This is a genomic window from Dankookia rubra (assembly GCF_004355005.1).
GTDB lineage: Bacteria > Pseudomonadota > Alphaproteobacteria > Acetobacterales > Acetobacteraceae > Paracraurococcus > Paracraurococcus ruber_A.
Genome location: NZ_SMSJ01000032.1, coordinates 1 through 55870 on the forward strand (window position 1 = coordinate 1; position 55870 = coordinate 55870).

Here is a 55870-nt window from a genome sequence, read left to right on the forward strand (position 1 = left end):
GCCGGGGACCTCTTTGCCGGGCATATCTGGATTGCGATGACCTCCATCATCGCACGCCGGCTCGTCGCTCAAACCCAGGTGCAGTAAGGAGTTTAATCGCGTACAGCTTCTTAGCGACACAGCGGCAGATCTACGCCGGCAACTGACACCGCGGGAGGCGACATGGCAGCAGTCTCCGAAGACAGTCAGGCGGCCGGTCTGCACGACGGAGGCCCCCTTCCCCGCGCTGCTCCGGAAGCGGTGGGCATGTCATCCGAACGCCTTGCCCGCATCATTCCCATGTTGCGTGCCGAAACTCAAGCGAGGCGACTGCCAGGGGCCGTCCTTGCCGTCGCACGGCGCGGGCATCTCGTGTTTTACGAAGCCATCGGCTACCTCGATGCCGACCAAAGCACCCCAATGCCGCTGGACGCGATCTTCGCGATTGCCTCGATGACCAAACCCATTGTGGGTGCCGCCGCACTGATGCTGCTGGAGGAAGGCCGGCTCGGGCTCGCCGATCCGGTGGAGCGCTACCTGCCGCAACTGGGAGCCAGACGGGTTGCGGTGCTGAACGAGCCAGTTCTGTCCGGGTGCGGCCCGGTAGAGACTGTTGTGGCGGAGCGCTCGATCACGATCGAAGACTTGATGCGCCACACGTCCGGCCTCACATACGGCGGAAGGGGCACGACAGCGGTGCACCGGCTCTACCCCGCCTCGTCGGACGCCGCAGGAGCTAGCCTTACCGCTGCAGAGTTCCTCGATCGCCTGGCGGCCGCTCCGCTGCTGTTCCAGCCCGGGACAGTCTGGGACTACGGCCTGTCTATTGATGTGCTCGGATTGGTGGTTGAGGCCATCGCGGGCCAGGGGCTCGGCGGCTTCTTGGAGCAGCGACTGTTCCGTTCGCTTGGCATGACCGACACCGGCTTCCAGGTGCCGCTTGGCAAACTAGGGCGCCTCGCCCGTCCGCTGGCGCGCGACCCCGACACCGGCGCGACGCAGACGGTACCGGACCGCGGCAAGGCGCTGCGCTTCGAATGCGACGGCGCGGGCCTTGCCTCTACTGCTGCCGATTACCTCCGCTTTGTCCAAATGCTGCTCGATGGAGGATCGCTTGGTGGAACCCGTGTGCTCGGTCGCAAGACCGTCGAGATGATGCGGATGAATCGCCTGGCATCCGGGATCGAGAACTGCATCTCCGCTGTCGACCCACTCTCAGATGGCTACGGCTTCGGGTTGACGGTTGCCGTGCGTGAGCGGGCAGGCAGCCTCATGGGCAGCCCCGGGGATTTCTTCGGGAACGGCGCATATGGAACGCACTGGTGGGCCGACCCGCAGGAGCAGCTGGCTGTGGTGTTCATGGCGCAGACGCCGGGCCTGCAGCGGCGGCACTACAGGCAGATCGTGAACGCCCTCGTTTACCAAGCGATCACCGACTAGCGGGACGGCAGGCATGCGGACCTCCTGGCACCGTGTTGTGCCTTTCGCCATCCTGGTCGTGGCGACCTTTGCCGCGGTTGCTGCGGAAGCGCAGCAGCGGCCGCCCTTTCCGCCTACCCGAGACGTGGCCGTCACTTACCGGGTGGAAAACGGCAACCAGCCTACCAGCGCACGCTTGGCGTGGTCCGTTGAGCTGCGTGCGCTGCGGGCCGACTTGCCCGCTGGTACGCCTGCCTCTCTGAGTGGAGTTCCCTTGCCGCCTGGTGCGTGGGTAGTGGTGAATCTGCGTGCCGCTCGCGCTTTTGCCGCGGATGATGGCACCGGCCTCGTGCTCGACCTGCCTCAACTCGCTGCCCGGGCTCAGGCGGGCGAGCGCGCGCTGGCCGGCGCTCGCGCAGTCCGTGAAGGGGTGGACCGTGTCGTGGGTCTGCCATGCACTGTTTGGCGTCTGGAGACAGCGACGAAGCCGCCGAAGGGCCGTCCGATACGTATCTGTCTAACGGCTGATGGCGTGCCGCTGCGCGCCGAGGAGGAGGGCCGCAGGGCCCGTGCCGAGGCAACTGCTATCGCGTACGGGCCGCAGGACGCGATCCGCTTCCAGCCGCCCCGGGGAGGCTTGGCCGGCGATGCCGGTGGCGCCCTGGGTAGGGCGCTCGGTGGTATGCTGCGCGGTAGTCAGGGTGGCGCGCAGGACATACTGCGGGGGCTGCTTGGCCCTCGACCTTGATCAGAGGCTGCTCGAAGCCAGACAAGAAGATGCCGGACAGGCCCACCGTCGCCCGGGCGGGGCAACAAGCCGGTCGCTGTGCCCGTCGCGCGCTCGGCGTTCCTTGTCAGTTGGCCGAGAAGGTTGAGTGTGCCTAGTGATCCGGCTGAGTCTCGAACGCTTCCACACCCGCCGGGATGACGACCCAGGGCTGCGCATTGCGCGTGAAGAAGTGGTGAGTAGGCCGCACCCAGGAGGTGTCATCAAGCGTCCCAGCACGGACCGCCCTCGTCAACCCCGCCCGAATTCCGCGCGGCCTCGGATCGCCGAAAATCCATGTGCCGCAGTCCGGGCAAACGCGCCGCTGCTTGACCCGGCCGCTCAGGGTAACGCCACCGAATACCGACCGCGCCTCACCGCCGGTCGATCGAAACGCCTGGTCGGGAACCAGTACAGCAACGGAAAACGCGCTTCCCGTTCCATGCTGGCAATCCGCGCAATGGCAGACGTAAGCGGCGACCGGGGGCTTCAATATCTCGTAACTGATGCTGCCACACAGGCACCTGCCGGTCAGCGGCAACTTCACGGCAAGCGGCCTCCCTGGTGCAGAGGTTCATGGCGAACCTCGTCAGTGTAGCAGAAGGCAAGCGGGAATGTCTGCCACGGGCGTCAGCCTTCCCTTTGCAATCCGAGCCATCACGGGACAAGCAGGCCTGACCTCCTGGCTCGCCTTTCCATGCCCGACAGCTGTGCCGCGAAGGAGACCGTATCGTCGGCAGGAGCATGACGCGGCACTCGCCGTAGCCACGACCGATGCACGGCGCGGTTCGTGCCCGCACGTGAACCAGCCTACGCCGGCATGAGGAGAGATCATTTACCGAATGCGTCCGGCGCGGCTCCGGCGCATCGCCGTCGCGGTATGCTCACCCCGTCCGACCATAACTTGCTTCGGCCAGGAGAATGTCCATGAGCGATGCCGCGCGAATGCCGCCACCCGCCGCCATCGTCGCGATCGAGGCACCCACGCGCGCGAAGGCGAGCAATTACCCGCAGCCCTTTGCGGCCCTCGTAGCCGGTCGCGTGAAGCGACCGTTGGGAGACATCTTCGGCCTGCGGAATTTTGGAGTCAACCTGATCTTGCTTCGGCCCGGCGCCGCTTCTGCCCTTCACCACGTTCACAGCCGCCAAGACGAGTTCATCTATGTCGTCGAGGGCGAACCGACGCTGTTCACCGATGCGGGGCCTCTGCGGCTGCGGCCCGGCATGGTGGCCGGCTTCCCGGCGAACGGCACCGCCCACCATCTGGAGAACCGGACGGAGCGTGACTGCACCATCCTCGAGATCGGTGACCGCACTGCCTTAGACGAGGGACGGTACCCCGACGACGATCTCGCGGCTGTCCTGGGCGCGGATGGCCGGTGGCGTTTCACCCGGAAGGATGGAACGCCCTACGAGGCGTGATCCTGCTGCACCCCCACGCGTGGATGACGGCCCTGCGCGCGTCGCGTCGTCCCGCCTCGGGTGGCATTCCAGACGTCAGTCCCACGGCCCACTTAGGATCCCCTGAACACTACAAGTAAGGCTGACGTCATGACGCAACATCCGATGACAACCCGGCGGCGGATGCCGAAGCACGCGCGGAGCTGACCCGAGCCGTGCAGCGGTACTTCGACCTCATGTACGATTGCAACACTTCCGCTTTCGCTGCGGTGTTCGCCCCGACCGTCCAGCTGCATGGACATCGCGACGGCTGCTTCGTCATGTGGCCGGCTTCGACGTACAAAGCCATCCTGCAGGAGAGGCAGTCGCCGAAATCGCTCGGCGCGGTGCGCGCCGACGAGATCCTTTTCATGGATCTCGTGTCCGACGCCATGGCGTTCGTGAAAGTGCGCGTGCAGATCGCCGCCAGGGAGTTCGTGGATTACCTGACCTGGCATCGCATCGAGTCCAGATGGCTGTTCACGTCCAAGGGTCCAAGGGCTTCCACCTCCGGTCCGGCCGCAGTTCGAAGCGGGCCTGACGGCGCGCACCCCGGCCTGTCCGCGTAGCGACGGCCCGCGGTGTGGTAGCGCCCCCGATCACAGGCCGGGGAAAGATTGGAGCCCATCGCCTGCGGGCGGCAGTGCACGTCCCCAAGCTCCGTCAGCCACGACGTCGGCGATGACCGCAGCCCCGGGGCATGTGGCGCTCGGTAGCCGAGCAGCGCCGGCAATGGCCGCCATCCGGCGACGGCTGGCGGGACCGGCCGCGTGGATCTCCTCATCGGCGCTGAACAACGCTCATGCGTCGAAGCCGGCTGCACCCGGAATCCCTCGCGCCTTGAATGACTTGAGCCGCCCCAGCGGCGCTCTCCACGTCGCGGGGCGGCCCGTGGCTCCGTATCCGACGCTTGGCTAGCGTCGTGCGGCGATGTTCGGAGCACGGATGCGATGATCCTGGTCGGTCAGTTTGACTCTCCCTTCGTGCGGCGCGTCGCCGTCGCGCTCAACATCCTGGGCCTGCCCTACAGGCACGACCCCTGGTCGGCCTTTGGCGACCCCCGCCGCCTGGCCACACTCAACCCGCTGGGGCGCGTGCCAGCCCTCGTGCTGGACGACTGCGACGTGCTGATCGAAAGCGCGGCGATCCTGGACCACCTGGACGAGATCGCCGGCGAGGCCCGCCTGATCGCGGCCCGCGGCCCGGAGCGCCGCACCATGCTGCGCATCTGCGCCATGGCTACGGGTGTATGCGACAAAATGGTCGGCCTTCTCTACGAGCGGCTCATGCACGACACGGTCTCTGAGGTCTGGGTGGGGCGCTGCTCCGCCCAGATCGAGGCTACGCTGTCCGCGCTCGAGGCAACGCGTGCCGGCTGCGGCACGCCATTCTGGTTCGGCACGACGCCCGGCCATGCCGACATCGCGGTCGCCTGCGCCCTCCGCTTCCTGGCCGAAGTGCATCCGCGGCTCGATGCGCCGGCTTGGCGGCCGCACCTGGCGGCCCACGCCGCCGCCTGCGAGGCGATGCCGGCCTTCGCCGCCGCCGTGCAGCCCTTCGCTGCGCCACGTGGGACATTGCAACGTTCGGTCGCGGCCGGCGCCGCAAAGGACTAGCGCGGCTTGTCGGCAAGGCCAGGCCTTGGCCGCCCGCTCGTCGCGCTCCTCGCGGCGGCCTGCGGCCTCTCCGTCGCCTGCATCACCTTCGCCGAGCCGCTGCTCGACGACATCGCCGACGAGTTCGGGATCAGCCACGCCGCCGTCGGGACCATCACTACGGTCACGCAGGCCGGCTACGGCTTGGGCTTGATCTTCTTGGTGCCGCTCGGCGACCTGGTGGACCGTAGGGGGCTCGTGGTGGTTCATACGCTCCTTGCCGCGGCGGCCCTTCTCGCTGTCGCGCAGGCATGGTCCGCCCCTGTCCTGTTCGCGGCCTTTACTGCGGTCGGGCTGCTGGCCGTCGTGACGCAGATCCTCGTCGCGCACGCGGCTCTCCTCGCGGGTCAGTCCGAGCGCGGCCGGGTCATCGGTCTCGTCACCAGTGGCGTCATCACGGGCATCCTTCTTGCACGGGTGGTTGCAGGGACGCTCGCGGATCTTCTGGGCTGGCGTGCGGTCTATCTCGTCGCAGCGGGCGCGATGTTTGTCGTTGCGATGCTGCTCCTCGCCCTCCTGCTACCTGGGCCGCGGCCCGCCGTGGTGTTGACCTACCCGCAACTCATCCGCTCGCTCGTATCGCTCTTCGTCGATGTGCCGGTTTTGCGTATCCGGGCCACGCTCGCCAGTCTCATCTTTGCCGCCACCGCGGTGCTCTGGACGCCTCTCGTCCTGCCGCTGACGAAGGGGCCCTTCTTACTGACGCGCATGCAGGTCGGCCTCTTCGGACTGGCCGGTGCCGCGGGCGCGATCGGCGCGGCGGTCGCCGGCAGGCTTGCCGACCGCGGCCACATCCAGCGGACCACCGGTGTTGGGCTCCTGCTGATGCTGGCGGCCTGGCTTCCGATCCTGCTGATGCATCGAACGCTTGCCTTCCTGGCATTCGGCGCGCTGCTGATCTCCTTCGGGCTGCAGGCCGTGCACGTGTCGAACCAGAGCCTGATCTACGCGACGCGCCCCGACGCCCGCAGCCGCCTCGTCGCGGGCTACATGGTCTTCTACTCCATCGGTAGCGCGCTCGGGGCGGTCGCCTCCACCCTTGTCTATGCGCGCGCGGGCTGGCCGGGTGTGTGCTGCGCCGGCGGCGCGCTCAGCGCGGTCGCAGCGGTCTTCTGGTGGCTGACGCGGCACGTGGCTCCCGGCGCAGTGCCGCCGCGGTCCGGCGACACTGCCCCATGATTGCTCACACCGCCGGCGTCACGCTGTCCAGTTGTTCGCGCAGCCATGCCGCGAACAGCCGTCCCTCGCGCTGGCGCAGCAGGCCCGGGCGGGTGACGAGCCAGTAGGCAGTGCTGCCCTCTACCGGCTCGTCGAGCGCGCGCACACGGCCCGCTGCAATGTCTTCGGCGCAGACCGGGAGCCGTGCCAGGGCGAGGCCGAGGCCTTGCGCGGCGGCGTTCAGCGCAAGTTGCACCGTGTCGAAGTGGAGCCCACGCGACGGATCGGGCGTCGGCAGGCTGCGCAGCGGCGCCCACGCCGCCCAGTCCTCACCAGCGGCCGTCACGTGAATGGCCGGCAGGCGCCGCAGGGCTTCGGGCAGCGACAGCCGGCAATCCGGCGCTGCGACCGGCACCAAGCCGACCGGTACCAGGCGGTGCCACTCCGCCGGTCCGACGGGCGCCGCAGCCATCCGGATGGCGAAGTCGAAGCGCCCGTCGCCCAGCTCCACATGCTCACGCTCCGTCGAGATCGCGAGATCGAGCGACGGATACTGCCGGCGCAGATCGACCAGACGTGGCAGCAGCCATCCCGTTGCGAAGGTTGGCGCGACGCTGCCGGTCAGCCGGCGCCGCGTCGTCGATCCCGTCAGGCTCTCCACGCAACGGGCCAGGCCTTCGAAGGCGCGACTTGCCTCGCGCAACAGCTTCTCTCCCGCGGGCGTGAGGCGCATGCCACGCTGGTCGCGGTGGAAGAGCGGCACGCCCAGCGCGTCCTCCAATGTGCGCACCCCATGGCTGACAGCGCTCGGCGTCACGCCCAGCTCGGCGGCAGCCGCCGTGAAGCCGCCACAGCGACCGGCCGCCTCGAAGACCCGCAATGCGGACAGGGGGGGCAGTTTGTACGTGATGGGCCAGTAACCTCCGCCACCATTCCATGGCAGAGACGGCCGGGTTTCCATAGACAGGTAAGCATGGCTGACATGTTCCGGCGCCGTGTCGCCTCAGCGTCCGATGAAATGGGGCGCCCGCTTCTCGACGAAGGCCGCGACCCCCTCGACGGCATCGCGCGTCGGCACGATCGCCGCGAAGGACGCCTCTTCGATTGCGAGGCCGCCGTCGATTGCCGCGTCCTGGCCGCGATGTATGGCCGACAGCGCCGCGGTAACCGTGAGGGGAGGCTTCGACGCGATCTCACGTGCGAGCCCGAACGCCGTCGGCATGAGCGCCTCGTCCGCCATCACACGGTTGACGAGGCCGAGCCGGCGCGCCTCCTCGGCGCCGAAGCGCCGGCCGGTCAGGATCAGCTCCGTCGCGGCCTTACGGCCGATGTTGCGCGGCAGGCGCTGCGTTCCGCCGAAGGTAGGGATGATGCCGATGTTGATCTCGGCCTTTGAGAACACGGCCGAGGCCGCGGCGACCGCAATATGCGTCGCCTCCACCAGCTCGCAGCCGCCGCCGAAGGCGAGGCCGTTGACGGCAGCGATGATAGGCTTCGGGTAGGCATCGACCCGCGCCGTCAGGCGCTGCCCCGGTCGTAGGAAATGCGCGACAGCCGCACGCGACCCCGTTCGCATGTGCGGCAGGAAGCCCTTGATGTCCGCCCCAGCGCTGAAGGCGCGGCCACTACCGGTGAGGATAATCGCGCGGACCTCCGCGTCCAGCTCCAAGGCGTCGAGGGCCACCATGAGACGGCCGATCAGCTCGCTGTTCAGGGCGTTGAGCGCTTCGGGGCGCGTCAGCGTCAGGACCGCGACGCTGCCGTTCACGGCGACGCGGAGAGGCTCAGGCCCGTGCGTCGGATCTTGTTGCACAATGTTCTCCTTGTGCCGATGATGTCGGCTGCCAGCGCGTCGCGTCGGCGGGCACAACATGCCGGATTGCCTTTGCCCCTGCGGGCATCATCAGCCTCGCTACTGCTCGCCGACCACCGACGGCAGCATCGCATGGCGGTCGCGGAGCGAGGCGGGAGGCGCAAACCTAGGCCCGCCAGACCGGCTTCCTCGCCGCGTGCCGAGCCTCGCTTCGGGAGATCCCGATGTCGCGGAGCTCGGTGTCCGGCATGCCCAGGAGCTCCCGGCGTTCCTCGGCGCGGAGCCGCCAGAGCCGGATCATGGCGAACAAGCGCCGTAGCAGGGTGGCCTGATGCTGCGCATCCCGTGCGGCGGGTGGCCCGCTTTCCCCGAACGCCAGGCAGTCGCACGCCGAGGGTGGCGCGCGGTCACAGTGGGCGGCACATGCCGCCTGCGTCTTGCTTCGGATCGGCGCTGCTGGAGCATGGGCCAAGGTCGTCATGCCGCCATCGTCGTCGTGCGTCGTCGTGGTGGCGAGCGAGAACTCCTCATGCCGGCTGAAGCCGCCTCAAGGCGCGCCTCGGTGGTCACCGCGGAGCCGCCGACCGGCCAGCCGCCTCTTGGGCCGCACCGAAGCGAGCTCCTTCCCCCAAATCCCTTCGATGAACGGTGCTCATAGCGCGCGCGCCGTTCTCACTCGCGGAGCCGGGCGGGCGCACGCAATCTGCCACCCCGCAGCCAACCCTGGAAAATCCGACCGATGAACGTAATGCTGGATCGTGCCGGGATGCTGCGGCACGCGACGGAGTGGATCGCGGCCTGGAACCGGCGCGACCTTAAGGTTGTGCTCGGCGCCTTCCACGAGGAGGCCTCATTCCGGAGCCCGCGCGCGGTTCCGATCACGGGCGTGCCACTCGTCCAGGGGAAGTCGGCGATGGAACGGTATTGGCGAGCGAGCCTGGCACGTCTCCGCGCGCTCGAGTTCTCGCTTCTCGGCGTCGTCTGCGACGTGGAGGCGCAGGCGATGCTCGTCCACTACCTCGCCCATCTCGACGGCACGACCTTCAGGGCCGGCGAGCTTTTCCGGTTCAAGGATGGGCGGAAGATCTACGCCGAGGCACTATACGGCGACGCCGACGCGCATTTTGCCGCGCCCGGGACGGCAGCTCCGGTTGCGGCTGCGCCGGCATGACTGCGCTGGCGCTCGCGAACAAAGGTCGCCGCCCAGAGGGGCACCGTCCTTCCGGAGCATCGCCGAAGCACCCTCCGCTGCAAGGCGCTATCGTCCTTGGCTCTGGCCGGCTGAATTCCCGGCCGTGATGGGCCTGCCGCAACCGGACGTCCTGTCGCTTGTCGCCTTCGCCGGCATTGCGACCGTAACGCCCGGCGGCGCGAACCTCCTCGCGGCCAGCTCGGGCGCACGCTTCGGCTTGATGCGGAGCCTGCCGCTGCTCCTGGGCTTCTCACTCGGCTTGGCGGCGCTGGTCGGTGCCGCGGGAATCGGTTTCGGAGCACTCCTCGAAGCGGCGCCCATCCTTCGGCTCGTGATGCGCAGCGCGGGATCTGCATACGTCCTCTGGCTCGCCTGGCGCATCGCCTCGGCAGGGCGACCGGAGCCGCCGGGTTGGGACGGCACCGCGCCGCCCGGCTTCCTGGCGGCGGTCGTCTTGCTGTGGCTGAACCCGAAGGCCTGGACGACGGCGGTGGCGGCTTCGGCCACGTATGCGGGCCTCGTGCCCGGATTGGTGCCGCTTGCCGGCCTGCTGGCCCTGGTGTTTGGCGTGGCGGCGGCGGTGTCCCTCCATCTCTGGTGCGCCTTCGGCATGCTGCTCGCCCGGACACTCCGGACCGAGGCGCAGTGGCGCGCCGCGAACATCCTGCTCGGGTCGGCGCTCGTAGCTTCGCTTGTCCCGATGTGGTCTTGAGGCGGACGGTGCGGCCGACGGCCTGGTTGGCAGCGCAAACCTAAGCCGTTACGTCGACGCCGCAATACATCAGGCGACCCGGATGCCGGACCGCATAACCGCCAACCTTCCCGCACGCAGCCTTGCGGACATCGCCCGCTTTTATGAGGCGCTCGGCTTTAGCGTGGAGTATGCGGGCCCCGAGTGGATGACGATGCGTCGGGGACCGCTGGAGCTCGAGTTCTTCCCTCATCCTGATCTTGACCCCGCATCGTCTTGGCACAGCGCCTGCGTTTGGGTCGCGGACGTCGAGGCGCTTTAACGGCTATGGGCGGCTACCGGCCTGCCTAACCAAGGCGTACCACGGATTGCGGAGCTGCATGATGGACCTTCCGGGCGCCGCTTGTTCGCGCTCGTGGATCCGAACGGAACTCTCCTGCGCTGCTTCGACGCCGCCCGGTGACCGCCGGGCGCTTGCTCACGCGGCACCACCCCGGCCAGCGGCTCCCCCACAGCCCTGCCTCCATAAGGTGCGCGAGACCCGCGAGCCCATCGCGCATCCGGGGCCAGGGTGCGCGAGGCTGTAGTAGCGTGCCTGTCCTGCTTCTCCATTGCTACCCGGCCCTCCTCCGAGAGGTGTCCGAGGTGGTCGCTCGCTGGCTGCAGGGTCACACCTGCGGTTGCGACCAGTTCGGCAGCCGTCATCGCGCGACCTGATATCAGCGCGGCCGGCACCGCGGCCCGACTGAGCTCGCCATCGAAGAAGGCGATCTCTGCAATGACGGCGGCGATGGCATGGGTGGTTGAGCTCCCTCCGGGATGTGCCTCCGCCACCGTAGCAGGCCATGCCCGCGACACTTCGACACTGGCCGCAGCATCGCAAGGAGCAGGTAAGGCAGGTTCGCGACTCCAACCGCAGGACCACTCATGACCGCCGCAGAGCTTCTTCCCGCCTCCACGCATGTGATGGCCGACCGGGTACGGCACGGGCACGACGCGGATGCCCAACTCACGGCCTCCCTCGCGTGAGCGCGGCGGACGGCAATCACGTACCGCGGTCTTTCCTCGGCTGGCGCGTGGCGTGGGCCGCATTCACCGTGGCCGTGTTCGGCTGGGGCGTGGGCTTCTACGGCCCGCCGGTCTTCCTCTTCGCCGTGCATGAGACGCGCGGCTGGTCTGTCACGCTCGTCTCGGCCGCGGTGACCTGCCACTTCCTGCTTGGCGCGCTCCTGGTGGCGAATCTGCCTGCACTGCACCGGCGCATCGGGGTCGCTGGCGCGACCCGCCTCGGCGGCGGCCTCTCGGCTCTCGGAGTCGCGGGGTGGGCGCTCGCCGCCGCGCCGTGGCAGCTCTTCCTGGCCACCGTTGCGAGTGGGGCCGGCTGGGCGATGACGGGCGCGGCGGCGATCAACGCGATGGTATCGCCCTGGTTCGTCCGTCGACGACCGGCTGCGCTAGCCATGGCCTACAACGGGGCAAGCGTTGGCGGCGTCTTGCTCTCGCCCCTCTGGGTGGCGCTGATCGGTGCCCTCGGCTTCCCCCTTGCCGCGGGGGCGGTCGGGGGCGTCATGGCCCTCGCGCTTTGGCTCCTGGCGGGCCGCTACTTCGCGCAGGGCCCTGCCGTCCTCGGGCAACAGCCCGACGGCGACGATGCGGGCGTGGTCGCCGCCCGGACGCCGTCGCCCTACGCGCCGCTCCCCGGCCGATCGCTCTGGCGCAATCGGCGCTTCGTCACTCTCGCCCTCGGCACCTCGATTGGCCTGTTCGCGCAGATCGGGCTCATCGCGCACCTGTTCTCCCTGCTCGTCGCACCCTTCGGCGCGCAGCCCGCGGGCTGCGCCGCGGGGCTCGCCACGGCCTGTGCGATCGTCGGGCGCACGGGCATGGGCTGGCTTATGCGGCCCGCGACCGACCGGCGGGTGGCCGCGGCGGGCAATTACGTCGTCCAGCTCACGGGCTCGCTCGCGCTTCTCGCGGCAGGCGGGAGCGACCCGGCACTGCTGCTGCTCGGGATTGCCCTCTTTGGCCTCGGGCTGGGCAATGCAACATCGCTGCCGCCAACGATCGCGCAGAGCGACTTCGTGCCCGCCGATACGGCGCGCGTGGTAGCGCTGGTCACCGCGTCGAGCCAGGCGGCCTACGCCTTCTCACCTGCAGCGTTCGGCGTGCTGCGCGAGGGCCTGGGGGCCGAGGCGCTGTTCCTCTCCGCGGCACTCCTGCAGGCCGCCGCGGCCTGCGCGGTCTTGCTCGGCCGGAGCGCGCAAGCCGCGGCGCGGAGAAGGGACGCAGGCGATGGGCAGCGCCCCATCGCCTAGAGCACGAGATCCCCGAAAATAGAGCAATATCTGGCCATACTGATTCAGTCAGACCGGATATTGCTTTAGGGACTGGTCATCCCGTCCGCGCCGTGCGGAGATGCCTGCGCCCTGCGATCAATTCAGCGCCTCACCTTCCGGCCCCGCCCGCACGAGCTGCGCGAGAACCGCCAGCCGATGGCGCAGCCGGTCCAGGCCGGGCGAGGACTTCACGCTGGCAGACATCGTGCTGGGGCTCTCCACGAATCGCTGGCTGCTGACGCCAATGGCCCGTCCGGCCTTTCGCTGCACGGGCTCCAACGGGATTTCGTGATCGCGGTGCCTGTAGGACCGGAGCGAACGGAGGGTCGTGGACCGTGAACGCATCTCGCGGCGGGTGAAGAGAACTCCGTTCCTCGTCGCGCAGGGACCGGCGAATGTAGCGCAGGAACGCACAGGGACCGGAAACCGATGACTGACGTGGAGGAAAGCCCTGGCCTTTGGCGGATCGTGCTGGTCGCCGCCGGTGTGATGGCCGTGTCCATGGGGCTGCGGCAGTGCTTCGGCCTGTTCCTTGCACCGAGCATCGCGGAGCTCGGTGCGTCCGCCGCAGCGTTCGGCTTCGCGGTAGCGCTGCATAACCTCGTCTGGGGACTGTCGCAGCCTTTCGTGGGAGCGCTCGGCGACCGGTTCGGGGCGTGCCCCGTGCTGATCGGCTGCGGGCTGCTCTACACCGCAGGGCTCCTGCTATTCGCGGTGTCGGGCACTGGGTTTGTCGCGCTCGACCTCGGAATTGGCTTGCTGACGGGGCTCGGCATCGCGGGCACGGGGTTCGGCGTGCTGCTCGGCGCCGTGTCGCGTGCCGCGCCGCCGGAACGGCGCGGGCTGCTGGTGGGGCTGGTGTCCGGCGCGGGCTCCGCCGGCGTCCTGGTCCTGGCGCCGCTCGGCGAGGGGCTGATCGCTCAGGCCGGCTGGCGCGACGCGGCGCTCGCCTTCGCGGGGATCTGCGGTGCGATGGTCGCGGTCTCCCTGCTGATCGGTGGCGCGCCGGCGCAGCATTCGGCGAAGCGGGCGGCATTGCCGGCGTCGGGCGCGTGGAGCGCAGCGAGGACGGCCATGGCCCATCCCGGTTTCGTCACGATGTCGGTCGCGTTCTTCGCCTGCGGCTTCCAGCTGATGTTCATTACCACCCACCTCCCGCGCTTCCTCGGGCTGTGCGGGCTCGCGCCCTCCGTGGGCGCCGCGGCGCTTGCCGTGACTGGCGTCTGCAACGCTATCGGCTCCTACGCCTTCGGGGTGCTGGGGCAGCGCTACAGCCCGAAGCGGCTGCTGGCCGGCATCTATGCGACGCGCACGACCGCGATCGTAGTCTATCTCGCCACGCCGATCTCGGCTACCAGCACACTGCTCTTCGCCGCGGTGATGGGCGCAACTTGGCTGGGCGTGGTGCCTCTGGTTTCCGCGCTCATCGGGCGGCTCTTCGGCCTCGCCAACTTCAGCCTGCTCTTCGGGCTGGCCTTCGTGTGCCACCAGATCGGCGGCTTCGCTGGGGCCTGGATGGGCGGCATCGTGCTCGACGCGACGGGCAGCTACGACGCCGCCTGGTGGGCGCTCGTCGGTATTGGCGCAGCCGCGGCCTTGCTGCAATGGCCGATGGACGACCGGCCGCGCATGGCAGATGGCCGGTCGCAGGAGGCGGAAGCATGAACGTTGCGGTGGCAGGCCGGGATCTCCGATTGTTCATAGAGCGGCTCGCCGCTTTCTCGGTCGGCGGGTCCGGCGGTAACCGCGCGGGAGTCGCGCTGCTCGACGCGCTGCCGCCAGCTGCCGAGATGCAAGCTGCGGCTGCGTGGATCGGCTATTCCGAGACCGCTTTCGCAGCCCCCGAGGAAGACAGCTGGCGCGTCCGCTACTTTGCACCGAAGGCCGAGGTGGATTTCTGCGGCCACGCCACCATAGCGCTGGGCGCGGCCCTGGCGATCCGCAATGGAGGCCGCGACTTCCGCCTCCGCCTCAACCACGCGGCTATCACGGTCGAGGGGTGGGAAGAAGCCGGTGCTATGGCGGCCGCCCTCGTGTCGCCGCCCGCCACGAGCCGCCCCGCCTCGCCGGCGCTGGTCGGGGACGCGCTGCGGCTGTTCGGGCTTACGGCCGCCGACCTCGATGCGCGGATTCCACCTGCCGTCACCCACGCCGGCGCCACCCACCTCGTCCTCGCGCTGCGGGACCGGGCAAGGCTGGCGGCCCTGGCCTACGACTTCGAGGCGGGCCACGCCCTGGCTCTGCGCGAGACGATCTGCACCTTCAACATCGTGCAGGCAGAGGGGAGCCGGCGCTTTCACGCCCGCAATCCCTTCCCGTTTGGCGGCGTGTATGAGGACGCGGCAACGGGGGCCGCCGCGGCGGCGCTGGGCGGCTATATCCGCGACCTCGGCTGGCTGCATGGCGGCGGCATCGAGGTGGTGCAGGGCGAGGACATGGGCCACCCTTCGCTGCTGCGCGTCGGCATCGGGCCGGACCCCGCGGAGGGGCTGCGCGTCTCCGGGCAGGTGCGGTGGCTTGCGGAGCCGGCAGTGCCGTGAGCGAGGCGTGCGCATCCGCAGGACCCCTGGCCGGCCGAATACGGCATCAAGCAGGGCCGTGTCCTGATCCCGCGCCGGCCTGCGGCGGGAGCGCCAGCGCGCACTCCGCCTCCGGTCGATACGGGACAGGAAAACGAGGGCAGCCCGCGTGCTCGCAGCGGCTGATCTTCAGCCCCAGCCGCACTGTGCCGGGCAGCATCACCAGATGACGGCGGTTCTCATATCGCAGCTGCATGTGCCCGCCGCACCCCGGATAATCCTGCCGCATTGGAAGCAAGACACGCTCCCGTTCCGGCCGCCGCCGTGCCGACACCCTGGCCATCTCGCGCCCCCAGGAACCACCGATGACAGCTCCCTCAACGCCCCACCGCAGCCAGCTTTGCCAGCCCAGTTTTTTCAGCAGCCGCAGTTCAAGCGCCTGCTTGGCCACGACCTCTTTCAGCGTGCGCGCTTCCTGGAACAGGGGCTTGACCTCATCGGTGGTCGCCGCGCGGGCCGTATCGCCCGTCAGGCGCCGCTTGCCGTTCGGCGCAGTGCGCTGAACCCAGGAACTCCTTCGACCAGGAGTAGTACAGGCTCTCGGCAATGCCTTCGCGGCGGCACAGGGCAGCGATGCCCGATCTCCACGCACGCAAGCCATTCGGTCCGCTCGTCGGCATCAAGTCGCCGGCTCCCCGAGCGAGAGCATCAGCCGGTTCGCCCAGTTAAAGAAGGACGCGGCGTGGATCAGGTCGCTGATCGCCAGGTCGTTCAGCCCCGCGGCGCGCAGGCGCGCGACATGCTCCGGACCGAAGCGCATCGGCGTCTCGGTCAGCGCGACGGCGGCGGCGACGATGGCGTTCCAGCGCTCGCCCAGTTCGGCGCCGGTGCCCTTGGCCAGCAGCCGGTCCACATCCTCCTGCCGCTTCGAATAGGTCGTGGCGAAGCGGGCATGCACCGAGGCGCAGTAGATGCAGCCGTTGAGGCGGGAGGCCGCGGCGGCGGCCAGCTCGCGTTCGGCGCGCGGCAGCCCGGCCTCGGTGTTGTAGAAGATGTCCTTGTCGGTGCGGGTGCGCGCCTCCAGCGCCGCCGGGTCGCGCACCAGCAGGCGGAAATAGCCGGACTTCACCCGCGCCGGATCCACCAGCGCCGCCACGTGCTCGGGCGTCAGCGCGGCTTCCGGCATCGGCTCCAGCCAGGGCAGCCAGTCCAGCTGCGCCCGGGTGAAGACGGCGGGAACGGTGTGGCCTTCCGGCCTGAGGATGGCATCGGTCATCACGCGGCCCCTTCGGCCAGAGTGTCCACCAGCACGCGCAGGCCGGCGACGACCCGGACCTGGTAGGCGAGAAAGGAGACGATCTGCGACAGGGTGACGATCCCCGTCGTGCTCCAGCCCGCCGCCAGCAGCGGCGCGAAGCGCTCCGGCGCCGCGTCGCGCGGATGGAAGACCAGGAAATGCGCATGCGGGAGCGCGGCGGCGAGCCGCGGGCCGAGCGCCTCGGCGACCGCCAGCGGCAACGCCGCTTCCGCGCCGGGCGCGTCCTCGGCGCTCAGCGGCCCGGCGGGGAAGCGGCCATAGGGACCGGTGCCGGCGGTCGCGGCGATCGCCTGCGCCACCGCCTCGGACAGTGCCGGCGACTGCGCCGCAAGCGCCGCCCGGTAGTGGTCGGCGGTCGGCGAGGCGCCGTGCAGGCCGGTGACATAGGCGCCGATGGCGAAGCGCTCGGCGAGGCTCAGCTCGCCCGGTACCGCGGGGGCGAAGAGCGCGCGGTAGCTCGCCTCCGACTGGTCGCGCGCCACGGCGCGGCGGGCGCGGATGGCATCCAGCGCCGAGCCGGGCGCGATGCCGACCAGGCTGTCGATCAGGTCCATGGGTCCTCCCTTCCCGTCAGGCGGCCGGCGCCAGCGCCTGGCGGCCCCAGCCCAGCGCCGGCGCCACCTGCTGCGCCACCAGCTCGATCGAGCGCAGCACATGCGGATGCGGCGGGTCCACCGAATGCACCTGCACTGCCAGCTCCGTCGCCCGCGCCAGCACGCGGTCGCCGGCGAGCGAGGCGGCGACATCCTCCGGCGTGCCGAGATGCGTGTCGGAGCGGCGGATCAGCTCCTCCACCGTCGGGTTAGCCCCGGCGCTGGCGCGGCCGAGCGAGACCAGCCGCTCATGAAAGCGCCGGAGGCCGAGGCCTGCGAAGCGCAGCGCTTCCGCCCGGTCGTCTGCGGCGAAGACGGAGCGGGAGGCGAGGATCCGCGGCGCGACGCCCGCCGGCAGCGCGGCGACGTAGGCGTCGATCATCGGGTCCTGGATGTCTGCCAGGGTCGCATCCGGCCTGTCGGCCGGGCGCGGCTGGGTGCGCGACAGCAGCAGTCCCGCACCGAGCTCGCCCGCCCGCTGCGCCCCGCTGACGGAGAAGGTGGCGTACCACAGCCGGCCGAGCAGCGAGGGATGCACGGGGTAGAGCTGGTCGCCGCTCGGCAGCGGCCGCCCGGCCAGCGCATCCAGCAGCACGGAGAGGTTGCGCTGGAAGGCCCCGCCGCGCTCGGCATCCGCCAGGCCGAAGGCGGCGAAGGCAGCCGGGTTGCCGCCGGAGCCGACGCCCAGTTCCAGCCGGCCGCCCGACATCAGGTCGAGCACCGCCGCATCCTCGGCGACGCGGATCGGCAACTCCATCGGCAGGGTGACGATGCCGGTGCCGAGGCGGATGCGCGTGGTCCGCGCCGCGACCTGCGCCAGGAAGACGAAGGGCGCGGGCAGCCCGCCCTCGTCGGCGTGGAAATGGTGCTGGGCGATCCAGGCGGAGTCGTAGCCCATCGCCTCGGCGTGCAGGATCTGCGCCAAGGCGAGGCAGTAGCGCTGGCCGGCATCGCCCTCGTCCAGCAGCCGGGTGAAGAAGCCGAGGCGCCGCGGCGCGGTGGTCATGGCACGGACTCCAGGATCTGGGGCGCCGTGCGCCCGGGAATGGCGTCGATCAGCTCGCGAGCATAGTCTGAGCGCGGGGCGTGGAACACCGGCTCGACCGGCCCCGCCTCCTCTACCCGCCCGGCCCGCATGACTGTGACCGTGTCGGCGATCTGCCGCACCACGGCGAGGTCGTGGCTGACGAAGAGGTAGCTGAGGCCGAGGCTCTGCTGCAGCTCCTCGAGCAGCGCCAGGATCTGCGCCTGCACGGTGACGTCGAGGGCGGAGACCGCCTCGTCCAGCACCAGCACGCGCGGCTGCAGGATCAGCGCGCGGGCAATCGCCACACGCTGGCGCTGCCCACCGGAGAGCGCCCGCGGCTGCCGCGCCAGCAGGTCGCGCGGCAGGCCGACGCGCTCGGCCATCGCCTCGACGCGGTGGCGCCGCTCGGCGGCGGGGACGGGCTCGAAATTCAGCAGCGGCTCCTCGACGCTCCGCGCCACGGTCTGTCGCGGATCGAGCGAGGCATAGGGGTTCTGGTAGACGAGCTGGACCTGCCGGCGGAACTGCCGCAGCGCCTCGCCGCGCAGCGCGGCGACATCGGTGCCGCAGACCGTGACCTCGCCGGCCGTCGGCCGCAGGAAGCCGGCGACGCAGCGCGCCGTGGTGGTTTTGCCGGAGCCGCTTTCGCCGACCAGCGCATGGGTGGTGCCCTGGCGCAGTTCGAAGCCCACGCCGTCCACCGCGCGGAAGGGCACGCCGTCTCGGCCGGGGAAGTCCTGCACCAGCCCATGCACCCGCACCGCGATATCCCCGCCCGCCGACGCCGGCCGATGCCGGTGGGTCGAGAGCGAGGGCGCGTCCCGCAGCAGCTGCCTTGCATAGGCGCTGCGCGGCGCCCCCAGCACCTGCCGCACCGGCCCGGCCTCCTGGATGCGGCCGTCGCGCAGCACGACGATCCGGTCGGCGCGATCGGCGGCGACGCCGAGGTCGTGCGTCACCAGCAGCACCGCCGTGCCGTCCTGCCGACGCAGCTCGTCCAGCAGGTCGAGGATGCGGCGCTGCACCGTGACGTCGAGCGCGCTGGTCGGCTCGTCCGCCACGATCAGCGCCGGCCGCAGGGCGACGGCGATGGCGATCAGCACGCGCTGGCGCATGCCCCCCGACAGCTCGTGCGGATACTGCGAGGCCCGCAGCGCCGCCGGCTCCAACCCGACGCGCTCCAGCAGCTCGATCACCCTGGCGCGGATCCTTCGCTCGTCACGCTCGCCATGGATGCGCAGCACCTCGGCGACCTGGGCGCCGACGGTGCGCACGGGGTTGAGTGAGGTGACGGGGTCCTGCGGGACGAGGCTCATCCGCGCGCCGCGCAGTGCCGCCAGCCGGCGTTCGGGCCAGCCGGCGATGTCGGTGCCGGCGAGGCGCACCGCGCCGCGTTCGATCCGCCCGTTGGGCGGCAGCAGGCCGAGCACCGCCATGGCGGTGGTGGTCTTGCCCGAGCCGCTCTCGCCGACCAGCGCCAGCACCTCGCCCGGCGCGATGCGGAAGGCGACGTCCTGCACCACGCGGCGGTCGTCGTAGCGGATGGCAAGGTCCTCGACCTCCAGCAGCGGCGCGGTCACGGGGACGGTCCGCCGATGCCGCGGCCGATGCGCTCGGCCGAGAGCACGACGAGGACGACGACGAGGCCGGGCGAGGCGGTCAGCCACCAGGCGCGGGCGAGGAAGTCGCGCCCCTCGGCAATCAGCAGGCCCCATTCCGGCGTCGGCGGCGGCGCGCCATAGCCGAGGAAGCCGAGGGTCGAGAGCGCCAGGATGGCCGAGCCGAATTGTAGCGCGGCCAGCGCCAGGACCGAGGTGAGCGAGTTCGGCAGCACGTGCCGCCACAGCACCGCGGCGAAGCGGCCGCCGGAGCCGAAGGCGGCCTCGACATAGTCGCTGGCGCGCACCCGCAGCACCTCGGCCCGCGATAACCGGGCGAATTGCGCGACGGCGACGATGCCGACCGCGACCGCCGCCTTGATCGAGCCGAATCCGAGCAGGATGATGATAGAGAGCGAGAGCAGCAGCGCCGGGATGGCCAGCAGCGTGTCCACCAGGCGCATGACCGCGGCATCCACCCAGCCGCCGCGGGCGCCGGCCAGCACGCCGAGCCCGGTGCCGAGCAGCAGCCCGACCGCGACGGCGACGAAGGCGCCGGCCAGGCTCTCCCGCGCCCCATAGACGACGCGGGCCAGCTGGTCGCGGCCGAGCCCGTCGGTGCCCAGCGGATGCGCCCAGCTCGGCGGCAGGAGCTGCGCGCCAGGGATGCCCTCCACGGGGCTGCGCGCGGTGAAGAGGCTTGGCGCGACCGCCCAGGCGAAGACCAGCGCCAGCACGGCGCAGGCGAGCCACAGCCCGGGCCGCAGCCGCGGCAGGCCGGCGCGCAGCGGCAGCGCCGCGCCGCTCATGCCGCCCGCCGGCCGCGGGCCAGCCGCGGGTCGAGCACGGGGTAGAGCAGGTCCACCGCCAGGTTGATCAGCACGAAGGCGGCGGCCGAGACCACGACGATCGCCTGCAGCACCGCGACATCCTGGTTCGCCACGGCCTGCTGCGTCAGGCCGCCCAGGCCGTTGAGGCCGAAGACCGCCTCCGTCACCACGGCGCCGCCCAGCAGCTCGCCGAACAGCACGCCGGCCATGGTGAGGGTCGGCAGCAGGGCGTTGCGCGCGACATGCCAGCGCAGCACCCAGGCGTGGGAGGCGCCCTTGGCCCGCGCCACGGCGACGAAGGGCTCGGCCAGCACGGCGTCGATGTTGCGGATCAGCACCTGCGCCAGCGGTGCGGAGATCGGCACGGCGATGGTGGCGACGGGCAGAGCCAGCTCCTCCCAGGGCTCGGGGCTGATGATGCTGATCCAGCCGAGCTGGAAGGAGAAGAGCTGGATCAGCATGATGCCCAGCCAGAAGACCGGGACGGCGACGAACAGGGAGGGTACGGACCGCACCAGGCCGCGCAGCCAAGACTGGCCGCCGAGCGTCGCCAGCCCGGCGAGCAGCAGCGCCAGCAGGCTGGCGGCGGCGAAGGCCAGCGCGGCGAGCAGCAGGGTTGCCGGCAGGTTCTCCGCCAGCAGTTGCGCGACGGGCACGCCGGCGCGGATGGACGTACCGAAATTGCCCGTCAGGAATCCGCCGGCCGTGTGCAGGTACTGCCGCCAGAGCGGCGCATCCGCGCCATAGGCGAGGCGGATCTCCGCCAGTTGGTCCGGCGTCAGGCCGAGCTCGAGGAACTTGATCAGCACCGCATCGCCCGGCAACGCCTGCAGCAGCAGGAAGGCGAGGGTAAAGGTCGCGGCCAGCACCAGCAGCGCCTGCCCCACCCGCTGTGCCAAATGGCGCGCCATCATCGCGCTGCGAGCCAGGCGCCGTAGAAGCTCGGCCGGCCCACCGCCTCGAAGGCCATGCCGCGCAGGCGGGTGGAGGCGGCGAAGACCTGCGGCTCCTCGAAGATTGGGATGGTGTAGGCCTGGTCGATGACGTAGCGCTGCACCTCCGCGACGAGGTCCAGGCGCTTCGGTCCGTCGGGCTCCGAGGCGATGCCGTCCAGCAGCGCGTTCAGCCGGGCGTCGCTGAAGCTCTGCACCTTGCTGGCGACGCCGCCGGCCTGCAGCAGCACGTTGCGGGTCAGCGGGTGGTACTGGCTGCGGATCACGTCCGGATCTGCGCGGCCGACCATGGCGGGTGCGACCGGCGTGCGCACGGGGTCGAGGCTGTCGAGGGTGCGGCTGCCGAGGTCGCCGGCCAGCACGTTCAGCCTGACACCCACCTTCGCCCATTGCTGCGCGACGAGCTGAAGCGTGTCCTTGTTGCGCGGCTGCGGCGGGCTTTCGTAGGCGGTGAGCACCAGTTGCCGATCGCCCTTCTGCCGCAGGCCCTGCGCATTCAGGGTCCAGCCCGCCTCCTCCAGCAGCTTCGCCGCCAGCGCGGGGTCGTAGGTCAGCTTCTCCGCCAGGTTGACATAGCCCTGCGCGGTGGAGGCGATGATGGAGCTCGCCTTTGGGTAGTTGGGCGAGAAGAGCGTGTCGACGATCTCCTGCGCATTGGTCGCGTGCAGCAGGGCGCGGCGCACCGCGAGCTCGGCGACCAGCGGGTTGTCGGGGCGGAAGACGACGCTGTTGTTCACCCCGCGGGTGGAAGGGGCGAAGAGCTGGAAGCCGCGGTCCTTCACCTGCTTTTCGTCATAGGCCTGAATCTGCCGAATGACATGCGCCTGTCCGGCCAGCAGTGCGCCGATCCGTACGCTGTCCTCGGCCGTGACGACGACGCGGATGCCGTCCAGCAGGGCGCGGCCCTGGTGCGGGTGGTTCCTAGGGCCCCAGGCATAGTCGGGGCGCGCCGCCAGGACCAGTTCCCGCCCGAGATTCTGCCGCTGCACCACGAAGGGGCCGGAGCCGATGATCTTTGTCGCATCGCCGAGCTGGTCGAAGGGCGTCGACAGGGTCTTGAGGGAGACAAGGCCGGAGCCGATAACCGCGGTGCCCTGCAGGAAGCCCGGCGCCGGGCGGCTGAAGGCGAAGCGGACCGTCAGCGGGTCGATCACCTCACTGTGCAGGTAGTTGCTGATGACCTCGGAGACGGGGTAGCGCAGCTCTTTATTGCCCAGGCCGAAACTGTCAAAATTGCGCGCCACCGCCTCGGCATCGACCTTCGAGCCGTCGGAGAAGGTGACGGCCGGCCGCAGCCTGAACACATAGTCCGTGCGGTCGGTGTTGACAGTCCAGCTCTCGGCGATCCAGGGCTCGATCTCGAGCGTCTGCGGGTTCTGCCAGGTCAGCTTGTCCGTCAGCTGGTTCAGCACGCCACCGTTGGGGTAGAAGCCGCCCGCCGGCGGGTAGAGCTGGGTATAGGTCTGCTGCTCCAGGTAGATCAGCGTTCCGCCGCGCACCGGCATGGCCGTGGGCTGCGCGTTGGCCTCGCGGGCAGCGAGCAGAGCGGGGGCAGCCAAGCTGGCGAGCAAGGCGTCACGACGGTTCAGGCTCATAGGCGGTCCTCTGGTTTCGCTAGCCATTTGCTTGGCGGGTCGTGCCGGCATTCGAGGCTGCGTCCCGCCGGCACCGCTGCTCTCCGGTCGGCAAACGCCCGCGCACGAGACGCGCAATCAAATTGATGCCGTGCCTGCGGCGCTCGCATCAGTTCGAGCACGGGCGTACTCTGACATTCTACGCCTTGTCCGGAGGAAAGGCAGCAGAACGGCTCGCCCTGGCAGATATTCCACACATTGAAAGTGGACGCAATACTTAAATACCTATATAAAATCGTATTATTCGTGGTCAGACGCCACCTTGCGCCGCGACCGACACAGTTTGGCCTCGCTGCATCCGAAGGTTTGCGCCGCCCACCATGGTTGCTTCGCGTCCAAAGGCAGCCGCGGTTGCCCGTGCGAAGTTTCGGCATCGCCTTGACCTCGAATGGCCGAGGCGCCCGGTCCTTTCCCGGCGGTCAGCGCGTCAGCACGACGTGGGTCGCCAGCTCCGTCGGGACCGTATCTGTCACCCGATAGCCGAGGCTTGGCAGGTCGATGCCGGCGAACAATGGCTCGCCCCGGCCCAGGACGACGGGCGACACCGCGAGGTGCATCTCGTCGATCGCGCCCGCGAGCAGATACTGGCGGACCGTCGACACGCCGCCGCCAACCTTGACGTCCAGGTCGCCCGCGGCGGCCTTAGCCCGGGCGAGCGCCGCCTCGATCCCCTCGGTGACGAAGTGGAAGGTCGTCCCGCCATCCATCACAATGGGCGCCCGGGCGTGGTGGGTGAGGATGAACGTCGGCGCGTGGTACGGGGGATTGTCGCCCCACCAGCCCTTCCAGTCGGGCCCACCCCAATCGTCGCCTGCCGGCCCGAACATGTTGCGGCCGAGGATGAAGGCGCCGAAGCCCTCCATCGAGGCTTGGGCGAAGCGATCGTCGGTCCCGCCGTCTTGCCCGATCATCGACCGGAAGGTCCGGGTAGGGAAGAACCACCTGTGCAGCTCCTGGCCCCCCTTGCCCATCGGATGCTCCAGGCCCTGGCCCAGGCCGGCCCCGAAGCCATCGATGGACACCGCGAAGCACCTCACACGCACCTTGCCCATGGCTATCAGACCTTTGCATTCAGGGTGACAACGAGGTCGTCCAGCTGCTCGAATTGCTCGCCCCACCCGCTGGTGCTTCCACAGGCTATGGCGTCGTCGAGCGCTTCTTCCGAAGGATAGCGCTCGTGCACGACGACCCCTGTCGCGCCATCCTTTTCCTCGAAGATCACCGTGGTGATGGCCCCACCTTCGCCGCCTTCGTCATTGGTCCAGACGAGGCGGGAGGGTGGCGTCACCTCGAGGTATCGACCGAAGAACGCCATGGGCTGCTGGGAGGAAGGATGGCCCATCAACAAACGGTACGTGCCACCGGTGCGAACTTCGGCCTCAAAGGAGATCAAGGAGACGCCGCACGATTTGGGCGCCCACCATCGCTGAAATAGCTCTGGCTTGGACCAGGCTTCGAACACGATGCGCGCCGGGCCATCGACGGCCCGCGCGACGACGAGCTCCCTTTCCGACGTCCGCTCCACCGTCGTGCGGGGCTTTCCGGCGGCGGGGTCACTCCGTCTGCCTGCGTCCATCGAGTATCTCCCTCTGCTTCGGTTCTTCGGCAATTTGGTCCAGCGCGTCGAAACGCGCGTCCCACAGCCAGCGGCGTTCCTCGATCCAGGCTTTCGGGAACCGGACAACGGACGCCGTCAGGAGAGCGCACGCAGGCCGGTGCGAAGGTGACCCGGGTCGGCCAGGAGGCGCTCCGCCTCGGCCTGCGTCCGCTCCCAGGCGGGCAGGGCGCACGCGAGGAGGGTGCGGCCGAGCTCGGTCAGCTCCAGGCGCCGGCTGCGGCGATCGGCGCCGTCGGGCGTAACGGCGAGGAGACCGCGGCGCTCCAGCGGCTTCAGGTTGGCGGTGAGAGTCGTGCGGTCCATGGCGAGCAACGACGCGACCTCGCCCATGGCCGGCGGCTCCGGACGGTTCAGTGCCATGAGCAGGGAGAACTGGCCGCTGGTCAGCCCGAGCGGGCGCAGCGCCGCGTCGTAGCGCCGCGCCAGGGCGCGGGCGGCGCGCTGGGCGTGCAAGCAGAGGCAGGCGTCGCGGACGCGGAGAGTGACCTCGAAGGGGAGGAGCGGCTTTGACACGGAGCATATATGTTGATATCAACTCTTCCGGTCAACCCCGAAGGGGATCGGGGGTGGCGAAAAGAGGGAAACGACATGACGGTGCAGCCCTACTTGTTCTTCGAGGGCCGCTGCGAGGAGGCGATCGAGTTCTACAAGGACGCGGTCGGCGCCGAGGTGCTGATGCTCTTGCGCTTCCGCGACTGCCCCCAGCCCGCACCGCCGGGCATGGCCGCCCCGGACCCGGAGGAGGTGATGCACGCGAGCCTGCGCATCGGCGGGACGGAGGTGCTGGCGTCCGACGGGCGGTGCAGCGGGACCGCGGCGTTCAGCGGCTTCGCGCTGTCACTGACCGTGCCGGACGAGGCGGTGGCCGAGGCCCGGTTCGCGGCGCTGCTCGAAGGTGGGCAGGTGGTGATGCCCCTGGCGAAGACCTTCTACTCGCCGCGCTTCGGGATGATCAGGGACCGGTTCGGCGTGCTGTGGATGGTCATCGTCCCAACCTGACCCCGGTCCTCGGGGCCGGAGCGGGATGCCCGGCTCGGCCGGCGCGGACGGGCGCCCCCGTAGAACAAGGCCAAGCGGCCACCGGAAAGTCGGCTTCGGAGCAAAAGGACGGGCCATTGCCGAAGAACACGATCTGCCTCTGGTACGACAAGGATGCCGAGACCGCCGCCCGCTTCTACGCCGGTGTCTTCCCCGACAGTGCGGTGGGCGCCGTGCTCCGGGCGCCGGGCGACTACCCGGCCGGCAAGGCGGGCGACGTGCTGACGGTCGAGTTCACCGTCGCGGGCATCCCGTGCCTCGGGTTGAACGGCGGGCCCGCGTTCCGGCACAGCGAAGCCTTCTCGTTCCAGATCGCAACCGCCGACCAAGCGGAGACCGACCGCTACTGGGACGCCATCGTCGGCAACGGCGGCCAGGAAGGCGCGTGCGGCTGGTGCAAGGACCGGTGGGGGATCTCCTGGCAGATCACGCCGCGCGCGCTGACCGAGGCACTGGCGGCCGGCGGCGCTGAGGCCAAGCGCGCGTTCGAAGCCATGATGACCATGAGGAAGATCGACGTCGCGGCGATCGAGGCGGCGCGCCGCGGCTGACGCGTCGTCGCCCCTTGCGGATCCAGCCACCTCCAAAGCCATACCCGGCGGAAGTGGGCGGTTAGCAGCTTTAGGGGCGTCGATAGCCAAGCGTCATGTGTGGACGGCCCCTTTGACGCAAGGGCGATTTGACGATTGGCGCCGCGGTCGGGTGCGGTCATGTGTCCGGCCTGTCTGCGCGGCACACGGCCGCTGGCCCTGATGCAATCCGCGACCTGGCTCCCAATCAGATTTGCGCGCTCTGAGGCGCGAAACGCTTGGCGGGTTCTGCCTGGTCCCGGCTTCGACCGGTTCGCCATCACGCCACCATCGCCCTCACGCACCCGCCGGTCGCGGCGACCTCCGGCGGGGAACTGTCGAAGCCTATGCGCCCGCGTGCTGCGGGAATCCCCGCTGCGGGCGGTAGCTCTCACCCCGCGCCAGCAGCGCCCAGACGATCCGTGCCGTCTTGTTGGCCTGCGCGACGGCCGCGACCATCGTCGGGCGGCGCTCGATGAGCTCCGCGAGCCAGCCCTCCCGTGCCTTGATGCGGGTATGGCGGATCACCGCGGTCGCCCCGAGCACCAGGAGGCGCCGCAGGTAGTGGTCACCGGCCTTGGAGATGCCGCCCTGTCGCGGCTTGCCGCCGGTGCTGTTCTGCTTCGGCACGAGCCCAATCCAGGCCGCGAAGTGCCGCGCCGAGGCGAAGTTCGACACGTCGCCCACCGTGGCGACGACCGCCGACGCGGTGATAGGCCCGATGCCTGGCACAGCCGCCAGGCGTCGGCTCGCCTCGTTCTCCTTGTGCCAGGCGACGATCGCCGCCTCGATCTCCTCAACCCGCTTGCCGAGCGCTTCCAGTTCCGCCGCCAGACCTCGCAGCGCCTGCCGTGCCAGCGGCGGCAACGTGGCCTCATCCTCCCCGAGCAGCACCGCCAGCAGCTCCGCGACGCGGCTGATCCCCTGCGGCGCCACGATGCCGAACTCGGCCAGGTGCCCGCGCAACGCGTTCACGAGCGCCGTGCGCTGGCGAACCAGCAGATCCCGCGTCCGGTGTAGCATCAGCACTGCCTGCTGGTCCGCCGTCTTCATCGGCACGAAGCGCATCGTCGGCCGGGTCACCGCCTCGCAGATCGCCTCGGCATCGGCCGCATCGGTCTTGCCGCGCTTGACGTACGGCTTCACGTAGGCCGCCGGGATCAGCCGCACCTCGTGGCCAAGCGCCCGGATCTCGCGCGCCCAATGATGCGCCGTGCCGCAGGCCTCGATGCCCACAAGGCACGGCCGCAGCGCACGGAAGAAATCCAGCACCTCGGCGCGCCCCAACCTGCGCCGCAGCACCGCGTGGCCAGTGGCGTCAACTCCGTGCGCCTGGAACACGCGCTTGGCGATGTCCAAACCAATCGTGGTAATCTCCATAGTGGACGGCTCCTCTGCTCGCAGACCTCAACAGCCGCGAGCCTGGCACTGCGATGCCGCTCGGGGGCCGTCCACCGCATCAGTTCCACTCCCGAAAACAGACGCAGGAGCGTTGCCTCCGAGCTCGGTTTCGAGCTGCTACTGGGTATCTACCCCACTGGCTCGTCTGGCTTACTTGGCCAGACTGCTTCCTCCGGGGGGCGGCTCGTCACCCACGGACACCATTCGTCGGAGCGGCGCTGGAAGCCCGCTTGCATCCTGGGGCGCGACACCGCAGGCGGTCGGGCATCCCGAACGCTGAAGGCGCTCAGCTGGCCTCTTTGAGCGAGGATCCTGCCAAACGAAAGGAAAGGACAGTGCCCGGCCCATCCGCCTCGGCCAACCGGCCGCGATACAGCGCAGCCACGAGATCGGACTGCGCCACCATGCCGGCCAACCGGCGTTCCTGATCGATGACCGGAAGCTGGTGCAGTCCGGCGGCCATGAGGGGCACCAACGCGACAACATGTGCGTCTACGCCAATCGTCCGGACCGGCGCCGCCATAATCTGGCCGACGACCTCGGGCTTCTCAGAGAACATGCCCGCGGCCGGTCGCAGGAAGCGAGAAAGGCGGCCTCGTAGCCCCTCAAGGCAGTCCAGGTCGGGATGTTTCACGAAGTCGGCCAGCGTGACGATGCCGATGACCCGCCGCGCCCTGTCAAGCACGGGCAACCCGCTGACCCTGCGCCGCCGCAGCAGCGTCCAGGCTTCCTGCAGCGGCGTGCCGAACTCCACCGCAGCGACGTCTCGGGACATGATCTCCGCGCATGTCATCTCGCCGAGCCGACGATGGTAGGATTCCATCTCGGCCTGCTGAAACAGGCTTTCCAGGTCGGCGCGTGCAACATCCAATAGTTGGTCATGGCGCCGGAGCACGGCATCCAGATCGGCAGTGGAGAATCCAAGTCGCTGCGCTGGGGTGGGATCCTGCGTCTGATGATTGTGCGCTGGCTTCAAACCATGTGGGTAGCGTCGACCAGCCAGGTTATTGAAGACGATGGCGGCCAGGAGCAGCAACACCGAATTCACGCCCACTGGGTTGATGGCAAATGCCCAGTCTGTACCCTGGACTGCCGGGCCGCCGGTTGCCGCTAGCAAGGCGACAGCTCCGCCTGGCGGATGCAAGCAACGCAGTGCCAACATGATGCCGACTGCAGCGGCTACTGCTACAGGCGCCGCGAATAAAGCGTCAGGGATCCACTTGGCGCAGGCAATGCCGACAACCGCCGAGATTACATTGCCGCCAAGCATGGGCCAGGGCTGTGCGAGCGGACTGGCTGGCACGCCGAACAGCAACACGGCGGAAGCTCCCATGGGCGCGAGCAGCAACGGAAGAACTCCGTTAGGCTCTACCACCAGGCGAGTGGCCAAGCTGGCCATGAATAGACCGAACAGCGCGCCACCGCAGGCACGCAGCCGCTCCGTCCAACTGATCTGCAATGGTGCCGGCAGCAAGGCACGCAGGAAGTCGCTCACGGCCAAAGCTCCAAGCCATGGCCTTCGTGCACGAGGCTCAAAACCAGGCAGAGACGATCTAAGCAGGGGCGGCGTTCATACAGTGCTGGTCGGAAACAGCAACCGCACGCGCTTGCCCGGCTCTTAGAAACTGCGATGGCTGAGCCCTCGCATGGCTGCTTAAACGGCGGTGGCGGCCGGCTCCGAACCTGTGTTGGTCGGCTCGAGCGACTGCACACTCGGGCTTCTTTTAGCCCGAGAGCCCAACCTCACGCGCGAAGGCGCGCCGCGCTGCCAACTCCCGCGCCAAGCGCCGCACCGCCGTGTCACCGGTCTCGAAGATTGCACGGTTGCCGTTGCCATTCGCGACCGCGCGGAAAGCGTCACCTTTTATCGCCTCGGCCAGCACCGTCCGCAACCGCTCGACAATCGCGGTCGGCGTCGCTAATGGTGCCAGCATACCGTTCCAGATTGTGAAATCCGGCTCGCTCAATCCAAGCTCAGCGGTCGTCGGTACCTCCGGCAGTTCCGGCATGCGGCCGTGGCCTATTACCAGCAGCGGACGCAACCGGCCTTCTCGGAAATGAGGTCCGGCCGTTGCGTAGTCGGCGCTGCCGATTTGCACATGACCGGCCACTAGGTCGGCAAGCTGCGGCGCCGTGCCGCGGTAGGGCACCTTGGTCAGTTCCAGGCGGAAATGCCGCGCCAGCTGCTCCACCGCTTGTTCCGAGACCGAGCCGCTGCCGGTAGTGCCGAAGGCCAGCGGCGGCCGGCGCGGATCCTGGGCTCGTGCCAGAAGCGCGCCGAAATCCTCGATGCCGAACGACGGATGAGCCCAGAGCACGCTGACTGATTCGACGAACAGGCCGATCGGCACGAAATCCTGCAATGGATCGAACTGCACCGCTTCGCCGAGGGCGACGACGCTGCCGATGAAGGCCGTGGTATTGGCCACCAGCAGCGTATGACCATCCGCTGCGCTGCGGGCAACATGCTGCACACCGACCGTGCCGGTAGCGCCAGTGCGGTTGTCCACGACCACCGGCTGGCCGAGCAGCGGCGCCAGCTCCCGCGCCACGGCCCTGCCATAGGTATCGGTCGGGCCGCCGGCCGGCCAGGGTACGACGACACGCACCGGGCGACTAGGCCAACTCGCATCAGGCTGCGCTGTGGCAGGGCGGATCAGAGCGGCGGCGAGGCTGCCGCCGAGCAGCGCGCGGCGGGGGAGTTGCACCGGCCGGTCCTTGGCCGAGAGCTGGTCATGCGTGGTGCTCGCTAGATGAACGGCGAGGATCTCGGACTTCCGGGTCATGGCACGATCTTTCGAATAGCGGCGCTGCTAGGCACCGAAGCTGCGAACCACCGGGGCAAAAGCCTCGCTCGCCTGCCGCGCGCGGGTCCGGAAAGCCTCCGGCCCAAGACCGGTGATGGCGAAACCGAGGCCGGTCAGTCGCTCCGCCACCGCCGCTTCGCCGAGCGCGCCGGCAAGCGCGCCGTGCAGCCGTGCCACCACCGCGGCCGGCGTTTGCGCCGGAGCCAGCACGCCCTGCCAGGAGTCGACGTCGAAGCCCGGAGCGACGGTCTCGGCCAAGCTCGGCACCTCAGGCAGCGCCGGGTCCCGCGCCGAAGTGCAAATCGCCAGCGGCAGGATGCCGCCCTGGCGCACCTGCTCGGTGATCGCCGGCAGCGTGATGACCAGCGCATCGGTGCTGCGCGCCAGCAGGTCGGCGATGGCCGGACCACCGCCGCGATAGCTGACATACTCCACCCTGAGCCCACCCAGCTGGCGGCCCAGCAGTTCATGCACCACCTGGGCGATGCCGCCCTGCGCCGGTAGGCCGATATTCAACGTGCCCGGCCGGGCACGCACCGTGGCGACATACTCCGCGATGTTGCGGAAAGGCGCTGCCGGGTGCGTCACCAGGATCTGCGCCGCGCGCACCGCCTGCGTCACCGGGGCGAAAGCGGTTTCGAAGCCGATGCCGGCCTGCGGCTGGGCCAGGCTGGCCAGCACGATGGCATCGCCAGTGAGCAGAAGCGTGTGGCCATCCGGCTCGGCCCGGGCGACTTGATGTGCGGCTAGCAGGCCGTTGGCGCCACCCTGGTTCTCGACCACCACTGGCTGCCCCAGGCGGCTGGCGAGGGCGGGGGACAGAATGCGGGCCAGGGTGTCGAGGCTGGCACCGGGCGACGAGGAGACGACGAGGCGGAGCGGACGCTGCGGGAAGGCGACGGCGCGGGCCTGGCGGGTAGCCATTACGGTAGCCGCGCCGGCCAGCAGGTGGCGGCGTGCGAACATCGGTGGGAACCTTCGATGCGATGAGGGGGCGGGCGGGGACGCGGTTAGCCGGTGCGCCAACACCGCGCCCGGATGCCGTGCCAACCACGTGACAGCCGCATCATGAGGCGCGTCGCTGCGGCAGGGCAGCGAAGCGGCTCTCCGGCCGAGGCAGGCCGTAGTGGTCACGCAGCGTCGAGCGGGCATACTCCTCGCGGAACAGGCCGCGGCGGCGTAGCAGCGGCACCACCTGGTCAGCGAAGGCCTCGAAGCCGCCGGGCAACCAGGGCGGCATGATGTTGAAGCCATCTGCCGCAGCCTGGGTGAACCAGGTCTCGATATGGTCGGCGACCTGTTCCGGCGTGCCGGCCAGCACGAAATGCCCACGGGCACCCGCCAGCCGGTGCAGCAGGCCGCGCAAGGTCGGCTTCTCCCGGTCCACGATGTCGAGCACGACCTGGAAGCGGCTCGCGACGGCGCGCGAATTGTCGGGCGCGATCAGATGGCGCGGAAAGGGCGCGTCCAGGTCGTGCCCAGTGAAATCCACGCCGAGCATCTGTCGCAGCTGCTGCAGCGAATAGCCCGGCTGGATCAGGTCGTTGAACTCCGCCTGCAGCCGCTTCGCCTCGGCTTCTGTACCGCCGATGAAGGGGCTCAGACCGGGGAGCACCCGGATATGCTCGGGCCGGCGGCCGAGGCCCAGCGCGCGGGACTTGATGTCGCAATAGAACTCCTGCGCGCTGGGCAGGGTCTGATGCGCGGTGAAAATCGCCTCCGCCCAGCGTGCGGCGAAGCCGCGGCCATCTTCGGAGGATCCGGCCTGGACGTAGACCGGTCGGCCCTGCGGCACGCGCGGCACATTCAGCGGCCCGCGCACCGTGAAGTAGCGGCCCTCATGGTCAAGTCGGTGAATCTTCGCGGGATCAGCATAGCGGCCGCCTACCGGATCGGCGAGCACCGCGTCGTCCTCCCAGCTGTCCCAAAGGCCGGTCACCACCTCAAGAAACTCCTGCGCCCTTGCATAGCGCTCAGCGTGCGAGGGATGCGCGTCGAGGCCGAAGTTGAAAGCCGCCGCATCGTTGGTCGTTGTGACGATGTTCCAACCGACCCGGCCGCGGCTCTGGTGGTCCACCGAGGCAAAGAGGCGCGCCAAGTTATAGGGCTGATGATAGGTGGTCGAGGCCGTGGCGATCAGCCCGATGCGACTGGTGGCAGCGGCAATGCCAGCCAGCAAGGTGATCGGCTCCAGTCGGAAGCGCGGGGCGTATTCGATGTTCTCCGCCAGCACCGGGCCATCGGCGAAGAATACCGCATCAAAGGCTACCTGCTCGGCCTGCTGTGCCAGTCGCTGGAACCAGCTGACGTCGGTGAGCCGAGCTATCTCGGCACTGGGATAGCGCCACGCTGCCTCATGATGCCCGTCCGGGTAGATGAAAAGGTTGAGGCTGAGCTGGCGGGTGGGCATCGGATGGATTCCTTGCCGTGCGGCGGCGCTGGGTGAGTTGGGCGGCGGACACCAGTGCTCCCGACATAAAACATCATTCGACATCGTTCAATGGATTTGACTCCTTTCTTTTATCGTGAATTGATGGTTCACGACGATGCTCATCCGCGTCGTCGGGCGGAGAATTCATATGATCGAAAGCCACTCGGGGCTCTCCATACGGCCACTTCAATGTTGTTGAAGCTGCTGGCCCGAATTCAAATTTTGCCACAGTCTGTCTCGATGAAGACGACAATGAAGCACGACATGCAACTGCCTTTCCTGCCTCGATGTCGCCCACCTGAGTGTCCAGGACTAATTCACGAAATTAAATAGGACATTACGATGGGTAGCTTTGACGAGCCGCCTTCCGGGCGGCGCGCGATACTTGCCGGCACCGGATTTACACTGGCGGCACTCACCTTGGCCGAACCGCAACTGGCTTCGGCCCAAGGTTCGGTCCAGGGCACTCCGGTGAATGGTCAAGCGGATTCTGGCGATCTCACACTGCATCGGGCGCGAGATCTTCGCATAGCACTGGCGCAGCGGTCGGCCGCAGCACCAGTGCTGGCGGCACCCGACAACGGGGACGAGGACCGCTACTCGAACCGTATCGGCGCCGACCATCGCGGCCTGCCGCATGATGCACGGGGCGAGGTGGATCCGGCCGCCTGGAATGCGCTGACGAAGGCTCTCGCCAGCCGCAGCTCGGCAGATTTCGAGGCGATCCCGCTCGGTGGCACGCGCCGCTTGGTAGGGCCGCTCACCACGCTGGCCAGCAACCTGCTCGGCCTGCAGCCCCGCCAGTTTGCTGCCCCGCCGGCACCGGCGCTAGCCAGCGCCGCACGTGCGGCGGAAGCAGTGGAAATCACCTGGCAGGCGCTGCTGCGCGACGTACCCTTCGCCGAATACCGCAACGACACGCGCCATTCGGGTCTGCTGACAGCTGTGGACGAATTGAACCGGCTGCATGAATTCTACGGTCCGCGCAGCGGCGGCCAAGTGACGCCCGAAAGCCTGTTCCGCGGCAGCGTGCTGTACCGCGACTTGGCCGATTCCAGCGGCAAGGGCGGCCGCTGGGCGGTCCCGCCGGGTACGCTGGATGGCCCCTACGTCTCGCAGTTCTTCTACCGGGACATCCCGTTCGGCGCCCAGAGCTTGGCCGCCCGTATTCGTACCTACGCTCCGACCAACGAATTCCTGACTAATCCAACGGAATGGCTGCACGTACAGAATGGCCATGCTCCGCGCGGCCGCATCGCGCATGACCCCCTGCCGCGCTTCGTCGCTACTGGGCGCGACCTCGGCAGCTATGCGCACGGAGCGCAGGGTTTTCGCAGCGCGGCGACGCAACTGTTGTTCACGCCAGCTTCGGCCGGCGGGCTGTACCCGGCCGCGCAGCCGCCACTGGCGCTGAACGACCCCTATCGCCGCCTCACCCGCCTCGCCGCCTCCTCCGGCGCCTTCAGCGGTCCTTACGCCCAGAGCCTCGTCGAGCTTGGCACCTCGCTCGGTATCCGCGTCGCCTACCACCATAAGTGGTGGACGGCCCGTGTACTGCGACCGGAAGCCTTCGCCGGTCTGGTGCAGCAGCGGTTGGCGAACCAAGCGGCGGACTACCCGATCCACGAGGCCTATCTCGGCTCACGCGCCCTGGAGCGGAGCAGGGCGACGCACGGGAGCTTCTTGCTCGGCCAGCTCTACCCCGAGGGCGCGCCGCTGCACGGTTCCTATCCCGGTGGTGCGGCGATCGCCGCAGCAGTGACGGCGACCCTGTTGAAGGCCTTCATCGACGAAGCGCGGGAATGGCCCGACCCGGTGCAGCCGGACCCGCAGGACCCGACCCGGCTGGTGACCTGGAAGGGGCCAAAGCTGACCCTCGGCGGGGAACTCAACAAGTTCGCGCTCAACTATGCCTCTGGCCGCTCCTGGGCCGGCATCCATTGGCGCAGCGACGCAGCTGCCGCCTTTGCGCTGGGCGAGGAAGTGGCAATCGCTTTGCTACGAGAGCAACAGGAGAGCTTCGCAGAACCCTTTGAAGGCTTCGCCTTAACACGTTTCGATGGCACGCAGGTGACGCTATGAGCGCGGCGCTGTCAGCCCGTGGTGTGGTCCGTCGATTCCAGCTCGACCGGCGGGAGGTGGTGGCGCTCGCCGGCATCGATCTGGATGTCGCGGCGGGCGAATTCATCGCCATCCTTGGTGCCAGCGGGTGCGGCAAATCGACGTTGCTACGGCTGTTTGCTGGGCTCGATGCGCCGGACGGCGGAGAGGTGATGCATCGCGGGGAACGGATTACCGGACCCAGCCTCGCCCGGGGGATCGTCTTCCAAGAGCACCGGCTTTTCCCCTGGCTGACCGTTCGGCAGAACGTCGCCGCCGCCCTGCTGAACGCTCCAGGCCCTGCCAGCGAAAAGGCCCTGACCGTTCAGGCTCTGATCCACTTAGTTGGGCTGCACGGTTTCGAGGAGGCTTGGCCGCACCAGCTCTCGGGTGGCATGGCCCAGCGCGCGGCGATCGCCCGTGGGCTCGCCAACCGGCCTGACGTGCTGCTGCTGGACGAACCCTTTGGCGCGCTCGACGCACTGACCCGCGCCCGTCTGCAGCAAGAGCTGCGGCGGATCTGGCAGCGCGAGCGCACCACCACGCTACTGGTCACCCACGACGTGGATGAGGCTTTGCTGCTCGGCCAGCGGGTTGTTGTAATGACGCCGCGGCCCGGCCGCATTGCTTGCATTCTTGTCCTGCCACCGGACCTGCCGCGCGACCACGCCAATGCAGACTTCGCCCGGCTGAGGACACAGGTGCTCGGCATCCTCGACGCCGCCGATCCTGCCCAGGCCTCGCTGCGCACCCTCATCCCGGAGACCGCCGCATGACGTCCCCCGATCGCCGTGCCCTGCTGGCCGCGAGCACTGCAGTCCTGTTCGCCCCGCGTGTCCTGCGCGCGCAGACCCGTACCATCCGAATTGGCTTTGCCTCCATTGGCGCCGGCAACCGCCAGTACAGCGGCGGATCCTTCGTCGCCGCGTCGCATGCAGAGGGCTGGCTGGACCGCGACCTTGCCGGTGAACGCAATGTCGAGATCCGCTGGTTCTTTTTCGCCGGCGCTGGTCCGGCAGTAAACGAGGCGCTGGCCAACAATCAGCTCGATTTCGCCTTGCAGGGCGACCTGCCGTCAGTGATCGGACGGGCCAACGGCCTGCGAACAAAGTTGATCCTGGCAAATGGGGTGAACAATCCGATCTACCTGGCGGTCGCGCCTGACAGCGACATCAAAGGCATCGCCGACCTGCGCGGCCGCAGCGTCGCCTGGCATCGCGGCACCAACCTGCATTTGACGATTGCCAAGGTACTGGCGGCACATGGCCTGGCGGAGCGCGACCTCCGCGCCGTCAACATGGATTTCGCAGCCGCCGACGCGGCGCTTGCCTCGCGCAGCGTCGAGGCGGTATTCGGCTCGCCAACCCTGTTCTCACTGCAGCGGCGTGGCTTGGCAAAGATCATCTACACGACCAAAGGTGACAACCCAGCCTATGGCCGGAACTCCCATGTGCTGGTGCAGGAAGCCTTCGAGCAAGCCAATCGCGAGCTTACGGGGCGCATCATTGTCAGCTTCCTGCGCAGCGCCGATTGGGCCTCCAGGGAGGAGAACCGCGAGGCACTGTTTGAGATTTGGAGTAAGTCCGGTTTCCCCGTGGAAAACTACCGGGATGATTTTGCCGGCCTGCCGCTGACCGTCCGCAACACCCCGATCATCGATGACTTCCTGCAAACGCAGTACCGCATCCAGGCTGAACAGGCGCTGGAACACCGGCTGGTGCGCCGGCGCGTCAATACCGCCGACTGGTTTGACATCAGTTACCAGGAGGCCGGTCTGCGCGAGCTCGGCCTCGAGCGCCGTTGGACGCGGCGGGATGCCGAAGGGCGGAACATCGCGGCGTGAGCGACTTTGCCCTATCCCTGCCCGTATCGACTGCACCGCGGCCCTGGCGGTTCCCGGCTTGGTCAACGGCGCTGCTGCTGCCGGCACTGGGGCTGGTGCTCTGGTTAGCGGCCGCGCGCTTTGGCTGGCTGGCGCCCAACATGCTGCCGGCGCCGCAGGACGTCTGGCTGACGCTGCAGGACCTCGCCAGCAGCGGCGAGTTGGCTCAACATGCGCTGTGGTCCATGGGGCGGGTCGCCCAGGGCTTTACCACGGGTGCCGGGCTCGGCCTCGTGCTCGGCATCGGCATGGGACTATGGCCGCGCTTCGAAGCGCTGCTGCGGCCGAGCTTCCTCGCCATCGTGCAGGTGCCGGTCATCGGCTGGGTGCCTCTTTTAATGCTGCCACTTGGCATCGGCGAGACGTTGGAGATCGTCATCGTCGCCAAGGCGGCGCTGGTGCCGGTCACACTCAACACCCGGGATGCAATCCACGCTCTACCACGACCGCTGCTCGAGGTGGCTGCGACTTTCCGCTACGGCCGGCTGCAGTTACTGCGGCGTGTGGTGCTACCGGCCACCGTGCCACCAGTCTTCACCGGGGTGCGCTACGGGCTGACCAGTTGTTGGAAGGCGCTGGTGGCGGTGGAGCTACTCGCCTCCTCCGAAGGGCTCGGTTACCTGCTGGTTTGGGGTCGTCAGATGTTCCAAATGGATCTGGTCATCGCCGGCGTGCTGCTAATCGCCGCTATCGGCCTGATATTTGATACCGCGCTGGCAGCAATCGAGCGCCGGCTGCAACGCTGGCGGCCAGCATGAGCGGATCGCTGCCCTCTCGCTGGCTCGGGGCGCTGCCGCCAGTTGCGCTGCTGCTGGCTTGGCAAGGGGCGGCCAGCATTGGATGGGGCGACCCGAGACTGCTGCCGCCGCCGGGAAGTGTGCTGGTCACCGCCTGGGCGCGCCTAGCCGATCCCGGTCTGGCCACGGCACTTGGCGTCAGCCTCGGCCGCTGCCTTGCCGGCTTCGCCCTCGGCGCCGCACTCGGCCTTGGCTTCGGGCTGCTCTGCGGCCTGTCCGGCGCTGCGGCGCGACTGGTAGGTCCCAGCTTTCATGCCCTCAAGAACGTCGCCGTCTTCGCCTGGATTCCGTTGATCGCGCTGTGGTTCGGCATGGGCGAGGAGGCGCGGCTGGCCTTCATCGCCGTTGCCGTGGTGACCCCGGTTGCGCTCAACGTTTGGGAAGGCATCGCCGGCACCCCGCCGCTGCTGCTGGAGGTAGGTGCAGCGTTCCGCTTTAGCTCATGGCAGCGGCTGTTTCGTATTCGGCTGCCAGCGGCGCTGCCTTCCATCCTCACCGGCCTTCAGCTCGGGCTGATCCATGCCTGGCTGGCGACGATCGGTGCCGAATACTTCCTTGCCAAGGGCACCGGCCTCGGCGGGCTGCTGATCGAAGGGCGAGACCGCTTCGACATGGCCCTGCTCATCCTCGGTGTCGTGCTGCTTGGAGGCATCGGCATGCTGCTCAATCAGGCGTTGTGGCGGCTAGCCGTGCGGCTGACCCCTTGGCGAACCACACCCGCCTGACCAAACCACCAGGGAGAGAGAAGACCCATGTCCTACGACGCCATCCAGATTCACCGCATATCGCCACATGTTGGCGCCGAGGTGCGCGACATCGACATCACACAGCCACTGAGCAACGCCCAGGTGGACCAGCTGCACCGAGCGCTTGGCGATTTCGGCGTGCTGTTCTTCCGCGACCAAGCCTTCACGCACGAGACGCAGAAGGTCTTCGGCCGCTATTTCGGCGAGCTCGACATCCACCCGAACACGCCGGGCCCGGAAGGCCACCCGGAGATCCTGCCGATCCACGCCGATGCGAACAGCAAGCGCATTGCCGGCGAACGCTGGCATTCCGACGTCTCCTGCTTCCAGACCCCGCCGCTCGGCAGCATCCTGCACCTCAACACCGTGCCGCCGATCGGCGGTGACACGCTGTTCGCTAGCCTGGCCGCGGCTTACGAGGCGCTGTCGCCGAACATCAAGGCCTATCTCGAAGGCCTGACCGCGACGCATTCGGGGGAGCGGTCCTACCGCCGCACCAACCGGCTGCTCGGCATCGACGACAGCGCGCGCGTCCATCCAAGCGCGGTGCATCCGGTGGTGATCCGCCACCCGATCAGCGGCCGGCGCGGCCTCTATGTCAACCGCGGCTTCACCGTGCGGATCAACGAGGTGCCGGAGGAGGAGAGCGACGCGATCCTCGCCTATCTCTATGCGCATGCCGAAAAGCCGGACTTCCAGGTGCGCTTCCAATGGCAGCCGAACTCGGTCGCCTTCTGGGACAACCGCGCGGTGCAGCATCTGGCTGTGTGGGACTACTTCCCGAACACCCGCAGCGGATCGCGGGTAACCATCAAGGGTCAGACGCTGGCGGCTTGAACCGAGGAGGAGCAATGAGCATGAGCATCACACTCGAACGCCCGACGACCCTGCCCGACGTGGTGGCGGAGCTGAACTACCTGGCACTGACCGCGGGCCGCCCGCGGACCTATACCTTCGAACCGCCGCCCGGCGAACCGCGCAGCACGGTCAAGCCGGAGCCGCACCAAGTCACCATCCACAATGCGCGGAAGATCGTCGGCGAGGTCGGACTCGACACCACTGGCTTCGGGCTGATCGAGCACCGGACGGCGGTGACCGATTTCGGCGATGAGGCGCAGATCCGCGATATCTACTATCCCGAGAGCATAGAGCTCATCAAACGCGCCACCGGTGCGAGCCGCGTCTTCATCTTCGACCACACGCTGCGCCACCGCATTCCCGGCCAGGAGGATTACCGCGACGGTCCGCGCCAACCGGCGACGCGGGTGCATGTGGATCATACCGAGAAGTCTGGCCCGCAGCGGGTGCGCGACCTGCTGCCAAATGAGGCCGAAACGCTGCTGAAGGGCCGCGTGCAGGTCATCAACCTGTGGCGGCCGATCAATCACCCTGCGGTGGACCACCCGCTCGCCTTCGCCGATGCCCGCAGCTTCCCCTTCGACGACTACGTGCCCTCGGACCTGGTCTACCCGCACCGGGTCGGCGAGACCTACAATGTCCGCTACAATCCGGAGCACCGTTGGTACTACGTGCCGCAGCTGCGGACCGACGAGGCGCTGCTGATCAAGTGCTATGACAGCAAGACCGATGGCCGCGCCCGCTTCGTGGCGCATACCGCCTTCGATGACCCGACGACCCCGCCCAGTGCCCCGCCGCGCGAGAGCATCGAGCTGCGGACTCTGGTCTTCCACACGGAGTGAGTGGCGATCTCCCGGGCGCCATCAGGTGCCCGGGATGACCGCGCCGCCGAAGGTCGTCTCGATGAAGTCGCGCACCGCGGGGTGGCGGTAGCCCTCCGCGAGGCGGCGCGCCCAGGATTGTTCCGCATCGGCGCGGCGGACCACCACCAGCACGGTATAGACGCTCTGCGCCGTCTCCCGCGCCAGCGCGTCCCGCAGCGGGTTCAGCCCGGCGGGCACGGCGAAGTTGCCGGTGATGGCGGCGGCATCCACATCCTCCAGCGCGCGGACGATGCCGGCCGCCTCCAGCTCGACGATGCGCAGCCGCTTCGAGTTCTCGGCGATATCGGCCACCGTCGCCCGGTGGTCGGCGCCCGGCCGCAGGCGGAAGGCTCCGGCCTCGGCCAGTAGCAGCAGGGCGCGGCCGCCATTGGTCGGGTCGTTCGGGATAGCGATGCGGGCACCGCTCGGCAGGGCATCAAGGCTGCGATACTTGCGGGAGAAAATGCCCATCAGCGTCAGGACCGTCTTGCCCACGGGGACGAAATCGTAGCCACGCTGGGCCCGCTGCGCCTCCAGGAAGGGCAAATGCTGGTAGGCATTGGCGTCGAGGTCGCCGGCCGCCAGCGCCGCATTCGGCTGGATGAAGTCGCCGAATTCGACGGCGCGGGTGATAAAGCCGTCCTGCGCCAGCACCCGCTGCACCGCCTCGAAGGTCTGGGCATGCACTCCCTGGGTAACGCCGACGCGCAGCGGCCGGGCGGCGGTGCCCAGGGCGGCGCCGGGGGCCTGGGCGGCGGCGAGGCCGGGCAGCAGGGCCGGCAAAGCGAGCAGGGAACGGCGCAGCATCGGTCTTGTCCTCAGAAGGCGGGCACCACGGCGCCCTGGAAGGTGGCGGCGACGAATTCCCGGATCGCCGGCGACTGATAGGCGGCGACCAGGCGCGTCACCCAGGACGCCTCGCGATCCTGCCGGCGGACGACGATCAGGTTGGCATAGGGGCTGTCGGCGCTCTCCAGCGCGATGGCGTCGCGCACCGGGTTCAGCCCGGCCTGGATGGCGAAATTGGAGTTGATGGTCGCCGCCTCCACCTCCTCCAGCACGCGCGGCAGCTGCGCCGCCTCCAGCTCAAGTATGCGGAGCCGGCGCGGATTGGCGGCGATATCGGCGACCGTGGCGCGGAAGTCGCTACCCGGCCGCAGTTCAAAGGCGCCGTTGGCTGCCAGCAGCACCAGGGCACGGCCGCCATTTGTCGGGTCGTTCGGGATGGCGACGCGCCCGCCCGCCGGCAGCTCGGCCAGCTTGCGATGGCGGCGCGAATAGACGCCGAGCGGGAAGACCAGCGTCTTGCCCACCGCGACCAGCGGCAGGTTGCGGTCGCGCACCTGCTGGTCGAGAAAGGGCTGGTGCTGATAGCTGTTGGCATCCAGGTCGCCGGCCGCCAGCGCCGCGTTCGGCTGGATATAGTCCTGGAATTCGGTGATGCGCAGCACCAGCCCGTCGCGCGCGGCGATGGCGCGGACCTGCTCCATCACCTGGGCATGCGGGCCGGCGGTGACGCCGATGCGCAGGGGGCGCTGCGCGCTGCCCATCTCCTGCGCCCGGGCCGTGGCAGGGAGGGCAAGGGCGGCGAGCAGCAGCGGGCGGCGGCGGAGCATCGCGGGCTTCCTTCAGCGGTGGGACAGGCGGCGGACTAGCCAATCCCCAAGGGATTGCAGGCCCTGCACCAGGATGATGAGGATCAGCACGACGCTCGCCATCACCTCCGGCATGAAGCGCTGGTAGCCGAAGCGGATGCCGAGATCGCCGAGCCCGCCACCGCCGATGGCGCCGGCCATGGCCGAGAAGCCGACCAGCGAGACCAGCGCGACGGTGACCGCGGCGATCAGCCCCGGTAGGGCCTCCGGCACCAGCACCTTGGTGACGATCTGCCAGCGCGAAGCGCCCATGGCGCGGGCCGCCTCCACCACCCCGGCATCCACCTCGCGCAGCGCATTCTCGAACAGCCGGGCGAGGAAGGCGGTGGCGGCCAGGGCCAGCGGCACGATGGCCGCGCCGGTGCCGATAGAGGTGCCGGCGACCAGCCGGGTGAAGGGCACGATGGCGACCATCAGGATGATGAAGGGCGTCGAGCGCAGGGCATTGACCAGCAGGCCGAGCGGCCGCTGCAGCCAGGGCATTGGCCGCAGCCCGCCCGGGCCGGTGACCTGCAGCAGCAGCGCCAGCGGCAGGCCGCAGGCCACCGCGATAGCGGCGCTGGCGCCGACCATGACCAGCGTCTCCCAGAAGGCCTGCAGCAGCAGGTCCTGCATCGTGGGCGTCAGCCAGCCCATGCCACATCCTCCTCGATCAGCAGGCCAAGCACGCGCATCCAGCCGAATGCGGCGTCGATCGCCGCCGCCGGGCCGTAGACCGCCAGCGCCATGACGCCGAAGGGCTCGCCGGCGATCTCGTCCACCCGGCCGGACACGATGTTGATGTCGATGCCGAAATCGCGGCTCGCCTCGCTGATAACCGGCCGGGTGCTGTGCGGGCCGAGGAAGAGCACCTGCGCCAGCCGGCGCTGCTGCCCCAGGCCCGGCTCCGGCAGCCGGGCCAGGGTGCCGGGCGGCACGCCATGGCCGATCACCTCGGCGACGAAGCGGCGCGTGGTGGGGTGCGCCGGGCGGGTGAAGACCTCGAAGACCCGGCCCTGCTCGATGATGCGCCCTGCCTCCATCACCGCCACGCGGTCGCAGATCGCCTTCACCACGCCCATCTCGTGCGTGATAAGCAGCACGGTCAATTCGAGCTGGTCGCGCAGCCGGCGGATCAGCGCCAGGATCTCCGCGGTGGTCTCGGGATCCAGCGCGCTGGTCGCCTCGTCACAGAGCAGCACGGCGGGGGCCGAGGCCAGGGCACGAGCGATGCCGACGCGCTGCTTCTGGCCGCCTGAGAGCTGCGCCGGGAAGGCATCCCGCTTCGCGTCCAGCCCGACCAGCGGCAGCAGCTCTGCCACCCGCGCCCGGCGCGCGGCGGCGGGCATCCCGGCGACCTCTAGCGGGAAGGCGATGTTCTCCGCGACCGTCCGGCGATGGTGCAGGTTGAAGTGCTGAAAGACCATGCCGATGCCGCGGCGGGCGGCGCGAAGGCCGCCCTCATCGAGCGCCAGCAGGTCCTGGCCCATCACTGTGATGCTGCCGGCGTTCGGCCGTTCCAGCAGGTTCACCGTGCGGATCAGCGTCGACTTGCCGGCCCCGGACCGGCCGACGATGCCGAAGATCTCGCCGGTGCGGAGTTCGAGCGAGACATCGTCAAGCGCAACCGCGCCACCAGCAACGAATCGCTTGCGGAGACCGGCAAGGCGGATTGCGGGGGGATCGGTGACATCGCGCATGGCGCCGGCGTTATGGCCCGGCAGCAGGAGCAATGTCTAATGCCTGGCCAGCATGGCAGCCATTGCGCCAGTCATGGCGATGCGGCCCCCCGACAATGCGCCGCGGCCGGGTGCCAGCCGGGCAGCCGTGGCCGGCCGAACAGCTTGTTGCACAGCGTGCCCGACCGGTACTCCCGCTTGTAGCGGCCGCGGCGCTGCAATTCGGACACCAGGTGCCGCGCGACGTCCTCGAAGGTTTCGGGCAGCACGGCATAGGCGAGGTTAAGCCCGTCGACGCCGGTCTGCTCGACCCAGTCTTCCACCGCATCTGCCATTTGGCACGCATCGCCGACGATCACCGGCACGATGCCGCCGATCGAGACGCGTTGGACGAGGTGACGAGGCGGAGCGAGCGGTCCGGAAAGCCGGTGGCGCGGCTGTAGCGAGAAGCCAGGGCGGCTGCCGCGCTAACCAACAGGTGGCGGCGTACAAACATGGTCTGAACCCTTTGGGTCACTGGTGATGCAGTACGATGACGCTCAGGCGCCGCTGCGACAGCGCGCCCTGACGCCACTCCAAGCTCCGGCCGAGGATTGGCCCCAACTCGCCCGGACGGCGCGAGGCGTGCGGAAGAGGCTTATGGCACCCGACTGGATGCCTGGGGTCGTCATGCGTCGGGAGGCGCCCAACCACGTGCCCCGACCACTCACATGGTGGCCATTGCAGCAAGGAGGATAGCTTCCGTCGTATCCTCCGCCGGTGGCGGCAGCGCCGCGTGCAGCTTGATGCCGAGCGCCACGACGGAGACGGCAAGGGTGACCGTCGTCGCCTCCGGCGTCGCAGTCAGCATGGCGGCAGCGGGAAGCACCAGGGTGGTCGTCAAGATGCCCATGATTTGACGCTCCTTCACGTGGCTTCAGCAAGGCCAAGCAGGCCCAAGATCTCTTCTCGCCGTGCCACAAGGCCTGGGTGGTCCCGCCGCCGTGGCCGCTGCTGTTCCACGCGGATATCGGCGCGAATGCGGGCTGGGCGGTCGCTGAGGACCAGCACGCGGTCGGCCAGCAGCAGCGCCTCCTCCACGTCATGCGTCACCAGCAAGGCGGTGAAGCCTTCGCGCTCCCACAATGCGACCAACTCACGCTGCATCGCCAAGCGCGTGAGGCTGTCGAGCTTGCCGAGCGGCTCGTCGAGCATCAGCACGCGTGGCTGGTTCACCAGCGCGCGGGCCAGCGAGGCGCGCTGTGCCATGCCGCCGGACAGCTGGTGCGGCAACGCCTCGGCGAAGGCGGACAGGCCGACCAGCGACAGCGCGTCGTCGATCCGTCCGGCATCGGCGCGCAGCGTGCCGCGTGCCTCCGGCCCGATCTGCGCATTGCCGCGCACCGTCCGCCAGGGAAACAGCGTCGGGTCCTGGAACATGATCGTGCGGCTGGGATCGGTGCCGGTGATCTCGCGTCCATCGACCAGCAGCCGGCCTTCGGTCGGCGGCTCCAGCCCCGCCACCAGCCGCAGCAGCGTGGACTTGCCGCAGCCGGAGGGGCCGAGCAGGGCGACGAACTCGCCGGGCTCCGCGGTGAAGTCGATATCCTCGAGCACGGGCAAAGCCCGCTTCTCGAGCGCGAAAGCGTGGCTGACGCCGCGCACCTCTAGCCGTGCGCCGTTCACCACCGGACCAGCCCCTTCTGCCAGGAGAGCAGGTGGTCGCGCAGCCGGAACAGCAGGGTGACGGCGGAGGAGCACATCAGCGCCAGCACCAGCAGCGCGGCATACATGTTGGCATAGGCCGCCCAGCCCTGGGCCCATTGCATGTACCAGCCGAGCCCGGCCTTCACGCCCATCATCTCGGCCACCACCAGCACGCTGAAGGACGCGCCGAGCCCCACGAAGAGGCCGACGAAGACCGAGGGCATCGCCGCCGGTACCGCGACCTTCCGCACCAGGAACCAGGGCGTGGCACCCATGGTCCGCGCAACGTCGTAATAGGATTTCGACACGGCGGAGACGCCCGACCAGGTCAGCACCGTCACCGGGAAGAAGCTGGCCAGGGCGATCAGGAAGGTGCTGGCACCACGGCTGCTGGTGAAGGCAAAGAAGGCGATCGGCAGCCAGGCCGTCGCTGGCAGCGGCCCGATGAGCCGCACCACCGGATGTGCCCAGTAGCCGACGAGGCGCGACCAGCCCATCGCCACGCCGAACAGGAACCCGATGGAGGCCCCCAGCGCATAGCCCGGCACCACCAGCAGCACGCTGCGCCAGACGCTCTCGCCGAGCCGGGCGTAGTCGTCGGTGAAGACCTCCAGGATCGATTGCGGCGCGGCGAAGAACGGCCGCGGCAGCCAGTCCAGCTTGGCGGTCACCAGTTCCCATGCCGTCAGCGCCAGGGCCAGCACCAGCAGCCAGGGCCCGGCGGCGCGCAGCGGGGCGAGACGAGGCGCAAGCGCCGGCAGCGTCGCCGCGATGGCACCCGCTTGGATCGCCGCGCCGAAGCCTGCGGCCAGTACCGCCAGTTCCCAGCTGCGGCCGAGGTCGTCGGCATCAGGCCAGAGCGAGATCAGCGCCGCCGTGCCGATCCAGGCTAGGCCGGCAGCCCAGCCGGAAGGCCAGAAAGGTGCCCGCGCGGCAGGTGCTGCGATCCGCGCGCCGAGCGTCGTCGCGCTCATGCCGGCACCCCCGTCAGAACATCCGCGAAGATTTTGTCCGACAACCGCAGCGGATCGGTGTTCGGCCGCATGACCTTGACCAGCTTCAGTTCGTCAATGTAGGCGACAAGCTCGAAACGCAGCGCGCTGCCGACCGGGTGGTGGCCATGGGTGTGGCTGCGCAGCATGGCGGTTAGCGCTGGCACAGGTGCCCTCGCATAGGGCGCGAAGATCTCCGCGGCCGCCTCCGGTTGCGCATGCACCCATTCCTGCGCCTCGAGCAATGCCGCGGTGACGGCACGGGCGGCGGCGCGATCCTGCCGGATCAGGCTGCCGCGGACGCCGAGGATGCAGCAGGACCGGGCCGCGTACTCGCCCTCCAGGTTGTTGGTCACCTCGACGAGCCCGTCACGGTCGCGGATCAGCGACGCTAGCGGGTCGCCGAGCGCGAAGCCCTGGATGTCACCGCGCTTCAGTGCCTCGCCCAGCAAGTCGGCGGGGAACTGGCGCCAGGTGAGGTCGCGCTCGGGGTCGAGCCCCTGCTTGGCGGCGACGATGGAGAAGAAGTTCTTGTCCGGCGCTGCCATGTCGGAAGCGCCAAGGGCCTTGCCCTTGAAGTCCGAGAGCTTGGTGATACCGCTGCCCGGCAGGGCGAAGAGCCGCATGCAGCCGCCATGCGTCGCGGCGGTGATTTTCACGTCGAAGCCCTGCTCCAACGGTTTCAGCCAGCGCAGCGCCATGCCAACGCCGGCGTCCGCCTTGCCGGTGGCGATTGCCTCCAGGAGCTGGTCGGTAGAGCCGCCGAAATTGATCAGCTCCACGTCCAGGTTGTGCCGCTCGAAGATGCCCTGCGTTGCGGCGACGGGAACGCCGACGACGCAGATCGCATTGGCGTTCCAGGTCAGCTTCAGTTTGCGGCGCGGTCCGGGCGCCGCGGCCGCTGCGAGGCCGCCGGCGCCGACCCGGCAGATTGGAGCATCTGCGAAGGGATCGGGCGGCGCAAAGCCGAGCGGTGCCATCGCACCGGCCGGTACTGCCATTGCCGCCACGCCTGCGGCGCGCAGCAGGGCGCGGCGGGAGGAGATCTCGCTCATCTCAGGCATCTCCGGTCGAGAGGATGCGTTCGACCCGGACTATGATGGCCTGCGGGTTACGCAACGGATCTGGGATCGGGCAGGCGCGGTCAGCCGTGGCTGCCAGCGCGCGGTCGGCCGGGCGCCTGCGAGAGAGGTATTCGTTGAGGGTCGTCATTCCGCGGCCACCGCAATGGCGCCGCGGGCCGCGATTGCAGTGCGGGTCGCTGGCAACAGCTCGGCGCCGTACTGCACCGCATCCTCCAGCGGGTCGAAGCCGCGGATCAGGAAGGTGTCGACGCCCAGCGCATAGTAATCCGCCAGTGCATCGGCCACCTGTTCCGGTGTGCCTACCAGGGCCGTGGTATTGGCGCCGGCGCCGACGGCGCCCGCCACCTCGGTCCAGAGCCGCGCGTCACGCACCCGGCCGCCTGCTGCGGCTTCCAGCAGCCGCTTCGAGCCGATGCTCTCCGGCTTCCGCCCGCCGGAGCCAACAGCATCTGCGCGCAACTCGCGGATGCGGGTGATGATGCGATCGGCGCGGGCCCAGGCAGCGTCCTCGGTTGCTGCCAGGACCGGGCGGAAGGACATGCTGAAGCGGATTGCCGCCGGATCGCGGCCAGCCTTAGACACGCTCGACCGTACGCGGGAGATCGTCTCCCGCGCCTGGTCGAGGGTCTCGCCCCAGAAGGCGTAGACATCGGCGATGCGGCCGGCGATGTCGATGGCGACGTCCGACGACCCGCCGAAGAACACCGGGATATGCGGCTGTTGTAGCGGCTTTACCTCGGCAAAGCCCTCTTCGAAGCGGTAGTAGGTACCGGCATGGGTGAAGGGCTTGTCGCTGGTCCAGAGCTGCTTCAGCAGCGCGACGTATTCCTCGGACCGGGCATAGCGCTCGGCATGGTCCAGCCAGTCGCCATCCCTGCGCTGCTCGGCTGAGCTGCCGCCGGAAATGATATGCACCGCGGCGCGGCCACCTGAGAGCTGGTCAAAGGTGGCGAATTGCCGCGCCGCGAGCGTCGGCGCGATGAAGCCTGGCCGGTGCGCGACCATGAAGCCGATCCGGCTGGTCGCAGCAGCGGCGTGGGAGGCGACGAGCAGCGCATCGGGCGAAGTGCTACCCCAAGCGACTAGGATGCGGTCGAAACCGGCCGCCTCATGCGCCTGGGCAAAGCGCTGGATGTAATCGGGATCGATCACTGCGCCGGTGGGTGGATGAATTTCGGACTGCGCGCGGTGCGCGATCATGCCGATGAACTGCAGCGGATGGGGCATGGGGTGGTCTCCTCGTTCAGGCGATGCGGAGGCGGCGCAGTGAGGCACCGATGGCTGCATGGTCGGCAGCGACACGCTGGCCGAGCTCCGCGGGACTGATCGGCTCCGGCTTCAGGCCGAAGCGGCGCAGCGCGGCGGCCACTTCCGCCTCCTCCAGGCTGTCGTTGAAGTCGCGGTTCAGCCGGGTGACCACCGGCTCCGGCGTGCCGGCCGGCGCGAAGAGGCCGAACCAGCCGCTGCCCGGCCAGGTGCGGCCGATGCCAAGCTCGGCGGCGGTCGGCAGGTCCGGGAAGGCACCCCAGCGGTCCGGGCCGAGGGTCGCGAGGGCGCGTAGCCGGCCGGACTGCACATGCGGCGCGGCAATCGGGTCGATGATCAGGTGGCAATCGCCGGCAACGACGCTGTTGGCCGCCGGGGCGCTGCCCGGGAAAGGCACGTGCACCGCCTCAAACCGCCCTTCGTCGGCCAGCAGTGCCCCCCGCAAATGTCCGGCCGAGCCGATGCCGGCGGAGCTGTAGTTCAGGAACCCGGGCTGGCGTCGGGCGAAGGCGATCAGCTCCGGCAGCGTCTGCACGGGGACCGAGGGATGTACTGCGACCAGGCTATAGGCCTCGCCGGCCGAGGCGATGGGCACCAGATCGCGCAGTGGATCGTAGCCGACCGCCGAGAGATGCGGCGCGATGGTCAGATTGCCGGCTGAGGCGTTGAGCAGCGTGTAGCCGTCCGGCTTCGCCTCCGCCACCAGCCGGGCACCCACCGCGCCACCGGCGCCCGCCTTGTTCTCCACCACCACCGGCACGCCCAGCCGCGGCCCGAGCGCCCGGGTCATGACGCGGGAGACGTTGTCGTTGGTTGCCCCCGGCGGGAAGGGCGAGACGTAGCGGATTGGCCGGTCGGGGAAGCCCTGCGCCCGAGCGACGAAGGGCGCCGCGAGGCCGGCGCCCAGCAGCAGGCGGCGGGCGATCATGGCGCGCCCCCTGCCAACGCCGCGCGGCCTGCCGCCAGATGTGCGGCATCCTCGGCCGGTGCGTGCATACGGGCGCATTGCACGTCCCGCCAGTGCCGCTCCAGCGGGTTGGCCCGGTCATGCGCGTGATTGCCGGCCAGCAGCGTGCAGAGCTCCACCGCGCGCACGGCGTTGTCCGCCAAGATCACCTTCAGCGCGCCGGACTCGGCGGTGGAAGGCGGCTGGCCGGCATCGGTCGCCAAAGCCAGCGCCTCGGCAATGCGCGCATTGGCAGCGATCAACCCCTCGACTTGGCCAATCGATTCCTGGACGCGCGCCAGCGTGGCCAGCGGCGCGCCGAGGTTGCTCGGCTTGCGGGCGTGCAGGAAGCCGATGGTCCAGTCGCGCGCGGCGCGAGCGACGCCGGTATAGACTGCCGTGACCAGTACCGTGTTCCAGGCCATCTGCGTCGCGTCTGGCCCGCCGGCCGCACCCGGCGCGGCCAAGCCGATGGCGTGCTCCGCCGGGATCGGCACGTCGCGGAACAGCACGTCATGGCTGCCGGACGCGCGCAGGCCGAGATGGTCCCAGGTCTCGACGATCTCGATGCCCGGCGCATCGGCCGGTACCAGGAAGGTGCCGATGCGCGGCTCGGCTTCGTCGGTACGGCCATGCACCTCGAGCCAGCGGAGGCCGGGGACTCCGGTGCTGTAGCGCTTGTGCCCGGAGATCAGCCAACCTTCGGCGGTGCGGCGCGCGACGGTCGCCGGCAGGCCGCCGCGCGTGGGGGAGCCGAGCTCGAGCTCGACCCTCAACGCATTGATCAGCGCGCCCTTGGTGACCGCGTCACGTTGCACCCGCTGGCGCAGCGCCGCCGGCCAGGCTGGGCTCCGCGCGAGGGCGGCGTGCTTGATGTACTGCATGGCCAGGACCAGCGCGGTCGCGGGGCAGGCTGCGCCGATCCGCGCCACTGCCTCAGTCGCCAGCTGCAAACCGGCACCGCCGCCGCCCAACGCCGCGGGCACGGTCAAGCCCGGCAGCCCCGCGTTGCCCAACAAGGCAAGGCTGTCGTGTGGGAAGGAGCCTTCCCGGTCGTGCCGTACGGCGGCGGCTGCAACGTCCGGCAGTAGCGCGGACAAGGCCGCAAGCGGTGTAGCCTGGGCGTTCATCGCCGTGCGTCCCCGGCTGGCTGGCCGCTGTTGCGGGCCAGCACGAGCCCTGCCACGCGCTGGGCTTCTGACGGGCTCGGGAAGGTGGCGCCATCGAGGTCTTCGACCACGGGGTCCGTGGCCACGAAGCGCCAGAGGGGGCCGAATGCGCCGGCGGCATGGGTAACAGCGACGCCGACGAAGCGTCCCTGCACCTCGATGGGGCGGGAATTATGCATGTGTCTCTCTCCCGGGCGCGCGGACGCGTCGGTCAGCAAGGGCTGTGATGAAGCGAGGGGCGCTGCGCGCCCGAGAGGCTCAGCGCCGACAGCGTGTCCCTGAACAGGCAACGGCACGCCGCTTCTTGGCCGGAAGCTGGCGCTTTAGCGCTGGGTGACGCGGTGCAAGCTGCATCCTTCAAATCCCGCGGCCTCGGCGCGGAATGCGCCGTCAACGCGGATATATAGCGATTCATTTTAGTTTTTAGTCAATCGCTCAAAACGACCAGCGTGCGTGGAATTTGGAAAAACTCGATCACATTCCGTGTTACTGCATCGGGCAGGATTGGATCGGGTGGAGCGCAGGAGATCGACCAGGAGGAGAATGTCTGGCGCAGCCTGCCCTCCTTCGTTGCTACCATGACTTTGCAGCTCACCGCGCCGGTTCAGGTCCGGAACTGGATAAGAGGGGCTACCGGGTCACCTTTCTGGACGACGGTTGCATTGCTCGCTCTGACCGCCACGGCGCCTCTGTCAGCCCCCATTTTCCTGCCCGATCCGTCCTCCCGGCCAACTTCCAGTACGCCGCCCGCGAGCCCGCCATCGGCGATCATGCGAAACTGGTGCGCGCGGATGCGGAGTCCTTGGAGACAAAGCGCCGGCAGCAGTCGCTGACACCCTGACCGCGCCATGAAACTGGCGCGCGCCGATCGCTCTAAAGTAGAGCTGGCCGTACCACGAGCTGATTCGATTCAGGCTATATGGCGGACTCGCGCGAGGATGGCAGGCCGATCACGGAGACCGTGGAGCGCACGAAGCGCTTGCCGGAGGGCTGCCGATGGGCGCTCTTCCTCCGCAATCACGACGAGCTCGTGTCGTCGATGCTGACCGCAGGATCGCGACGGGGTTCGCTCGCCGCTGCAGTGGTGGGCTAGGCGCAATGCTGGGTTCTCACAAGCTGGCCAAGTGGCGCTTTACCTGCGACCGGTCACCGATCCGGTGTTCGGTTACCCGCCGTGACTGTCGAAGAGCAACGCCGCATGCGCTCCTCACGGGTTAAGGGACGAGCAGGGCTGAACTATGCGGAGCTACAAAGGTTCTGGCGCGGAGCAACCCCCTGGACGCCAGATGGGTTCTGCCCTTGAAACCCGATTGTTGGGAGGAGTCATGCCTGCGGGAAACCTGCTGTATTGGTCTCTTGTCGCCCTGGTCATCGCGGTCATCGCGGCCGTCCTCGGATTTGGTGGCATCGCAGGCACGGCGGCAGGGATCGCCAAGATCCTCTTCTGGATCTTCCTGGTGATCTTCCTCGTGGTGCTGGTGATGAACTTCCTCGGCAGACGGGGACCGACCGTCTGATGAGCGAGATACGGGCTGGCAGCCGGGCAGGCTGAGATGCCCCAGACCGTTGCTGCGTTCTTCGACAGCATCGAGCCAGCGGAGCGCGCGGCCTACAGTCTCGGCGTGCGCTTCGGCGGGGTGCGAGCCCATGTCTGCAGTTCTCGGACTGCGGACAGCGGGCTGCCAGCTTTGTCACTACCGCTCCCGGACCTTGCCGTCCTCACCGAAGGCATTCGTCGAGGTGGCGCTGCGGTCTGGGCCGAGGTGCCGGAGGACAGTCTCAAGCCAGTCGCCGCTGCGCTGAGGGCCGACGGAGCTGTTGATCTGACCGCCCGCGGCGTCGAATGGCGCCGCGAGGGGTGGATCGGGTAGCGCTTCGTGACTACGACGGCGTCGCCGTTACGCAGGCAGTCCAGCGCGGCTGGATGCCAGTACGTTTGCGACGAGAGTTCGACTGTCCTCGCTCATGTCATCTTCCTTGAGCAGGAACGTCAGGTTTTGCAGTAGATCGTGCTGAACAACCGGCCGGCGGAGGTTTCCTCGGCGCTAACCTCCGCCGCTTGTTCAGGTGTCGCTCAGCGTCCTGTCGTGCCGAGCGCGCGGCTCACCGCCGTACCTGGTGGGTTAGCAGGTGTTCCGTCTGATTGGCGGGGATAAGCCCCCGAGCTATTCGTGCCTGCCGTCCGATCGAAGGCCCGAGATGTCTCAGTTCCCGGCGGGTTACCACGGGTGCCGTCCGGTCGGCCCGCAGTGTTAAGCGGATCGCTCGTTGTACACGCGGCCAGCCCAAGCCCTAAAACGATGACGCCTAAACGGATCACGGTTCGGTTCATGTCTGCTTCTCCCGGTCAGGATGCGCCTCACGCCGCAGCAGAGCGCATTGCCGTAACGAGCAAACATCACCCTGGTTTCGGTGTCCACACGAACTCTGGATGTGCCCGGTCGAAGGCTGGTTCGACGTTGTTACAGGGTTACACCACGCGCTGCGTCGCCGCGCAGAGATTCAAATCGCAGCTTTAAGCCCATCCGATTCAATGGCACCTGAACAGTGAACGACGGTGTTCCCCTGGCGCGCCACTGTCGGAGTTGGTGGTGCTTGTCCGCCTCAAGCGGGGCTGACCGGTCCAGCCGGGGTGAGCGAACAGAGCTAACCGAAGCGTGACGGGGCACCGGACGATCTGTTCTAGCATCGGCGTGAGCACGCGTCCTACCGTCGTCGCAAAATAAAGCCTCTTCTACATTCTTGCAGCCAAGGCGCGCCCGCTCCGGGTCCGCTGATCCGTGAGAAGGCACGACGGCGGCCTGATCGGACCGGACGATCGCCCCGGGCGTGTGGCCCGGCAAATTGGGGAGGAAACAACATGGCCAGCAAAATGGAACGCCGTGATTTCCTGCGAACGGCCGGCGTCGTCGCTACCGGCGCCCTGGCCGGCACCGCCGCGAGGGCCGAGGACCCCGCATCCGGACCGCCGCCGAACATCCTCTTCATCCTGGTGGATGAGCTACGCTTCCCCTCGGTCTTCCCGGCCGGGATCACCGATGTCGACGGCTTCCTCGCCCGCTTCATGCCGAACCTACACGGGCTTTGGCGCAAGGGGGTGAAATTCGGCAGCCACTACACCGCCGCCTCGGCCTGCACGCCCTCGCGCGGGGTGCTCGCCACCGGGCTCTATAGCCAGCAGAGCTGGGTCTGCGTGACGCTGACCAACACGCCCGACACTCGCAGCCCAACGCCAATCTTGAACCCAGCCTTCCCGACCTATGGCCGGCTGCTGCGCCGGGCCGGCTACCAGACGCCCTATATCGGCAAGTGGCACCTCTCCTTCGACATCGACCGGCTCGGCCTTTACGGCTTCGACGGGCTGGTCTCGCCCGACCCGACGGGCTTCAACCTGCAGGGTACAGTCGGCGACGAGAAGAACGGTTACAGGAACGACCAGGACATCGCCGATACCGCGGTCGAGTGGCTCGGCGCCCGCACCCCGGGGGAGCAGCCCTGGTGCTGCACGGTCAGCTTCGTCAATCCGCATGACCAGGAGTTCTTCTGGGCCGGGACGGAGTTCCAGACCTACAATAACCTCTTCACCGATCCATCGCTGCAGCCGGCGATGATGTACTCGACCCCGGACAACCCGCCGCTGGTCTCCTGGGACGACAACCCGCTGAAGACGGTACCCGACCTTGGCTTCCCCGCCCTGCCGCCGAACTGGGAGAGCGCGGCGACGCTGCAGGCCAACAAGCCTTCCACCCAGCTCTTCGGCCGGGCGGCGCAGGCGGCGATCTGGGGCGATATCGCGCAAGACCCGTCGCAGACCGTCTTCACGGCGCAGCCTTACCACGAGGGCGTCGAGGGGCTCGGGGTCGGCGTTGCCCCCTACGGCTACTGGCAGCGCTGCCTGAACAGCTACGCCAACATCATGTCCATCGTCGACCAGCGGATCGGCGAGGTGCTGGCCGCCCTGCCCAAGGCGGTGGCCGAGAACACCGTCATCGTCTTCGCCTCGGACCACGGCGAATATGCCGGGGCGCATGGCTATGTCGCGGGCAAGCTGCTCAGCTGCTACGAGGAAGCCTACCACGTGCCGCTGATCGTGGTGGACCCGACGCACCGCTTCACCGGCGACATCCACACCGTCCGCACCGGGCTCACCTCCTCGGTCGACTTCACGCCGATGCTGGTCAGCCTCGGGCACAATGGCAGCACCGAGTGGATGCGCGGGCGGCTCGGGCGGATCTACGGCAAGCGGCACGACATGCTGCCGATGCTGAAATCCGCCAAGGCACCCGGCCGGCCTTATGTCCTGCTGGCGACCGATGAGCTAATCCCGGCACGGCTGAACTTCAACAACTCGCCCACCCATATCGTCGGCATCAGGACCGAGGGCGCCAAGCTCGGCACCTATGCCAAATGGGTCGACCGCACGGCGCAGATCGTGCCAGACAGCGTGGAGTTGGAATTCTACGACTATGCGACTGAGCAGGGTCTGGCCGAGCTGGCCAACACGCCGGGTGACCCGCGTGCGCAGGAACTGCTGCGATTGCTCGAGCGGCTGATTCCGGAGGAGCTGCGGGAACGCCTGCCCGGTGCGCTCGGCGCGGTGCAGGACGTGCAGCGGGAGCTCTACCTCCTGCTGGCCCAACAGGTCCTGTCGCCGGACAGCGCCACCTCGCCGCGCCAGGTACTGCGCGACCTCGGCTACGGGCGACAGTTCTAACGCTGCCTGGCGCCTTCCGGCGCCAGCTGCTGCTGGCGCCACCGCTCGCCCGCCGCTTGCAGCGTTTCGCACTGGCTATTCTCGCCCACGCCGAACTGGATTGTCGGCAGCAAGGCCAGCGGTGGGAACAGCAGGCCAAGCCCCACGGCCGCGCCCGCCCGAGCCGCCGCTTCCCCCAGCTCCGGCTGTATGGCCGGGCTCTTCAGGGTGCCCCCTATGCCGATCGGCGTCGGCAAAGACGCGATGGTCGGCCGCTTGGCATCTGTGCGCAGCCGGAGGTCGAGTAGCTCGCGCCCGAAGTCGAGCGTGCCGCCGCCCGTCACGATGTGGGCCTCGGTGTCGAGCAGCAGAGTGCGGCTCCGGAGCGTGCCGCGTTGCAGGGCGAAGTCCCCGATCAGGCACTCGATCCCCTCGCGGGCGGGAATGCCGAGCGCGGACAGGAGGGCATTGCCGAACTGCAGGCCGGACAGGTCCACCAGGAATGAGCTGATGTTGCCACCCACTGTGACCACCGTGGCCTCGCCGTTGCCGCGCCTGAGGATCTCGGACAGGGACTTGCCGCTGCCCTCTACGCGGGCGACCCCGCCCAGGGTACCGGCCCCGCCCGCGCCCGCGGCGCCGAGCAGGCGCGACAGGTCAGCGTGGCGCAGCTCTACGTCGATCTTGGC

At 68.8% G+C, this 55870-nt stretch carries 55 protein-coding genes and 1 pseudogene (1 of these 56 cut by a window edge); 22 read left to right on the forward strand and 34 right to left on the reverse strand.

Going from position 1 to position 55870, the window contains the following annotated elements; genetic code table 11:
* The first annotated feature begins 162 nt into the window (after positions 1 to 162).
* On the forward strand, positions 163 to 1419 hold the full coding sequence (locus E2C06_RS20255; RefSeq protein WP_133290436.1) for a serine hydrolase domain-containing protein: 1257 nt from the start codon (positions 163 to 165) through the stop codon (positions 1417 to 1419).
* 860 nt (positions 1420 to 2279) lie between these two features.
* Here the strand turns inward: E2C06_RS20255 and E2C06_RS20260 are convergent.
* Positions 2280 to 2711, reverse strand: a complete 432-nt coding sequence (locus E2C06_RS20260) for a GFA family protein (RefSeq protein WP_133290437.1) — start codon at positions 2709 to 2711, stop codon at positions 2280 to 2282.
* A gap of 380 nt (positions 2712 to 3091) precedes the next feature.
* Between E2C06_RS20260 and E2C06_RS20265 the strand changes: the two genes are divergently transcribed.
* The 4 genes from E2C06_RS20265 to E2C06_RS20280 all read left to right on the forward strand — a co-directional run bounded on the left by E2C06_RS20265 (position 3092) and on the right by E2C06_RS20280 (position 6438).
* Entirely contained in the window at positions 3092 to 3586 is a 495-nt protein-coding gene (locus tag E2C06_RS20265; RefSeq protein ID WP_241671380.1) for a cupin domain-containing protein, read from the forward strand.
* Positions 3587 to 3768: 182 nt separating this feature from the next.
* On the forward strand, positions 3769 to 4173 hold the full coding sequence (locus tag E2C06_RS20270) for a nuclear transport factor 2 family protein (protein ID WP_277751857.1): 405 nt from the start codon (positions 3769 to 3771) through the stop codon (positions 4171 to 4173).
* A gap of 381 nt (positions 4174 to 4554) precedes the next feature.
* Positions 4555 to 5220 carry a glutathione S-transferase family protein gene (locus tag E2C06_RS20275; RefSeq protein WP_133290438.1) on the forward strand — a complete coding sequence of 222 codons (666 nt, stop codon included), beginning with the start codon at positions 4555 to 4557 and terminating at the stop codon, positions 5218 to 5220.
* Positions 5221 to 5226: 6 nt separating this feature from the next.
* A complete protein-coding gene (locus E2C06_RS20280) occupies positions 5227 to 6438 on the forward strand; it encodes an MFS transporter (protein WP_133290439.1) in 1212 nt (403 codons plus the stop codon).
* Between the two features lie 4 nt (positions 6439 to 6442).
* Here the strand turns inward: E2C06_RS20280 and E2C06_RS20285 are convergent, their stop codons facing one another.
* The 3 genes from E2C06_RS20285 to E2C06_RS40630 form a co-directional block, all read right to left on the reverse strand.
* Entirely contained in the window at positions 6443 to 7378 is a 936-nt protein-coding gene (locus E2C06_RS20285; RefSeq protein WP_133290440.1) for a LysR substrate-binding domain-containing protein, read from the reverse strand.
* 42 nt (positions 7379 to 7420) lie between these two features.
* The gene (locus E2C06_RS20290) at positions 7421 to 8230 is read right to left on the reverse strand and encodes an enoyl-CoA hydratase-related protein (RefSeq protein ID WP_241671381.1); all 810 of its coding nucleotides are present in this window, start codon (positions 8228 to 8230) and stop codon (positions 7421 to 7423) included.
* A 166-nt stretch (positions 8231 to 8396) separates the two neighbouring features.
* Positions 8397 to 8711: a DUF1127 domain-containing protein gene (locus tag E2C06_RS40630; protein ID WP_338324219.1), complete on the reverse strand. Its 315-nt coding sequence runs from the start codon at positions 8709 to 8711 to the stop codon at positions 8397 to 8399.
* Between the two features lie 267 nt (positions 8712 to 8978).
* Between E2C06_RS40630 and E2C06_RS20300 the strand changes: the two genes are divergently transcribed.
* The 5 genes from E2C06_RS20300 (at position 8979) to E2C06_RS20330 (ending at position 14989) form a co-directional block, all read left to right on the forward strand.
* On the forward strand, positions 8979 to 9401 hold the full coding sequence (locus E2C06_RS20300) for a nuclear transport factor 2 family protein (protein WP_165982517.1): 423 nt from the start codon (positions 8979 to 8981) through the stop codon (positions 9399 to 9401).
* Positions 9402 to 9528: 127 nt separating this feature from the next.
* Positions 9529 to 10134, forward strand: coding sequence for a LysE family translocator (locus tag E2C06_RS20305; RefSeq protein ID WP_133290492.1), 606 nt, complete (start codon positions 9529 to 9531; stop codon positions 10132 to 10134).
* 1004 nt (positions 10135 to 11138) lie between these two features.
* Entirely contained in the window at positions 11139 to 12428 is a 1290-nt protein-coding gene (locus E2C06_RS20315) for an MFS transporter (protein WP_206664614.1), read from the forward strand.
* 489 nt (positions 12429 to 12917) lie between these two features.
* Positions 12918 to 14114, forward strand: a complete 1197-nt coding sequence (locus tag E2C06_RS20325) for an MFS transporter (protein ID WP_165982518.1) — start codon at positions 12918 to 12920, stop codon at positions 14112 to 14114.
* Positions 14111 to 14989 (forward strand): PhzF family phenazine biosynthesis protein, encoded by an 879-nt coding sequence (locus E2C06_RS20330; RefSeq protein ID WP_206664615.1) that lies wholly within the window; start codon positions 14111 to 14113, stop codon positions 14987 to 14989. The genes E2C06_RS20325 and E2C06_RS20330 overlap by 4 nt, the downstream gene beginning before the upstream one ends.
* A 367-nt stretch (positions 14990 to 15356) precedes the next feature.
* Here the strand turns inward: E2C06_RS20330 and E2C06_RS20335 are convergent.
* From E2C06_RS20335 to E2C06_RS20385, 11 genes and pseudogenes are all read right to left on the reverse strand, one after another.
* A pseudogene (locus E2C06_RS20335) lies at positions 15357 to 15627 on the reverse strand (IS3 family transposase); the annotation flags it as partial.
* 20 nt (positions 15628 to 15647) lie between these two features.
* The gene (locus tag E2C06_RS20340) at positions 15648 to 16244 is read right to left on the reverse strand and encodes an alkylhydroperoxidase domain protein (RefSeq protein WP_133290447.1); all 597 of its coding nucleotides are present in this window, start codon (positions 16242 to 16244) and stop codon (positions 15648 to 15650) included.
* The gene (locus E2C06_RS20345) at positions 16244 to 16840 is read right to left on the reverse strand and encodes a CMD domain protein (RefSeq protein ID WP_133290448.1); all 597 of its coding nucleotides are present in this window, start codon (positions 16838 to 16840) and stop codon (positions 16244 to 16246) included. The genes E2C06_RS20340 and E2C06_RS20345 overlap by 1 nt, the downstream gene beginning before the upstream one ends.
* Before the next feature lie 16 nt (positions 16841 to 16856).
* The gene (locus E2C06_RS20350; RefSeq protein WP_133290449.1) at positions 16857 to 17885 is read right to left on the reverse strand and encodes a putative FMN-dependent luciferase-like monooxygenase; all 1029 of its coding nucleotides are present in this window, start codon (positions 17883 to 17885) and stop codon (positions 16857 to 16859) included.
* The gene (locus tag E2C06_RS20355) at positions 17882 to 19486 is read right to left on the reverse strand and encodes a dipeptide ABC transporter ATP-binding protein (protein ID WP_241671382.1); all 1605 of its coding nucleotides are present in this window, start codon (positions 19484 to 19486) and stop codon (positions 17882 to 17884) included. Before E2C06_RS20355 ends, E2C06_RS20350 begins: the two co-directional genes overlap by 4 nt.
* Positions 19483 to 20313, reverse strand: coding sequence for an ABC transporter permease (locus E2C06_RS39525; protein ID WP_241671383.1), 831 nt, complete (start codon positions 20311 to 20313; stop codon positions 19483 to 19485). The genes E2C06_RS20355 and E2C06_RS39525 overlap by 4 nt, the downstream gene beginning before the upstream one ends.
* Positions 20310 to 21248, reverse strand: a complete 939-nt coding sequence (locus tag E2C06_RS20365; protein ID WP_133290451.1) for an ABC transporter permease — start codon at positions 21246 to 21248, stop codon at positions 20310 to 20312. The genes E2C06_RS39525 and E2C06_RS20365 overlap by 4 nt, the downstream gene beginning before the upstream one ends.
* The gene (locus E2C06_RS20370; protein WP_193560484.1) at positions 21245 to 22882 is read right to left on the reverse strand and encodes a TIGR04028 family ABC transporter substrate-binding protein; all 1638 of its coding nucleotides are present in this window, start codon (positions 22880 to 22882) and stop codon (positions 21245 to 21247) included. Before E2C06_RS20370 ends, E2C06_RS20365 begins: the two co-directional genes overlap by 4 nt.
* 458 nt (positions 22883 to 23340) lie before the next feature.
* Positions 23341 to 23943 (reverse strand): dihydrofolate reductase family protein, encoded by a 603-nt coding sequence (locus E2C06_RS20375; protein WP_241671384.1) that lies wholly within the window; start codon positions 23941 to 23943, stop codon positions 23341 to 23343.
* Between the two features lie 35 nt (positions 23944 to 23978).
* A complete protein-coding gene (locus E2C06_RS20380; RefSeq protein ID WP_133290454.1) occupies positions 23979 to 24497 on the reverse strand; it encodes an SRPBCC domain-containing protein in 519 nt (172 codons plus the stop codon).
* A 117-nt stretch (positions 24498 to 24614) separates the two neighbouring features.
* Entirely contained in the window at positions 24615 to 25052 is a 438-nt protein-coding gene (locus E2C06_RS20385; RefSeq protein WP_133290455.1) for a MarR family winged helix-turn-helix transcriptional regulator, read from the reverse strand.
* 75 nt (positions 25053 to 25127) lie between these two features.
* Between E2C06_RS20385 and E2C06_RS20390 the strand changes: the two genes are divergently transcribed.
* Together E2C06_RS20390 and E2C06_RS20395 are read left to right on the forward strand one after the other, a co-directional pair.
* A complete protein-coding gene (locus E2C06_RS20390; protein WP_133290456.1) occupies positions 25128 to 25538 on the forward strand; it encodes a VOC family protein in 411 nt (136 codons plus the stop codon).
* Positions 25539 to 25654: 116 nt separating this feature from the next.
* Positions 25655 to 26128, forward strand: coding sequence for a VOC family protein (locus tag E2C06_RS20395; RefSeq protein ID WP_133290457.1), 474 nt, complete (start codon positions 25655 to 25657; stop codon positions 26126 to 26128).
* Between the two features lie 363 nt (positions 26129 to 26491).
* On the opposite strand, the gene E2C06_RS20400 is transcribed toward E2C06_RS20395, so the two are convergent.
* The 5 genes from E2C06_RS20400 to E2C06_RS20420 form a co-directional block, all read right to left on the reverse strand.
* Positions 26492 to 27526 carry an IS110 family RNA-guided transposase gene (locus E2C06_RS20400; RefSeq protein ID WP_133290458.1) on the reverse strand — a complete coding sequence of 345 codons (1035 nt, stop codon included), beginning with the start codon at positions 27524 to 27526 and terminating at the stop codon, positions 26492 to 26494.
* Between the two features lie 307 nt (positions 27527 to 27833).
* A complete protein-coding gene (locus E2C06_RS20405) occupies positions 27834 to 29042 on the reverse strand; it encodes an HPP family protein (RefSeq protein ID WP_206664616.1) in 1209 nt (402 codons plus the stop codon).
* Between the two features lie 229 nt (positions 29043 to 29271).
* Positions 29272 to 30333, reverse strand: a complete 1062-nt coding sequence (locus tag E2C06_RS20410; protein WP_133290460.1) for a Bug family tripartite tricarboxylate transporter substrate binding protein — start codon at positions 30331 to 30333, stop codon at positions 29272 to 29274.
* 27 nt (positions 30334 to 30360) lie between these two features.
* A complete protein-coding gene (locus E2C06_RS20415; RefSeq protein ID WP_165982519.1) occupies positions 30361 to 31320 on the reverse strand; it encodes a Bug family tripartite tricarboxylate transporter substrate binding protein in 960 nt (319 codons plus the stop codon).
* Between the two features lie 100 nt (positions 31321 to 31420).
* A complete protein-coding gene (locus E2C06_RS20420) occupies positions 31421 to 32764 on the reverse strand; it encodes an LLM class flavin-dependent oxidoreductase (RefSeq protein WP_133290462.1) in 1344 nt (447 codons plus the stop codon).
* 582 nt (positions 32765 to 33346) lie between these two features.
* Between E2C06_RS20420 and E2C06_RS20425 the strand changes: the two genes are divergently transcribed.
* Genes E2C06_RS20425 through E2C06_RS20455 form a run of 7 tightly spaced genes read left to right on the forward strand, consistent with a single transcriptional unit; the run spans position 33347 to position 40010 of the window.
* Positions 33347 to 34867, forward strand: a complete 1521-nt coding sequence (locus E2C06_RS20425) for a phosphatase PAP2 family protein (protein ID WP_133290463.1) — start codon at positions 33347 to 33349, stop codon at positions 34865 to 34867.
* A complete protein-coding gene (locus E2C06_RS20430) occupies positions 34864 to 35661 on the forward strand; it encodes an ABC transporter ATP-binding protein (protein WP_133290464.1) in 798 nt (265 codons plus the stop codon). The genes E2C06_RS20425 and E2C06_RS20430 overlap by 4 nt, the downstream gene beginning before the upstream one ends.
* On the forward strand, positions 35658 to 36728 hold the full coding sequence (locus E2C06_RS20435) for an ABC transporter substrate-binding protein (protein WP_133290465.1): 1071 nt from the start codon (positions 35658 to 35660) through the stop codon (positions 36726 to 36728). Before E2C06_RS20430 ends, E2C06_RS20435 begins: the two co-directional genes overlap by 4 nt.
* Positions 36725 to 37525 carry an ABC transporter permease gene (locus E2C06_RS20440; RefSeq protein WP_133290466.1) on the forward strand — a complete coding sequence of 267 codons (801 nt, stop codon included), beginning with the start codon at positions 36725 to 36727 and terminating at the stop codon, positions 37523 to 37525. Before E2C06_RS20435 ends, E2C06_RS20440 begins: the two co-directional genes overlap by 4 nt.
* Positions 37522 to 38289 carry an ABC transporter permease gene (locus tag E2C06_RS20445; protein ID WP_133290467.1) on the forward strand — a complete coding sequence of 256 codons (768 nt, stop codon included), beginning with the start codon at positions 37522 to 37524 and terminating at the stop codon, positions 38287 to 38289. Before E2C06_RS20440 ends, E2C06_RS20445 begins: the two co-directional genes overlap by 4 nt.
* Positions 38290 to 38316: 27 nt before the next feature.
* On the forward strand, positions 38317 to 39147 hold the full coding sequence (locus E2C06_RS20450) for a TauD/TfdA dioxygenase family protein (protein WP_133290468.1): 831 nt from the start codon (positions 38317 to 38319) through the stop codon (positions 39145 to 39147).
* A 20-nt stretch (positions 39148 to 39167) separates the two neighbouring features.
* Positions 39168 to 40010 carry a CmcJ/NvfI family oxidoreductase gene (locus tag E2C06_RS20455; RefSeq protein ID WP_133290469.1) on the forward strand — a complete coding sequence of 281 codons (843 nt, stop codon included), beginning with the start codon at positions 39168 to 39170 and terminating at the stop codon, positions 40008 to 40010.
* A gap of 21 nt (positions 40011 to 40031) precedes the next feature.
* Here the strand turns inward: E2C06_RS20455 and E2C06_RS20460 are convergent, their stop codons facing one another.
* From E2C06_RS20460 to E2C06_RS20520, 13 genes are all read right to left on the reverse strand, one after another.
* Positions 40032 to 40838 carry a MetQ/NlpA family ABC transporter substrate-binding protein gene (locus tag E2C06_RS20460; RefSeq protein ID WP_133290470.1) on the reverse strand — a complete coding sequence of 269 codons (807 nt, stop codon included), beginning with the start codon at positions 40836 to 40838 and terminating at the stop codon, positions 40032 to 40034.
* 11 nt (positions 40839 to 40849) lie between these two features.
* Entirely contained in the window at positions 40850 to 41647 is a 798-nt protein-coding gene (locus E2C06_RS20465) for a MetQ/NlpA family ABC transporter substrate-binding protein (protein ID WP_133290471.1), read from the reverse strand.
* Positions 41648 to 41659: 12 nt separating this feature from the next.
* Complete coding sequence (locus E2C06_RS20470; protein WP_206664617.1) at positions 41660 to 42322, reverse strand: methionine ABC transporter permease; 663 nt, start codon at positions 42320 to 42322, stop codon at positions 41660 to 41662.
* Positions 42310 to 43398, reverse strand: a complete 1089-nt coding sequence (locus E2C06_RS20475; RefSeq protein WP_241671385.1) for a methionine ABC transporter ATP-binding protein — start codon at positions 43396 to 43398, stop codon at positions 42310 to 42312. Before E2C06_RS20475 ends, E2C06_RS20470 begins: the two co-directional genes overlap by 13 nt.
* 38 nt (positions 43399 to 43436) lie before the next feature.
* Positions 43437 to 43709 carry a hypothetical protein gene (locus E2C06_RS20480; RefSeq protein ID WP_133290472.1) on the reverse strand — a complete coding sequence of 91 codons (273 nt, stop codon included), beginning with the start codon at positions 43707 to 43709 and terminating at the stop codon, positions 43437 to 43439.
* A gap of 341 nt (positions 43710 to 44050) precedes the next feature.
* Positions 44051 to 44236 carry a hypothetical protein gene (locus E2C06_RS20485; protein WP_133290473.1) on the reverse strand — a complete coding sequence of 62 codons (186 nt, stop codon included), beginning with the start codon at positions 44234 to 44236 and terminating at the stop codon, positions 44051 to 44053.
* A 14-nt stretch (positions 44237 to 44250) separates the two neighbouring features.
* Complete coding sequence (locus E2C06_RS20490) at positions 44251 to 45009, reverse strand: ABC transporter ATP-binding protein (RefSeq protein WP_241671386.1); 759 nt, start codon at positions 45007 to 45009, stop codon at positions 44251 to 44253.
* A complete protein-coding gene (locus E2C06_RS39530; protein ID WP_133290475.1) occupies positions 45006 to 46004 on the reverse strand; it encodes an ABC transporter permease in 999 nt (332 codons plus the stop codon). The genes E2C06_RS20490 and E2C06_RS39530 overlap by 4 nt, the downstream gene beginning before the upstream one ends.
* Positions 46001 to 47077 carry an ABC transporter substrate-binding protein gene (locus E2C06_RS20500; protein ID WP_241671387.1) on the reverse strand — a complete coding sequence of 359 codons (1077 nt, stop codon included), beginning with the start codon at positions 47075 to 47077 and terminating at the stop codon, positions 46001 to 46003. The genes E2C06_RS39530 and E2C06_RS20500 overlap by 4 nt, the downstream gene beginning before the upstream one ends.
* 153 nt (positions 47078 to 47230) lie before the next feature.
* Positions 47231 to 48334 carry an LLM class flavin-dependent oxidoreductase gene (locus tag E2C06_RS20505; protein WP_133290476.1) on the reverse strand — a complete coding sequence of 368 codons (1104 nt, stop codon included), beginning with the start codon at positions 48332 to 48334 and terminating at the stop codon, positions 47231 to 47233.
* Between the two features lie 16 nt (positions 48335 to 48350).
* Positions 48351 to 49301: a Bug family tripartite tricarboxylate transporter substrate binding protein gene (locus E2C06_RS20510; protein ID WP_165982520.1), complete on the reverse strand. Its 951-nt coding sequence runs from the start codon at positions 49299 to 49301 to the stop codon at positions 48351 to 48353.
* The gene (locus E2C06_RS20515; RefSeq protein ID WP_133290478.1) at positions 49298 to 50449 is read right to left on the reverse strand and encodes an acyl-CoA dehydrogenase family protein; all 1152 of its coding nucleotides are present in this window, start codon (positions 50447 to 50449) and stop codon (positions 49298 to 49300) included. The genes E2C06_RS20510 and E2C06_RS20515 overlap by 4 nt, the downstream gene beginning before the upstream one ends.
* Positions 50446 to 50667, reverse strand: a complete 222-nt coding sequence (locus tag E2C06_RS20520) for a hypothetical protein (RefSeq protein ID WP_133290479.1) — start codon at positions 50665 to 50667, stop codon at positions 50446 to 50448. Before E2C06_RS20520 ends, E2C06_RS20515 begins: the two co-directional genes overlap by 4 nt.
* Positions 50668 to 51813: 1146 nt before the next feature.
* Between E2C06_RS20520 and E2C06_RS20525 the strand changes: the two genes are divergently transcribed.
* The 3 genes from E2C06_RS20525 (at position 51814) to E2C06_RS20540 (ending at position 55202) form a co-directional block, all read left to right on the forward strand.
* The gene (locus E2C06_RS20525) at positions 51814 to 52005 is read left to right on the forward strand and encodes a DUF1328 domain-containing protein (RefSeq protein WP_456305186.1); all 192 of its coding nucleotides are present in this window, start codon (positions 51814 to 51816) and stop codon (positions 52003 to 52005) included.
* Positions 52006 to 52041: 36 nt separating this feature from the next.
* Positions 52042 to 52359 (forward strand): hypothetical protein, encoded by a 318-nt coding sequence (locus E2C06_RS20530; RefSeq protein ID WP_133290480.1) that lies wholly within the window; start codon positions 52042 to 52044, stop codon positions 52357 to 52359.
* A 989-nt stretch (positions 52360 to 53348) separates the two neighbouring features.
* Positions 53349 to 55202 (forward strand): sulfatase-like hydrolase/transferase, encoded by a 1854-nt coding sequence (locus E2C06_RS20540; RefSeq protein ID WP_133290482.1) that lies wholly within the window; start codon positions 53349 to 53351, stop codon positions 55200 to 55202.
* On the opposite strand, the gene E2C06_RS39535 is transcribed toward E2C06_RS20540, so the two are convergent.
* Positions 55199 to 55870, reverse strand: partial view of an AsmA family protein gene (locus E2C06_RS39535; RefSeq protein WP_241671388.1) — the 3' portion only. Its footprint extends 138 nt past the window's final position; 672 of the gene's 810 nt are visible here — the last part of the coding sequence; its start codon lies off the right edge, out of view; its stop codon occupies positions 55199 to 55201. The two genes, E2C06_RS20540 and E2C06_RS39535, sit on opposite strands and share 4 nt — an antisense overlap.

Bases quoted from the DNA above. Each gene is read 5' to 3' on its own strand.
- E2C06_RS20370 (WP_193560484.1), bottom strand. From the start codon at position 22,882: ATGAGCCTGAACCGTCGTGACGCCTTGCTCGCCAGCTTGGCTGCCCCC.
- E2C06_RS20460 (WP_133290470.1), bottom strand. From the start codon at position 40,838: ATGCTGCGCCGTTCCCTGCTCGCTTTGCCGGCCCTGCTGCCCGGCCTC.
- E2C06_RS20470 (WP_206664617.1), bottom strand. From the start codon at position 42,322: ATGGGCTGGCTGACGCCCACGATGCAGGACCTGCTGCTGCAGGCCTTC.
- E2C06_RS20415 (WP_165982519.1), bottom strand. From the start codon at position 31,320: ATGTTCGCACGCCGCCACCTGCTGGCCGGCGCGGCTACCGTAATGGCT.
- E2C06_RS20275 (WP_133290438.1), top strand. From the start codon at position 4,555: ATGATCCTGGTCGGTCAGTTTGACTCTCCCTTCGTGCGGCGCGTCGCC.
- E2C06_RS20345 (WP_133290448.1), bottom strand. From the start codon at position 16,840: ATGGACCTGATCGACAGCCTGGTCGGCATCGCGCCCGGCTCGGCGCTG.
- E2C06_RS20300 (WP_165982517.1), top strand. From the start codon at position 8,979: ATGCTGGATCGTGCCGGGATGCTGCGGCACGCGACGGAGTGGATCGCG.
- E2C06_RS20400 (WP_133290458.1), bottom strand. From the start codon at position 27,526: ATGGAGATTACCACGATTGGTTTGGACATCGCCAAGCGCGTGTTCCAG.
- E2C06_RS20485 (WP_133290473.1), bottom strand. From the start codon at position 44,236: ATGGGCATCTTGACGACCACCCTGGTGCTTCCCGCTGCCGCCATGCTG.
- E2C06_RS20390 (WP_133290456.1), top strand. From the start codon at position 25,128: ATGACGGTGCAGCCCTACTTGTTCTTCGAGGGCCGCTGCGAGGAGGCG.
- E2C06_RS39525 (WP_241671383.1), bottom strand. From the start codon at position 20,313: ATGAGCGGCGCGGCGCTGCCGCTGCGCGCCGGCCTGCCGCGGCTGCGG.
- E2C06_RS20330 (WP_206664615.1), top strand. From the start codon at position 14,111: ATGAACGTTGCGGTGGCAGGCCGGGATCTCCGATTGTTCATAGAGCGG.
- E2C06_RS20430 (WP_133290464.1), top strand. From the start codon at position 34,864: ATGAGCGCGGCGCTGTCAGCCCGTGGTGTGGTCCGTCGATTCCAGCTC.
- E2C06_RS20500 (WP_241671387.1), bottom strand. From the start codon at position 47,077: ATGAGCGAGATCTCCTCCCGCCGCGCCCTGCTGCGCGCCGCAGGCGTG.
- E2C06_RS20410 (WP_133290460.1), bottom strand. From the start codon at position 30,333: ATGACCCGGAAGTCCGAGATCCTCGCCGTTCATCTAGCGAGCACCACG.
- E2C06_RS20350 (WP_133290449.1), bottom strand. From the start codon at position 17,885: ATGACCACCGCGCCGCGGCGCCTCGGCTTCTTCACCCGGCTGCTGGAC.
- E2C06_RS20455 (WP_133290469.1), top strand. From the start codon at position 39,168: ATGAGCATCACACTCGAACGCCCGACGACCCTGCCCGACGTGGTGGCG.
- E2C06_RS20450 (WP_133290468.1), top strand. From the start codon at position 38,317: ATGTCCTACGACGCCATCCAGATTCACCGCATATCGCCACATGTTGGC.
- E2C06_RS20365 (WP_133290451.1), bottom strand. From the start codon at position 21,248: ATGATGGCGCGCCATTTGGCACAGCGGGTGGGGCAGGCGCTGCTGGTG.
- E2C06_RS20465 (WP_133290471.1), bottom strand. From the start codon at position 41,647: ATGCTCCGCCGCCGCCCGCTGCTGCTCGCCGCCCTTGCCCTCCCTGCC.
- E2C06_RS20540 (WP_133290482.1), top strand. From the start codon at position 53,349: ATGGCCAGCAAAATGGAACGCCGTGATTTCCTGCGAACGGCCGGCGTC.
- E2C06_RS20530 (WP_133290480.1), top strand. From the start codon at position 52,042: ATGCCCCAGACCGTTGCTGCGTTCTTCGACAGCATCGAGCCAGCGGAG.
- E2C06_RS20505 (WP_133290476.1), bottom strand. From the start codon at position 48,334: ATGCCCCATCCGCTGCAGTTCATCGGCATGATCGCGCACCGCGCGCAG.
- E2C06_RS20445 (WP_133290467.1), top strand. From the start codon at position 37,522: ATGAGCGGATCGCTGCCCTCTCGCTGGCTCGGGGCGCTGCCGCCAGTT.
- E2C06_RS20515 (WP_133290478.1), bottom strand. From the start codon at position 50,449: ATGAACGCCCAGGCTACACCGCTTGCGGCCTTGTCCGCGCTACTGCCG.
- E2C06_RS20380 (WP_133290454.1), bottom strand. From the start codon at position 24,497: ATGGACGCAGGCAGACGGAGTGACCCCGCCGCCGGAAAGCCCCGCACG.
- E2C06_RS20520 (WP_133290479.1), bottom strand. From the start codon at position 50,667: ATGCATAATTCCCGCCCCATCGAGGTGCAGGGACGCTTCGTCGGCGTC.
- E2C06_RS20285 (WP_133290440.1), bottom strand. From the start codon at position 7,378: ATGGAAACCCGGCCGTCTCTGCCATGGAATGGTGGCGGAGGTTACTGG.
- E2C06_RS20510 (WP_165982520.1), bottom strand. From the start codon at position 49,301: ATGATCGCCCGCCGCCTGCTGCTGGGCGCCGGCCTCGCGGCGCCCTTC.
- E2C06_RS20340 (WP_133290447.1), bottom strand. From the start codon at position 16,244: ATGACCGATGCCATCCTCAGGCCGGAAGGCCACACCGTTCCCGCCGTC.
- E2C06_RS20420 (WP_133290462.1), bottom strand. From the start codon at position 32,764: ATGCCCACCCGCCAGCTCAGCCTCAACCTTTTCATCTACCCGGACGGG.
- E2C06_RS20255 (WP_133290436.1), top strand. From the start codon at position 163: ATGGCAGCAGTCTCCGAAGACAGTCAGGCGGCCGGTCTGCACGACGGA.
- E2C06_RS20435 (WP_133290465.1), top strand. From the start codon at position 35,658: ATGACGTCCCCCGATCGCCGTGCCCTGCTGGCCGCGAGCACTGCAGTC.
- E2C06_RS20525 (WP_456305186.1), top strand. From the start codon at position 51,814: ATGCCTGCGGGAAACCTGCTGTATTGGTCTCTTGTCGCCCTGGTCATC.
- E2C06_RS39530 (WP_133290475.1), bottom strand. From the start codon at position 46,004: ATGAGCGCGACGACGCTCGGCGCGCGGATCGCAGCACCTGCCGCGCGG.
- E2C06_RS20265 (WP_241671380.1), top strand. From the start codon at position 3,092: ATGAGCGATGCCGCGCGAATGCCGCCACCCGCCGCCATCGTCGCGATC.
- E2C06_RS40630 (WP_338324219.1), bottom strand. From the start codon at position 8,711: ATGACGACCTTGGCCCATGCTCCAGCAGCGCCGATCCGAAGCAAGACG.
- E2C06_RS20305 (WP_133290492.1), top strand. From the start codon at position 9,529: ATGGGCCTGCCGCAACCGGACGTCCTGTCGCTTGTCGCCTTCGCCGGC.